General features: G+C 71.9%; 44 protein-coding genes (1 of these 44 only partly in view). 17 read left to right on the plus strand and 27 right to left on the minus strand.

What is annotated here, in order from left to right:
- Together ACFVS6_RS18980 and ACFVS6_RS18985 are read right to left on the minus strand one after the other, a co-directional pair.
- Positions 1-420, minus strand: the 5' portion of a protein-coding gene (locus ACFVS6_RS18980) for a GNAT family N-acetyltransferase (protein WP_389705085.1). Its footprint begins 825 nt before the window's first position; the window shows 420 of its 1,245 coding nt (coding positions 1-420); the start codon lies at positions 418-420; its stop codon lies beyond the left edge, outside the window.
- A gap of 266 nt (positions 421-686) precedes the next feature.
- On the minus strand, positions 687-1,271 hold the full coding sequence (locus tag ACFVS6_RS18985; protein ID WP_389705087.1) for an AmfC protein: 585 nt from the start codon (positions 1,269-1,271) through the stop codon (positions 687-689).
- 131 nt (positions 1,272-1,402) lie between these two features.
- Between ACFVS6_RS18985 and dtd the strand changes: the two genes are divergently transcribed.
- On the plus strand, positions 1,403-1,828 hold the full coding sequence (dtd, locus tag ACFVS6_RS18990) for a D-aminoacyl-tRNA deacylase (protein ID WP_389705089.1): 426 nt from the start codon (positions 1,403-1,405) through the stop codon (positions 1,826-1,828).
- Between the two features lie 35 nt (positions 1,829-1,863).
- Here dtd and ACFVS6_RS18995 read toward each other — a convergent pair whose 3' ends face one another.
- From ACFVS6_RS18995 to ACFVS6_RS19055, 13 genes are all read right to left on the minus strand, one after another.
- Positions 1,864-2,832 carry a YgfZ/GcvT domain-containing protein gene (locus tag ACFVS6_RS18995; RefSeq protein ID WP_389705091.1) on the minus strand — a complete coding sequence of 323 codons (969 nt, stop codon included), beginning with the start codon at positions 2,830-2,832 and terminating at the stop codon, positions 1,864-1,866.
- A 52-nt stretch (positions 2,833-2,884) separates the two neighbouring features.
- Complete coding sequence (locus ACFVS6_RS19000) at positions 2,885-3,334, minus strand: Fur family transcriptional regulator (protein WP_389705093.1); 450 nt, start codon at positions 3,332-3,334, stop codon at positions 2,885-2,887.
- 101 nt (positions 3,335-3,435) lie between these two features.
- The gene (locus ACFVS6_RS19005; RefSeq protein ID WP_281203667.1) at positions 3,436-4,008 is read right to left on the minus strand and encodes an FABP family protein; all 573 of its coding nucleotides are present in this window, start codon (positions 4,006-4,008) and stop codon (positions 3,436-3,438) included.
- 266 nt (positions 4,009-4,274) lie between these two features.
- Positions 4,275-5,372, minus strand: a complete 1,098-nt coding sequence (locus ACFVS6_RS19010; RefSeq protein WP_389705095.1) for a hypothetical protein — start codon at positions 5,370-5,372, stop codon at positions 4,275-4,277.
- Positions 5,369-6,193: a hypothetical protein gene (locus ACFVS6_RS19015; protein WP_389705097.1), complete on the minus strand. Its 825-nt coding sequence runs from the start codon at positions 6,191-6,193 to the stop codon at positions 5,369-5,371. Before ACFVS6_RS19015 ends, ACFVS6_RS19010 begins: the two co-directional genes overlap by 4 nt.
- Entirely contained in the window at positions 6,190-7,011 is an 822-nt protein-coding gene (locus ACFVS6_RS19020) for a hypothetical protein (RefSeq protein WP_389705099.1), read from the minus strand. Before ACFVS6_RS19020 ends, ACFVS6_RS19015 begins: the two co-directional genes overlap by 4 nt.
- Before the next feature lie 155 nt (positions 7,012-7,166).
- On the minus strand, positions 7,167-7,430 hold the full coding sequence (locus ACFVS6_RS19025; protein WP_389705101.1) for a DUF3099 domain-containing protein: 264 nt from the start codon (positions 7,428-7,430) through the stop codon (positions 7,167-7,169).
- A gap of 187 nt (positions 7,431-7,617) precedes the next feature.
- A complete protein-coding gene (locus ACFVS6_RS19030; protein ID WP_281203672.1) occupies positions 7,618-7,908 on the minus strand; it encodes a DUF1416 domain-containing protein in 291 nt (96 codons plus the stop codon).
- 64 nt (positions 7,909-7,972) lie between these two features.
- Positions 7,973-8,818: a sulfurtransferase gene (locus ACFVS6_RS19035; protein ID WP_389705103.1), complete on the minus strand. Its 846-nt coding sequence runs from the start codon at positions 8,816-8,818 to the stop codon at positions 7,973-7,975.
- A 190-nt stretch (positions 8,819-9,008) separates the two neighbouring features.
- On the minus strand, positions 9,009-9,098 hold the full coding sequence (locus ACFVS6_RS19040) for an Ms5788A family Cys-rich leader peptide (protein WP_389705105.1): 90 nt from the start codon (positions 9,096-9,098) through the stop codon (positions 9,009-9,011).
- 155 nt (positions 9,099-9,253) lie between these two features.
- A complete protein-coding gene (locus ACFVS6_RS19045; RefSeq protein WP_389705107.1) occupies positions 9,254-9,970 on the minus strand; it encodes a DUF2993 domain-containing protein in 717 nt (238 codons plus the stop codon).
- Positions 9,971-10,067: 97 nt separating this feature from the next.
- The gene (locus ACFVS6_RS19050) at positions 10,068-12,029 is read right to left on the minus strand and encodes a hypothetical protein (protein ID WP_389705109.1); all 1,962 of its coding nucleotides are present in this window, start codon (positions 12,027-12,029) and stop codon (positions 10,068-10,070) included.
- Between the two features lie 10 nt (positions 12,030-12,039).
- Positions 12,040-12,294 (minus strand): MoaD/ThiS family protein, encoded by a 255-nt coding sequence (locus tag ACFVS6_RS19055; protein WP_281203675.1) that lies wholly within the window; start codon positions 12,292-12,294, stop codon positions 12,040-12,042.
- Between the two features lie 489 nt (positions 12,295-12,783).
- Between ACFVS6_RS19055 and ACFVS6_RS19060 the strand changes: the two genes are divergently transcribed.
- The 5 genes from ACFVS6_RS19060 to ACFVS6_RS19080 all read left to right on the plus strand — a co-directional run bounded on the left by ACFVS6_RS19060 (position 12,784) and on the right by ACFVS6_RS19080 (position 18,264).
- On the plus strand, positions 12,784-13,599 hold the full coding sequence (locus ACFVS6_RS19060; protein ID WP_389705112.1) for a response regulator transcription factor: 816 nt from the start codon (positions 12,784-12,786) through the stop codon (positions 13,597-13,599).
- Positions 13,600-13,623: 24 nt separating this feature from the next.
- Complete coding sequence (locus tag ACFVS6_RS19065) at positions 13,624-14,646, plus strand: LacI family DNA-binding transcriptional regulator (RefSeq protein WP_388896109.1); 1,023 nt, start codon at positions 13,624-13,626, stop codon at positions 14,644-14,646.
- Between the two features lie 134 nt (positions 14,647-14,780).
- Positions 14,781-15,989: a S1C family serine protease gene (locus ACFVS6_RS19070; protein WP_389705114.1), complete on the plus strand. Its 1,209-nt coding sequence runs from the start codon at positions 14,781-14,783 to the stop codon at positions 15,987-15,989.
- Positions 15,990-16,096: 107 nt separating this feature from the next.
- Positions 16,097-16,834, plus strand: a complete 738-nt coding sequence (locus ACFVS6_RS19075) for a response regulator transcription factor (protein WP_389705116.1) — start codon at positions 16,097-16,099, stop codon at positions 16,832-16,834.
- A complete protein-coding gene (locus tag ACFVS6_RS19080) occupies positions 16,831-18,264 on the plus strand; it encodes a sensor histidine kinase (protein ID WP_389705118.1) in 1,434 nt (477 codons plus the stop codon). The genes ACFVS6_RS19075 and ACFVS6_RS19080 overlap by 4 nt, the downstream gene beginning before the upstream one ends.
- Here ACFVS6_RS19080 and ACFVS6_RS19085 read toward each other — a convergent pair.
- Positions 18,244-19,128 (minus strand): phosphatidylinositol-specific phospholipase C, encoded by an 885-nt coding sequence (locus ACFVS6_RS19085; protein WP_389705120.1) that lies wholly within the window; start codon positions 19,126-19,128, stop codon positions 18,244-18,246. The two genes, ACFVS6_RS19080 and ACFVS6_RS19085, sit on opposite strands and share 21 nt — an antisense overlap.
- A gap of 61 nt (positions 19,129-19,189) precedes the next feature.
- On the minus strand, positions 19,190-19,777 hold the full coding sequence (locus ACFVS6_RS19090) for a TetR/AcrR family transcriptional regulator (protein WP_389705122.1): 588 nt from the start codon (positions 19,775-19,777) through the stop codon (positions 19,190-19,192).
- Between the two features lie 122 nt (positions 19,778-19,899).
- Between ACFVS6_RS19090 and ACFVS6_RS19095 the strand changes: the two genes are divergently transcribed.
- Positions 19,900-20,685 (plus strand): alpha/beta fold hydrolase, encoded by a 786-nt coding sequence (locus ACFVS6_RS19095; RefSeq protein WP_389705124.1) that lies wholly within the window; start codon positions 19,900-19,902, stop codon positions 20,683-20,685.
- Positions 20,686-20,784: 99 nt separating this feature from the next.
- On the opposite strand, the gene ACFVS6_RS19100 is transcribed toward ACFVS6_RS19095, so the two are convergent.
- Positions 20,785-21,474, minus strand: a complete 690-nt coding sequence (locus tag ACFVS6_RS19100) for a 5'-nucleotidase C-terminal domain-containing protein (protein WP_389705171.1) — start codon at positions 21,472-21,474, stop codon at positions 20,785-20,787.
- A 1,311-nt stretch (positions 21,475-22,785) separates the two neighbouring features.
- On the opposite strand from ACFVS6_RS19100, the gene mshD reads away from it, so the two are divergent.
- The 7 genes from mshD (at position 22,786) to pstB (ending at position 31,691) form a co-directional block, all read left to right on the plus strand.
- Positions 22,786-23,712, plus strand: coding sequence for a mycothiol synthase (gene mshD / locus ACFVS6_RS19105; RefSeq protein ID WP_389705126.1), 927 nt, complete (start codon positions 22,786-22,788; stop codon positions 23,710-23,712).
- Between the two features lie 234 nt (positions 23,713-23,946).
- A complete protein-coding gene (locus ACFVS6_RS19110; protein ID WP_389705128.1) occupies positions 23,947-26,199 on the plus strand; it encodes an RNA degradosome polyphosphate kinase in 2,253 nt (750 codons plus the stop codon).
- Positions 26,180-27,124 carry a CHAD domain-containing protein gene (locus ACFVS6_RS19115; RefSeq protein WP_389705130.1) on the plus strand — a complete coding sequence of 315 codons (945 nt, stop codon included), beginning with the start codon at positions 26,180-26,182 and terminating at the stop codon, positions 27,122-27,124. Before ACFVS6_RS19110 ends, ACFVS6_RS19115 begins: the two co-directional genes overlap by 20 nt.
- Before the next feature lie 419 nt (positions 27,125-27,543).
- Positions 27,544-28,683: a phosphate ABC transporter substrate-binding protein PstS gene (pstS, locus tag ACFVS6_RS19120; protein WP_389705132.1), complete on the plus strand. Its 1,140-nt coding sequence runs from the start codon at positions 27,544-27,546 to the stop codon at positions 28,681-28,683.
- A gap of 129 nt (positions 28,684-28,812) precedes the next feature.
- Complete coding sequence (pstC, locus tag ACFVS6_RS19125; protein ID WP_389705134.1) at positions 28,813-29,802, plus strand: phosphate ABC transporter permease subunit PstC; 990 nt, start codon at positions 28,813-28,815, stop codon at positions 29,800-29,802.
- On the plus strand, positions 29,802-30,884 hold the full coding sequence (gene pstA / locus ACFVS6_RS19130) for a phosphate ABC transporter permease PstA (RefSeq protein WP_389705136.1): 1,083 nt from the start codon (positions 29,802-29,804) through the stop codon (positions 30,882-30,884). Before pstC ends, pstA begins: the two co-directional genes overlap by 1 nt.
- 30 nt (positions 30,885-30,914) lie before the next feature.
- Positions 30,915-31,691 carry a phosphate ABC transporter ATP-binding protein PstB gene (gene pstB / locus ACFVS6_RS19135; protein WP_384218461.1) on the plus strand — a complete coding sequence of 259 codons (777 nt, stop codon included), beginning with the start codon at positions 30,915-30,917 and terminating at the stop codon, positions 31,689-31,691.
- 122 nt (positions 31,692-31,813) lie between these two features.
- Here the strand turns inward: pstB and ACFVS6_RS19140 are convergent, their stop codons facing one another.
- Together ACFVS6_RS19140 and ACFVS6_RS19145 are read right to left on the minus strand one after the other, a co-directional pair.
- Positions 31,814-32,815: an inorganic phosphate transporter gene (locus ACFVS6_RS19140; protein ID WP_281203692.1), complete on the minus strand. Its 1,002-nt coding sequence runs from the start codon at positions 32,813-32,815 to the stop codon at positions 31,814-31,816.
- A 5-nt stretch (positions 32,816-32,820) separates the two neighbouring features.
- Positions 32,821-33,441: a DUF47 domain-containing protein gene (locus ACFVS6_RS19145; protein WP_267091204.1), complete on the minus strand. Its 621-nt coding sequence runs from the start codon at positions 33,439-33,441 to the stop codon at positions 32,821-32,823.
- 195 nt (positions 33,442-33,636) lie between these two features.
- On the opposite strand from ACFVS6_RS19145, the gene ACFVS6_RS19150 reads away from it, so the two are divergent.
- Positions 33,637-33,978 carry a metal-sensitive transcriptional regulator gene (locus ACFVS6_RS19150; protein WP_389705139.1) on the plus strand — a complete coding sequence of 114 codons (342 nt, stop codon included), beginning with the start codon at positions 33,637-33,639 and terminating at the stop codon, positions 33,976-33,978.
- An 88-nt stretch (positions 33,979-34,066) separates the two neighbouring features.
- Here ACFVS6_RS19150 and ACFVS6_RS19155 read toward each other — a convergent pair whose 3' ends face one another.
- Both ACFVS6_RS19155 and ACFVS6_RS19160 read right to left on the minus strand, forming a co-directional pair.
- Positions 34,067-34,219, minus strand: coding sequence for a hypothetical protein (locus ACFVS6_RS19155; RefSeq protein WP_389705173.1), 153 nt, complete (start codon positions 34,217-34,219; stop codon positions 34,067-34,069).
- 147 nt (positions 34,220-34,366) lie between these two features.
- Entirely contained in the window at positions 34,367-35,218 is an 852-nt protein-coding gene (locus ACFVS6_RS19160; protein WP_389705141.1) for a hypothetical protein, read from the minus strand.
- Positions 35,219-35,668: 450 nt separating this feature from the next.
- On the opposite strand from ACFVS6_RS19160, the gene ACFVS6_RS19165 reads away from it, so the two are divergent.
- The gene (locus ACFVS6_RS19165) at positions 35,669-35,902 is read left to right on the plus strand and encodes a hypothetical protein (protein ID WP_389705143.1); all 234 of its coding nucleotides are present in this window, start codon (positions 35,669-35,671) and stop codon (positions 35,900-35,902) included.
- Between the two features lie 220 nt (positions 35,903-36,122).
- Here the strand turns inward: ACFVS6_RS19165 and ACFVS6_RS19170 are convergent, their stop codons facing one another.
- From ACFVS6_RS19170 to ACFVS6_RS19190, 5 genes are all read right to left on the minus strand, one after another.
- On the minus strand, positions 36,123-36,818 hold the full coding sequence (locus ACFVS6_RS19170) for a phosphatase PAP2 family protein (RefSeq protein ID WP_389705145.1): 696 nt from the start codon (positions 36,816-36,818) through the stop codon (positions 36,123-36,125).
- A 183-nt stretch (positions 36,819-37,001) separates the two neighbouring features.
- Entirely contained in the window at positions 37,002-38,033 is a 1,032-nt protein-coding gene (locus ACFVS6_RS19175) for an NlpC/P60 family protein (RefSeq protein WP_389705147.1), read from the minus strand.
- Positions 38,034-38,092: 59 nt separating this feature from the next.
- Positions 38,093-39,892: a protein kinase gene (locus ACFVS6_RS19180; protein WP_389705149.1), complete on the minus strand. Its 1,800-nt coding sequence runs from the start codon at positions 39,890-39,892 to the stop codon at positions 38,093-38,095.
- A gap of 118 nt (positions 39,893-40,010) precedes the next feature.
- Positions 40,011-40,808, minus strand: a complete 798-nt coding sequence (locus ACFVS6_RS19185) for a thioesterase family protein (protein ID WP_389705151.1) — start codon at positions 40,806-40,808, stop codon at positions 40,011-40,013.
- 69 nt (positions 40,809-40,877) lie between these two features.
- Positions 40,878-41,486, minus strand: coding sequence for a LysE family translocator (locus ACFVS6_RS19190; protein ID WP_389705153.1), 609 nt, complete (start codon positions 41,484-41,486; stop codon positions 40,878-40,880).
- A 91-nt stretch (positions 41,487-41,577) separates the two neighbouring features.
- Here ACFVS6_RS19190 and ACFVS6_RS19195 point away from each other — a divergent pair, with 91 nt between their 5' ends.
- Complete coding sequence (locus ACFVS6_RS19195; protein ID WP_389705155.1) at positions 41,578-42,399, plus strand: pentapeptide repeat-containing protein; 822 nt, start codon at positions 41,578-41,580, stop codon at positions 42,397-42,399.
- The last annotated feature ends 358 nt before the right edge of the window (positions 42,400-42,757 follow it).

The raw sequence follows: 42,757 nt of genomic DNA on the forward strand, positions 1-42,757 counted from the left end.
CCACTCGCAGAGCGAGGTCGCGGGGCCGAAGCCGTAGCGCCCGTAGATCGGGTACTCGGCGGCGATGAGGGTGGCCAGGACGTCACCGCGCTCCCCGGCGGCCGCCAGCTCGGCGGCCATCATGCGGGTGAGCACGCCCTGGCGGCGGTGGGTGGGCAGGACGGCGACGGAGGAGATCGCGCTGCACGGGACGACGGCCCCGCCCGGGACGGTCAGCTCCTGGGCGAAGGACCGGAAGCTCGCGACGCAGCGGCCCGTGTCCGGGTCGAAGGCGCCCTGGAGGCGGGCGAGGTCGCTGTGCTCGGCCCGTTGGGCCACGTCGGCATCCGTCACCCGGGTCGCGGTGAGGAAGCCGGTGTTCAGGGCCTGCATCCAGTCGGGGATCTCGGACGCGGCGATCGGGCGGACGTCAGCACTCATAACGGCTCACGCTAATCGCCCCGGCGGCCGGGGTCGCCCGATTTTCGCCCCGCCCGCCCCGCCGGGAAGCGGGCCGGTCCGTCGGGGGCCGGTCCGTCGGGGGCGTGCCGTCGGGGGCGTGCGGTCCCCTCCCTCGGGGAGGCGTCCCGGACCGCCCCGGGGCCGGTCGCCGGTTCGCGGCGTCGGATCCCGGCGTTCCCGGACGTCGGTTCCCGCCGTCAGGTCCCGTCGTCGCCCGCGAGATGACGGGAGTTCGACCACCGGCCCTAGGCCAGCAGGTCGTCCACCTGCGCCTCGCCCTCCCGGTAGCGGCGGGTGATCTCCGCGCTGGAGTCGTCGGCCAGCCGTTGGAGCTGGTGCCGGCGCCGCGAGACCTGCTGTTCGTAGCGGACCAGACGGCCCATCGCGTCGTGCAGTTCGGCATCGGTGCGGGCGTCCAGGTCGGACAGTTCCACTTCGGAGAGCATCTCGGCCGCCAGCAGCCGGAACTCCTCGTTGTGCGGGGTTCCGAGCGTGACGTGGCGGGCGGACGGCCTGCGGCTGGACGGCGCGTCGGCGAGGATCTCGGACAGCCGGTCGACCACCGGCGCCTCGGGGTCCGTCCGGCGGGCGAGTTCGGCCCGCAGGATGTCGATGCGGCCCTGCAGGAGTCTGCGTACGTAGCTCAGGTCGGCCTCGTCGCGCTGCGCGTCGCGGCGCAGCGCGCGCAGCTCCGGCAGGCCGAGCGCGGTGGCGGCGCCGGTCAGGGGGGTCGTGCCCTGGCCGTCGCCGGTGCGCTGGGCGGGGGGCCGCCCGGTGGCGGGCGACGCGGGTGACGCGGGTGCAGGTGCGGAGGTACCAGAGGTGTTCATCGTTCGTATCCGTCCCCTCGACCGGTGCTGGGGGCACCGCCTGCGTGCATCGTGCCACTCTCCGTGGTGTCGACGCAGTCCCACTGCACCCGATCGGCCCCGGACGGGTGCACGCCTGGTACACAGGTGGTATGCGAGCAGTGGTGCAGAGGGTGGACGGCGCGAGCGTCATCGTGGCCGGGGAGACGGTCGGCGAGATCGTCGGCGAGGGATTGTGCGTGCTGGTGGGGGTGACCCACGACGACACCCCGGAGAAGGCCGCGGTGCTGGCGCGCAAGCTGTGGTCCGTACGGATCCTGGAGGCGGAGAAGTCCTGCAGCGACATCGACGCCCCGCTGCTGGTGATCTCCCAGTTCACGCTCTACGGGGACGCCCGCAAGGGCCGCCGCCCCACTTGGAACGCGGCCGCGCCCGGCCCGGTCGCCGAGCCGTTGGTCGACGAGGTCGTGGCGCAACTGCGGGCGCTGGGCGCGACGGTGGAGACGGGCCGGTTCGGCGCGGACATGCGGGTCTCGCTGACCAACCACGGCCCGTTCACCATCGTCATCGACGTCTAGGGCCTGTCGGCGCCTCTTCCGGATCCTGCCGGGCGCTACGGCGCCACGACGACCTCCTGCGCGGCGGCGGTGGTCCCGACGAGCAGCGGGGCGTCCACGGGGACGTTCCGCTTGACCAGGGCGAGGGCGATCGGGCCCAGCTCGTGGTGGCGCACGGCCGTGGTGACGAAGCCGAGCTGACGCCCCTCCTCGCCGTCCGCGGCGAGCCGTACGGGCGTGCCGTGCGCGGGGAGGAGCACCTCGGAGCCGTCCAGGTGCAGGAAGACCAGCCGGCGCGGCGGCTTCCCCAGGTTGTGGACGCGGGCGACGGTCTCCTGACCGCGGTAACAGCCCTTCTGGAGGTGGACGGCGGTGCCGATCCAGCCCAGCTCGTGCGGGATGGTGCGGTGGTCGGTCTCCAGGCCGACGCGCGGGCGGTGCGCCTCGACGCGCAGGGCCTCGTAGGCGAGGAGGCCGGCGGCCGGGCCGTGCGCGGCGGCGAAGGCCTCCAGCCCGTCGCGGGGCAGGAAGACGTCGCGCCCGTGCGGGGTCTCGCGCACGGCGAGGTCCTTGGCGACCTCGGTGATCGAGCCGGCCGGGAGGTGGACGACGGCGAAGTCGGCCGTGCGGTCGGCGACTTCGACGCGGTAGAAGAACTTCATGGCCTCCAGGTAGCCGATCAGGGCCTCCTGGGTGCCGGGCTCGACGTGCGCCCAGGTCGTCTCCCCGTCGTCGACGAGGTAGAGGGCGTGCTCGATGTGGCCGTTCGCGGAGAGGATCAGCGCCTCGGTGGCCTGGCCGGCGGGGAGGTCGGTGACGTGCTGGGTGATCAGCAGGTGCAACCAGCTGAGCCGGTCCGCCCCGGTGACGGTGACGACACCGCGGTGGGAGAGGTCGACGAAGCCTCGGCCGTCGGCGAGGGAGCGCTGTTCGCCGTAGAGCTCTCCGTAGTGGGCGGCGACGCCCTCGTCACGGCCTTCGGCCTGTACGGCGCCGGGGAGATGGAGCAAGGGGCTGCTGGTCATGCCACCAAGCGTACGACCCCGCCGGCGCGGCGCCCGGGGCGCTCCCCCGGGGTCAGGGCAGCTCGGGGCGGGCGTCCGCCGCGCGGCGGGCGGCGCACTCCTCGCACAACCCGAAGATCGCGAAGTGCTTCATGTCGGTCCGGAAGCCGAAGTCGGCCCGCAGCTTCGCCGTGAACTCGGCGGCGACGTCCAGATCCGCCTCGATGACCTCGGTGCAGTCCCGGCAGACGAGGTGGATGTGGTGGTGCCGGTCGGCGAGGTGGTAGGTGGGGGCGCCGTGCCCGAGGTGGGCGTGCGAGACCAGGCCCAGCTCCTCCAGGAGCTCCAGGGTCCGGTAGACGGTCGAGATGTTCACCCCGGAGGCCGTCCTGCGCACCTCGACGAGGATCTCGTCGGGGGTGGCGTGCTCCAGGGCGTCGACCGCCTCCAGCACAAGCTGTCGCTGCGGTGTCAGCCGGTATCCGCGCTGCCGCAGGTCGCTCTTCCAGTCGGTGCTCACCACCCGGCCAGTGTAAGCGCGCGAAGGGGACCGCGGGCGAGTCCGCGGTCCCCTTCATTTCGTACGACTGTCCGCCCGGCCGTGGCGCGAGCCCGGCCGTCGGCTCAGCGGAAGAAGGCGATGCCGTCCTCCGGGAGCTCCGGCAGGTTGCGCGCCATGTCGGCGATCTCCTCCGGGGTGACGACCTTCTTCAGCTGCGCCGACATGTACGGGCGCAGCTCCACGTCGGGCGTGGCCTTCTCGCCGACCCACATGAGGTCGCTCTTCACGTACCCGTAGAGGCGCTTGCCGCCGCTGTACGGGCCGGAAGCGGCCGTTCGGGCGACCGCGTCGGTGACGACGTCGATCTGCGGCTTCTGGTGGGCGAGGTCGCCGTACCAGACCTCGACGACGCCCTGGTCGCGGACCATGACGATCTCGACCTTGCGGTCCGCGTCGATGCGCCAGTAGCCCGACTCGGACTCCAGCGGGCGCACCTTGTTGCCCTCGGCGTCGAGGACCCACGTGTGGGAGGTGTACTCCAGGAAGTCCCGGCCGTCGTGGCTGAAGACGACTTCCTGGCCGAAGTTGCACTTCTCCTCGCCGGGGAAGTCGAAGACGCCCGCGCCCTCCCAGTTTCCGAGGAGGAAGGCGAGGGGGACGAGGCCCGGGTTCAGGTCGGAGGGGATCTGGATCATGGTTGGCTGCTCAGGCGATCTGTTCGAGGGGTTCCGGGGTGGTCGGCTGCGCGGACGCTCAGCGCTGACCCTGGTACAGCTTCTTGACGGCCAGGACCGTGAAGGCCATGACGCCGACGCAGACCAGGACCAGCAGGGAGGTGAAGACTGCCTCAAGCACGGGGTGCTCCTCGGGAGGATTCGATGGCGGGGTACGGGCCGGTCCCCAAGCCTACTGGCCCGCGGACCGGCGCACTCTGCGAGGTGGCCGTACGCCGTCCGGCGGGTCAGCCCAGCAGCTGGTGCTGGAGGATCACCGTCTGGTGGAGCGGGACGGCGGGCACCTCGCCCTTGCGGGTCTGCAGGATCACGGCCTGGACGTCGCCGGACTGCACGCACGCGGCCCTGACCTGTTCGTCGCCGACCGGCGCGGATTCCTCCATGACGGTCACGCCGGTGGTGTCGGGGGCCTTCTGGTCGACCTTGGCCTTGCCCCAGACGGTGTCCGCCTCGATGCGGTTGACGCCGTTGAGGTTCATGTCGGCGCCGCAGCCCGGGAAGGCGTCCGCGAAGCCGGACGAGTGAAATCGCAGCAGGTAGACGCGGGTGCGGGTGCCGTCGGGGGTGGTCCAGCCGCGGCCCACGATCTGGCGCAGGCCGTCGTTGGCGAGCCCCTCCTTCAGCTTCGCGCGCGCGGTGCCCTCGTACTCCTCCAGGAGGGTGTCCACGGTGACGACGGAGTCCTTCTCCAGCTTCAGCCCGGGATCCGGTACGGAGCCCTTCGGCGCGGGCAGCAGCAGCTGGGTCAGGCCGGCGTAGTGGATGCCGTCCTCGTTGTCCTTGGCGAAGGGCAGCGGGGCGCCCGGCGGCAGGGTGGGCTTGACCAGGGTCGGGTACTCCCAGCGGCCGTCGTCGAGCGTGGCGAGCCCGGGGAGGTCGGTGCGGTCGGGCCGCAGGACGCCGTACGCGGTGCCGGCGCCGGCGGCCGCCAAGACGAGGACGGCGGCGCTCCACCGCAGGAACGCGAACAGCTTGCGGCGGTCCTTGGGGGGCGCGGGGGCTGCCGGGGCCTCGGAGGCGGCCGGAGCGACGGGGGCGTCCGGCGTGGCCGGGGTCTCGGAGGCGGCAGGAGTCTCGGAGGCGGCCGGAGCGACGGGGGCGTCCGGCGTGGCCGGGGTCTCGGAGGCGGCAGGAGTCTCGGAGGCGGCCGGAGCGACGGGGGCGTGCGGCGCGGCCGGGGCTTCGGAGACGTCCGGCGTGGCCGGATCGGCCGGGGCGTCCGGGATCGCCGGGGCGGTGACCCCGGGCGACGGCGGATCCGTGGGGGCCGGGGTCGGGGTGGTCTGCGGAACCGTTTCCGCCGGGGTGGTGTGCTGCTCGGTCACGCGGACTCCCCGGGGGACTTCAGGTGGCGCAGCTGGTTCTTGAGGAAGTCGACCGCGTCGGTGGTGTAGAAGCCGGACCTGGGGCCGAAGGCACGGAAGTCGACCATGACGTCGCCCTCGACCGCGACGCAGTACATGGACTCGATCTTCTCGTTCTTCTCCTCCCCGACGGCCAGCAGCGCGCACTTGGCGTCCGGGTACCCGTCCACCTTCGGCGCCTCGCGCTTGTCGCCGAGCACCCCGAAGAACGCCTTCGTGGCACCGGCGAACGTGTTCAGGGCCTTCGGGTCGGCCTGCAGGATCCTGACCTCGACGGTCAGGTTGCCGGCCCACTTCGTGTAGGTGCGTCCCGCCTGCCCCTTGAGGTCGAGTTCTGCCAGCATCTCGTCGCGCTTCTTGCGGTCCGAGGTGGACAGGCCCTTGCGGATCTCCTTCAGGCCCTCGACGGCCTTGTCCCCCGAGATGACGAAGTCGTTGCCCTCGACGCCGAGATCGGGACCGAGTTCGTAGCTCGCGGGCACCGGGAGGAGCTTGGCGGACACCGCGTTGTCGGGCACGGTCGGCGGCTCGGGCGCCTTCCGGGACTCCGTTCCGGCGGCGGCCCAGTAGGCGGTGGGCGCGCTGCGGTCGGCGTCCTCGACGGTGGCGGAGGCCCAGACCCCGGAGCCCACCAGGACTGCGAGGCTGAGCACGCCGACCACCAGCGGGCCGGCCTTGACGCGGCTCCCGGTCGGGGCGTCGGCGGAGGCCGCGGCGACCGGATCCGGTCCGGGCTGCGTCACGGACGGGGCCGTCTGCGTGTCGTTCGTCGGCTCGGTCACAGTCGCTCCAGCTGTCGCTCGGCCAGGTCGATGACGTCCGATTCGGCGATCTTTCCGCCCCGGTTGTCGTTGTAGAAGATCTCCAGGACCACGTCACCGCGCCGCACGACGGCGCGGGAGCTGCGGAACGGCTCGTAGCCGGCCTTCTGCATCGGCTTCGAGTCCACCCAGACGTGGCCGAGGTCGTCGGGGACGCCGGGAATGGCCACACCGGGGTTGCCCGCGTACTTCGCCCCGGGCATGTAGGAGGCCTGCTGCTTCTGGTGCTCGTCCGCACCGGCGAAGTCCCGGAACTGCATGAGCCGGATCTGCACGTGGTAGCGGTCGTTCGTCGACCACGAGGTCAGCGCGACCCTGCGCAGACCGACGCCGACGAGATCGCGCAGGACCTCTTCCGGGTTCTCGTAGTCGGCCGCGTGGAAGTCGAGCGACTCGAAGGACGGCGGGGTGAGGAGCTTCGCGCCCGCCGGCGGCTCCAGCAGCAGGGTCCTCAGGTCGTCGTCGCTCTTGTGCCAGCGGTTGGCGTTGATCGACTTGAGCGTCGTCGCGGCGTCCGCGGCCAACGGTTTCGGCGTGTCCAGCTCCTGCTGCGCCAGCGGGGGCAGGGGGGTCGGTTCGCGGTGGTACTGGATCGCGTAACCGGTGACCGTGCCGGCGAGGGTGCCGAGTACGAGGGCGGCGGCGATCAGGAGCGTGGCACGCCCGCGCCGCCGGCGGCTCGGGGCGATTTCGGCCGCCGGGTCGCCCGAATTCGCGGACGGAAATTCCGGAGTGCCCGGTTCGGGCGCCTTCTCCGCCGGTATGGGCAGCTCGGGCACGGTCTGTTCTTTTTCCAAGGGAGGTCCCCCCACAGGACTGGAGGCGCGGGGTGATTGCCCGCGCACAGCCAAGACGGACCTCGACCGGAAGTAGTTGTACCGAACCCTTATTACGTTTTTGCATAGCTGGGTTTCAGCCGCTTTTCAGCCGGGCTCTATTCGTCCCGACGCCGCTTTCCATCCAGTTCGTCCCACCATTCGTCCGATTTCTGATCGCCGGAGGGGTCGTCCCACCAACGGTCGTCGGGGCCGCGCCGGTTCGCGACCATCGCGGCGACCGGCGGGATCACCATGGCGACCACGCAGAGGGCCACCGCGGCCCCCACCGACCACAGGCGCACGAAGGACCAGGCGGAGACGAACAGGAACAGGCATCCGCCCATGAGCAGGAAGTAGGCGCGTCGGCGCCGGGCGTACATGCTTCCAGGGTAGGTCCGCGACGCCCAGGACGGACCGTCCCGGACGACCCGACCCGAACGACCCGGACGACCCGGACGTCCCGGACGACCCGACCCGGACGGCACGAAGGGCCGCACCCCGTTCCAGTGGCGTCCAACCCCCGGGGGTGCGGCCCTTCGGCCGGTCAATCGTCGTGCCGTGCGGTGCTCAGACCGCGATGGCCACGTCCGTCACGCCGCCGGCCTCGGCGACCACGACGTTGCGGTCGGCCGTGCCGCCCGGCACGAGCGCGCGCAGGGTCCAGGAGCCGGTGGCCGCGTAGAAGCGGAACTGGCCGGTGGCCGAGGTCGGGACCTCGGCGGTGAACTCACCGGTCGAGTCCAGCAGGCGGACGTAGCCGGACACCGGCTCGCCACCCTTCGTGATCTGGCCCTGGATGGCGGTCTCACCGGGCTTCAGCGTCGCGAGGTCGGGCCCGCCGATCTGTGCTCCACACATGTTCTCTGTCCTGTCCTGGAGAGGTACTGCTACTGGCTACGGGTGCCCTGCGCGCCCGGCAGGGTTACTTGTTGGGGCCGAGCTCGATCGGCACGCCGACCAGCGAGCCGTACTCGGTCCACGAGCCGTCGTAGTTCTTGACGTTCTCCTGGCCCAGGAGCTCGTGCAGCACGAACCACGTGAGCGCGGAGCGCTCACCGATGCGGCAGTAGGCGATGGTGTCCTTCGCCAGGTCGACCTGCTCGGCCTCGTAGAGGGCCGTCAGCTCTTCGTCCGACTTGAAGGTGCCGTCGTCGTTGGCGTTCTTCGACCACGGGATGTTGCGGGCGCTCGGGATGTGGCCCGGGCGCTGCGACTGCTCCTGCGGAAGGTGCGCCGGCGCGAGCAGCTTGCCGGAGAACTCGTCGGGCGAGCGGACGTCGACCAGGTTCTTGGTGCCGATCGCGGCGACGGCGTCGTCGCGGAAGGCGCGGATCGAGGTGTCCTGGGCCTTGGCCTTGTACGTGGTGGCCGGGCGGTTCGGGACGTCCTTGCCGTCGACCAGGTCGCGGGAGTCGAGCTCCCACTTCTTGCGGCCGCCGTCGAGCAGGCGGACGTCCTGGTGGCCGTAGAGCTTGAAGTACCAGTAGGCGTAGGACGCGAACCAGTTGTTGTTGCCGCCGTAGAGGACGACGGTGTCGTCGTTGGAGATGCCCTTGGCGGAGAGGAGCTTCTCGAAGCCCTCCTGGTCCACGAAGTCGCGGCGCACCGGGTCCTGGAGGTCGCTCTTCCAGTCGATCCGGACGGCGTTGGTGATGTGGTTCTTGTCGTAGGCGGACGTGTCCTCGTCCACCTCGACGATGACGACGTCGGCGTCGTTCAGGTGGGCCTCGACCCAGTCGGCGTCTACGAGGACGTCGCTGCGGCTCATGATGTTCTCCTCCGGGGCAGTGTGCGGCGGGGTGGTGCTGGTGCTGCTGCGGGGCTGGCAGTGCGGTTGCGCGCCGTTCCGGGTGTCACGCTCGAACCCTGCGCGGGGAGGCGCCAGGGGGGCGGGAGGCGGGTGCGGTCACGCGGCTGAAGGGCCGTCGTCCGGCCGGTGGAGCGGAAGGCTCACACCGCTAGATGGAGCGACAGAGCATGGCGGCGACGCGACACAGGTCTACTGCCCGCCGCTTCGTGAGGTCCGCCTGCTGATGCTTCATAGGCATGGATCGTAGGGACGAATCGGCCGCCCTGTCACCGGTGTGTCATATGTCGAGACAGGATCGTCCGAATGGTGGGATGAGAAAGCCCCGGCGGGCCGCCGCGCGGCCCCCGGGGCTCCTTCTGCGGCCCGTCCATCTGCGGATCGGACCGCGTCGTCTCACGATCCGGCCAGCACCACGTCCTTGCCCGTCAGGGTGAGGTGCACACCGGACTCGTCCGCCGTCAGCGCGGACAGGCCGAGACCGGCCGGCAGGCCGCCGTCGACGTTGCGGTCGAAGTCGGTCCGCTTGCGGACCTCGCGCTCGATCCCGGGGATGCCCTCACCCGGGACCTCGTCCGCGCGCACCCGGACGATCTTTCCGCCCTTGCCGTCCTTCGCGTCGACGAGGGCGACGGTCGACACCACGTGCCGGGTCAGGGACTGGCCGAGGAATTCCAGCGTCGCGGTGACCTTCACCTTGCCGGGCGTTCCGCCGTAGGTCAGGACCACACCGTTCTGGGAGGCCTTGGTGAGGTCCTCGTAGGAGATCAGCGCCGTGCCCTCGGCCCGCCGGGCCGTGCCGCCGGTGTAGTCGCCGTTCAGCTTCACCTCGCGGAAGCTCGCGTCGATCTGCGACAGGCGCGTCTTGCGGCCGTCCGCGGTGGCCTCGACGCCGGTCAGCTTCAGGTTGACCCGGTCGAGGTCGTGGCTGAGGGCCTGGGTCAGGAACGGGAAGCCCTCTATCTCGACCTCCGCCTTGCCACCGGCCCCCTGCCGCTCCTGGATGCGCTCGGCCAGCCGCTCCTCGGCGTAACCGACCGCCCAGCGGTCGGCTCCCACGAACAAGGCCCCCAGGACCACTCCGATGATCAAGACGACGCGCAGGAAACGCACGTGCCCTCCCCCTACTAGTCGGTACGTGCGTTCTAGTTGACCATGACCGGCCGTGGGGGCGGCGTGAGGCCGCCGCCCGGCCGCGCCGGCGTACGCCTCAGCCCACCACCCGGCCGATCAGGTACACGGCGGGCGCCGCGACGGCCAGCGGCAGCGCGACACCGGCCGTCATGTGGACGAACTTCGACGGGTAGTCGTACGCGGCCACCCGCAGGCCGATCAGCGCGCAGATCCCGGCCGCCAGACCGATCAGCGCCCCGCCCGTGCCCGTTCCGGTGACGGTGCCGACCGCGATGCCCGCACCGGCCGCCGCGCCCAGCGACACGGCGACGGAGGGCAGGGTGGGCAGCGGCAGCGCCCGCGTGAACACGGCCACGGCGACGGCCGCGGCGCCCACGCTCACGGCCTTGCCGTCGGCCGCGAGGAAGCCCGCGCAGGCGATGGCCAGGGCGGCGGAGGCCACCGATGCCATCAGCCCGTACATCCGCTCGTCGGGGTCCGCGTGGCTGCGCAGCTGGAGGACCAGCGTGAGCAGCACCCAGGCGCCGAGGGTGCCGATGATCGCGCCGGGGCCGTACGTGTCGTCCACGGCGAGCACCGCCGCGTCCGCGACGAGGGCTCCGAGGAAGGCGAGGGCGATGCCCTGACGGGCGGGCCACATGCCGTTCAGGCGGAACCAGCCGGCCGCGGTGAGGGCCTGGAGGGCGACCAGCGGGAGCAGCAGGGCGAAGTCGCCGAACGCGGCGGCCACGGCCAGCAGCAGCCCGAGGGCGGCCGTCAGTATGGCCGACTGCGGACCGGGGTCGATGATCGGCGAGCGGCCCTCGGCGCGGGCCTGGGCGGGGTCGACGGCGCGGATGGTGTTGCCGCCCAGGGTCGGAGGGGAGTACTCGGCGGCGGGTCCCCCGGCCGCCGGTACGGAAGCGGGTCCGCCCGCGGCGGGGGCGCCGGGGCCCGGGTAGGGCGGGAGGTACGCCGTCTGCTCGGCGGCACCCTCACGCACCGGAGAGAGGTACGCCGTCTGCTCGGCAGCACCCTCACGCACCGGAGGGAGGTACGCCGTCTGCTCGGCAGCACCCTCACGCACCGGAGGGAGGTACGCCGTCTGCTCGGCGGCACCCTCACGCACCGGAGGGAGGTACGCCGTCTGCTCGGCGGCACCCTCACGCACCGGGGGGAGGTACGCGGTCTGCTCGGCGGCGGCGTCGGGCGCGGGCGGCGAGTAGGCCGCGGACTCCGCTTCCCAGGGCTGCGGCTGCGCGTGCCGGGGCTGTGCGTGCCGGGGCTGCTGCGGGGGCTGCGGGGCCTCCTCGCGGAACCACCCGTCGGGCGCGACCGGCTGGGGCTGCTGCGGGGGCTCCTGCGCGGCTCCGGGGCCGGGGTACGGCGGAAGGTACGCCGTCTGCTCGGCGGCGGCACCGGGCCCCGCACCGGTACCGACCCCGGGACCGGCTCCGAAGCCGGTCCCGCCGGACGTGCGCGGGTCGGCGGACCACCGGTCGGCCTGCGGGGCACCCCACTCCTGCGACTGCGGCTGGTGCTCCTGGTGCTGGTGAGGCTGCTGAGGCTGCTGCGGCTGCTGCTGTGGAGCCGCCTCCTCGCGGAACCAGCCCTCCGGCGCCACCGGCTGCTGCTGTTGCTGTTGCTGTTGCTGCGCCTGCGGTGCGGCCGGTCCGGGGTAGGGCGGCAGGTACGCCGTCTGCTCGGCAACGGGCTCCGAGGGCCACGGCGTGGGAGCGGGCTGCGGCACACCCCAGTCCTGCTGCGACTGCTGGTGCTGCTGGTACCCCGGCTGCCCCTGCTGCGACTGCTGGTACCCCTGCTGCCCCTGCTGCCCCTGCTGCTGCCCCGTCTGCGGCTGCTGCGCCCCCTGCTGCGGCGCGGCCTCCTCGCGGAACCAGCCCTCCGGCGCCACCGGCTGCCCGGGCACCGAGCCCAGCGGCGGCTGCACCGGCTGGTAGCTGGTGTCCCAGGTCTCGCCCTGCCAGGTCTGGGTCCACGGATCCTGCTCGCCGGCGGCCTGCTGCTGCCCGCGCTGCTGTTCTTCCGGAGTGCTCATCGGTTCCCGTTCACCCGCCCGCGAAGGGCGGGAGCACCTCTACGGTGCCCCCCTCGGTCAGCAGGACGGCGTCGTGCGGACGCTTGCCCACGGGCTCCTCGTTCACGAGGAAGGAGCAGCGCAGCAGGACCCGTGTCAGCTCTCCCGGGTGGCGTTCCCGCACGGCGTCGAGCGCCTCGGCCAGTGTGCGTGCCGAGTACGGCTCCTCCGCCGTCCCGGCCGCGGCCTTGGCCGCCGCCCAGTAGCGGATGGTTCCGGTTGCCACTGCAGCTCCTATCGTCGCCCCGTCGGCTCTCTACCGTCGGCCTCCATGATGACCCCTCCGGCCACGACCCCCGGCGTACCCCGACGCGCCCCGTGTGCGCCCCGGTTCCCGTGCGGGGGTCCACCGATCCGGTGAAACCGGGGCATACGCCGGAGGAAGGCGTGGTGGGAACCACAGAATGCGGTTCACGAGAGGCCTCGGCCCCGCAAGGACGGGTGGGCTACTCTGGCGGGGTAGAGGATCCGGGCAACGTAGCCCCCGGGTCCTTTTGTGCTTTCAGCACGTTGAACGGACCGAGAACAGTGGTATCCATCCGGACCCCAGGGCGCGGGGGCCGGGCGGGCGCCTGGCAGACGTACGAAGCAGTACCGCTCACTCCCCCAGCCACCGCTGGGAGGTACCCCCGGGACGGGACCGAGGAGGAACCGACGTGATGGACCAGCGAACCGTGCACGTGCACGGCCACCGGAGCTGGGCAGGTGATCGGGCATGAGTTCCCTCCTGCTGCTGACCAACGCCCTGCAGCCGTCGACCGAGGTGCTGCCCGCACTCGGCCTGCTGCTGCACAACGTCCGGGTCGCACCGGCCGAGGGCCCGGCCCTGGTGGACACCCCCGGGGCGGACGTGATCCTCGTCGACGGCCGCCGCGACCTCCCCCAGGTCCGGTCCCTGTGCCAGCTGCTCCGCTCCACCGGACCGGGCTGTCCGTTGATCCTCGTCGTCACGGAGGGCGGCCTCGCGGCCGTCACCGCCGACTGGGGCATCGACGACGTCCTCCTCGACACCGCCGGTCCGGCCGAGGTCGAGGCGCGGTTGCGGCTGGCCACGGGCCGCCGGCAGCTGGGCTCCGACGACTCCCCGATGGAGATCCGCAACGGCGACCTGTCGGTGGACGAGGCGACGTACAGCGCGAAACTGAAGGGCCGGGTCCTGGACCTGACCTTCAAGGAGTTCGAGCTGTTGAAGTACCTCGCCCAGCACCCGGGCCGGGTCTTCACCCGCGCGCAGCTCCTCCAGGAGGTGTGGGGCTACGACTACTTCGGCGGGACCCGCACCGTCGACGTGCACGTACGGCGGCTGCGCGCCAAGCTCGGGCCCGAGCACGAGTCGCTGATCGGGACGGTCCGCAACGTCGGCTACCGCTTCGTCACCCCCGAGAAGGTCGAGCGGGCGGCGGCCGAGGCGGCGGCGAAGGCGGCCGCCGGACCGGGTGGCGCGGCGGAGCCCGCCGAGCGGCGCGACCTCCCCCGGATGGAGGAATCGTCTGTGAGCATCCACTCGGCCGGACGCCCTGCCCAGAGGTAGGTCACCCCGCGTAGACTGCCGCGCGTGGCCAAGGTGACGCGGGATGACGTGGCGCGACTTGCGGGTACCTCTACCGCCGTCGTGAGCTACGTCATCAACAACGGACCCCGGCCGGTTGCCCCGGCCACGCGCGAGCGTGTACTCGCCGCGATCAAGGACCTGGGCTACCGCCCGGACCGGGTCGCGCAGGCGATGGCGTCCCGGCGCACCGACCTCATAGGCATGATCGTCCCCGATGCGCGGCAGCCGTTCTTCGCGGAGATGGCGCACGCGGTCGAGCAGGCCGCCGCCGAGCGCGGAAAGATGGTGCTGGTCGGGAACTCCGACTACCGCGACGAGCGCGAGGTCCACTACCTGCGGGCCTTCCTCGGGATGCGGGTCTCCGGGCTGATCCTGGTCAGCCAGGGCATGAGCGAGCGCGCGGCGTCCGAGATCGAGGCGTGGGACGCGCGGATCGTGCTGCTGCACGAGCGCCCCGAGGCCATCGACGACGTCGCCGTCGTCACCGACGACATCGGCGGCGCGCAGCTCGCCACCCGTCACCTGCTGGAGCACGGGCACCCGTACGTCGCCTGCCTGGGCGGGGTGGAGAACACCCCCGAGGTCGGTGACCCGGTGGCCGACCACGTCGAGGGCTGGCGCCGGGCCATGCTCGAATCCGGCCGCTCGGTGGAGGGCCGGCTGTTCCAGGCCCCGTACAACCGCTACGACGCGTACCGGGTCGCCCTGGAGGTCCTGTCGGGGCCGGACCGCCCGCCGGCGATCTTCTGCGCCACCGACGACCAGGCCATCGGCGTCCTGCGGGCCGCCCGCGAGCTGCGCATCGACGTGCCCGGGGAGCTGGCGGTCGCCGGCTTCGACGACGTGAAGGAGGCGGCGCTGACGGACCCGCCGCTGACCACGATCGCCTCGGACCGTCCGGCGATGGCCCGCGCGGCGGTCGACCTCGTCCTGGACGACGCGCTGCGCGTGACCGGCTCGCGCCGCGAGCGGCTGAAGCAGTTCCCCTCGGCTCTGGTGGTCCGCCGCTCCTGCGGCTGCCGCTGACCCACGGCCCGGCCGGCGGTGGCCGACCGGCACCCCTCCCGCGCCCAGGGCTTTATATCGGGCATACGAGGTTCTGTCGGGCTTCTCAGCCGGGACTCAGGAAGCTCTCATGATCCCCGGGGACAGTCGGAGACATGACCGACAGCTTCCGCCGCGAAGGCGAGTACCCGCAGGAGAACAGCCCGGGCCAGTACCCGCCGTTCGGCGAGGACTGGCAGCGGGGTCGTGAGCGCATGGCGCAGGACGCCGGGGCGGGCGGCTACCCGCCGCCGCCCGCGTACCCGCCGCCCGGCGCGCCCGGTTGGCACGAGGCGCACCAGCCGCCGGTCGTACAGGGCGAAACGGTGTCGCCCGCCGTCGGTTGGGCCGATCCGGAGGCCGTCCCGCAGGGTGGTCCCGCGCACGCCGTCCGCGCCAAGCGGCCGGTCGCGCTGCTGGTCGCCGTCGCCCTGGCGGCGGCCGTGATCGGCGGCGGGACGGCCACGGTCGTGCAGCAGTTCCTGGTCGGCGGCGGCGTCGGCTCCGGCGGGGTGAACGCCTCCAACGTGTCGCAGTCGAACACCGGGACCGTCACGGGGGTCGCCGAGCAGGTCAGCCCGTCCGTCGTACGGATCGACACCCGCACCGGGTCCGGGCAGGGCACCGGGTCCGGCATCGTGATCACCGCGGACGGCGAGATCGTCACGAACAACCACGTCATCGACGGCGCCTCCGAGATCCAGGTGACGATGAGCGACGGCAAGAAGTACACCGCCCGCACCGTCGGCACGGATCCCGACAAGGACCTCGCCCTGATCAAGCTCCAGGGCGCGAGCGGCCTCAAGCCCGCCTCGCTCGGCAACTCCGACGGGCTGAAGGTCGGTGACGAGGTCGTCGCCATCGGCTCCCCCGACCGCCTCACCGGCACGGTCACCAGCGGGATCGTTTCCGCACTGGGCCGCGAGGTGAACGTCCCGAAGTCCGAGCGGCAGCAGTCCCCGCAGCGCGGGCAGGGCGGCTGGCCGTTCTCGTACGACGGTCAGCAGTTCAACGGGGACACCGGCTCGAACACCACCTCGTACAAGGCCATCCAGACGGACGCCTCGCTGAACCCGGGCAACTCCGGCGGCGCCCTGGTCAACATGAACGGCCAGATCGTCGGCATGCCCTCCGCGATCTACTCCCCCTCCTCCGACAGCGCGAGCGCGGGCAGCGTCGGCCTGGGCTTCGCGATCCCGGTGAACACCATCAAGGCCGACCTCGCCTCGCTGCGCGCCGGCGGGAGCGGCACCGGCTCCGGCGGCAACAGCAACGGCAACGGCTCGGGCAGCACCGGCAACGACGGCTTCGGCACCTCCTTCTGAGACGTCCACCGGTCTCCTGAGACCTCCACCGGCCGGCCCGTGCGACGCTGGGAAGCGCCGTCACGCACCGCATCACCTGGCCGACCACCACCCCTGGGGGACCCGAGATGAACGCCGCCGAAGGCGACCAGCAGCGCATCCTCGTCGTCGACGACGAGCCGGCCGTACGGGAGGCCCTGCGCCGCAGCCTCGCCTTCGAGGGGTACGACGTCCAGACCGCGGTGGACGGCCTCGACGCGCTGGAGCGGGCCGACTCCTACGCCCCCGACCTGATCGTCCTCGACATCCAGATGCCCCGCATGGACGGGCTGACGGCGGCCCGCAGGCTGCGCGCCGCCGGCGGCGTCACTCCGGTCCTGATGCTCACCGCCCGCGACACCGTCGGCGACCGCGTCACCGGCCTGGACGCGGGCGCGGACGACTACCTCGTCAAGCCGTTCGAGCTGGACGAGCTCTTCGCCCGCGTCCGCGCCCTGCTGCGCCGCAGCGCCTACGCCGCGCCGCGGCCGGGCGGGGACGGCGGCCACGAGGACGCGCTGGTCTTCGGCGACCTGCGCATGGACCTCGCGACCCGCGAGGTCGTCCGGGGCGGGCGCCCGGTGGAGCTGACCCGTACGGAGTTCACGCTGCTGGAGATGTTCCTCGCGCACCCGCGCCAGGTCCTGACCCGCGAGCAGATCCTCAAGACGGTCTGGGGCTTCGACTTCGAGCCCAGCTCCAACTCCCTGGACGTGTACGTGATGTACCTGCGCCGCAAGACCGAGGCGGGCGGCGAACCCCGCCTGGTGCACACCGTGCGCGGGGTGGGCTACGTGCTGCGCCAGGGCGACGGCGGTCCCGAGTGACGCCGGCCGCCCGGTTCCGCGCCCTGCCGCTGCGCTCACGGATCGCGCTGCTGGTGACGGTCGCGGTGGCGGTGGCCGTCGCGGCCGTCGCCGGCGTTTCCTGGGTGATGGTGAAGTCGCAGCTCAGCGAGCAGCTCGACCGTTCGTTGATGGCGACGGACGTGAGCGCCGAGGTGGGCCGGACCCTGCGCGACGGCTGCGTGACCCGGGTGCGGCAGCCGGAGCAGCAGGTCGCCGAGAACCTGGGCGCGACCGTGCAGCTCGTGCTGGCCGACGGCACGCGCTGCTGGGTGAGCGGGCGGACCGGGCTGCCGGTCACCGCCATCGACAAGGAGATCGCGGCGGGCGTGCGGGAGGAGACCCTGCACGACGTGACGACCACCGACGGCGTCGAGATGCGCGTCCTGACGCTGAAGCGGCAGACGCCCGCCGGCCAGTACTTCGGGATCTCCATCGCCAAGCCCGCCGCGGACGTCGACGATCCGCTGTCGACGCTGGCCTGGATCCTGCTCGTGGTGTCGGGCATCGGCATCGTGGGGGCGGGCGCGGCGGGCCTGTGGGTGGCCCGTACGGGACTGCGGCCGGTCGACGAGCTGACGGCGGCCGTCGAGCACGTCGCCCGGACCGAGGACCTCACGGTGCGGATCCCCGACGAGGGCGACGACGAGATCGCCCGGCTGTCGCGGTCCTTCAACTCGATGACGGCGGCGCTGGCCTCCTCCCAGGAACGGCAGGCCCAACTGATCGCCGACGCCGGGCACGAGCTGCGCACGCCGCTCACCTCGCTGCGGACGAACATCGAGTTGCTGGCCCGCAGCGAGACCACCGGCCGGGCCATCCCGCCCGAGGACCGGCGGGAGCTGCTGGCCTCGGTGAAGGCGCAGATGACGGAACTCGCCTCGCTGATCGGGGACCTCCAGGAGCTGTCCCGGCCGGACGCGGCCCCGCACTCCCCGCTCGGGGTGGTGGCCCTGCACGAGATCGCCGGCACCGCGCTGTCCCGGGCCCGGCTGCGGGGTCCGGAGCTGCGGTTCGGCTCCGAGCTGGAGCCCTGGTACGTCCGGGGCGAGGCGGCGGCGCTGGAGCGGGCCGTGGTCAACGTCCTGGACAACGCGGTGAAGTTCAGCCCGCCGGGCGGCGCCGTCGAGGTGTCGCTGCGCGCGGGCGTGCTGACGGTGCGGGACCACGGGCCGGGCATCCCGGCGGAGGACCTGCCCCACGTCTTCGAACGGTTCTGGCGCTCCCCGTCGGCCCGCGCCCTGCCCGGCAGCGGCCTGGGCCTGTCGATCGTGGCCCGTACGGTCCAGCGCGCGGGCGGCACGGCCGAGCTGCGGGCGGCGGCCGACGGCGGCCCCGGTACGGAGGCGGTGCTCCGCGTACCGGGGGCTCCGGTGCCGCCGCCCGAGGCGTCAGTTGTGCCGGATCAGTGATTCGACCAGGCCGGACCGGGTGTTGGGGAAGTCCATCGGGACGATGCCCAGGCCGGTCCGACCGGCCAGTTCGCCGCCGTTGACGAAGCCGTGGACCTGCGGGTTCAGCCGGTCGGAGTTCCAGCGCGGCGGCATGTAGGCCGCGGTGCTGACGTAGTTGACGAACAGCTTGCCGGGCTGCTGCACGGCCCGCCGGAAGTGGTTCTCGATCTTGCCGCGCTTGGCGAAGGGCTCGGCGTTCCATTCGTCCTGGACGTCGAAGACGTTGCCGTCGGCGTACCGCAGGCCGGGCAGCCCGCCGTTGTCGGCGAGGAGGACCACCTTGCCGCGGGCGGCGCCGAGCGAGGAGGGCAGCGCGTCGGCTATCCGGAACAGGGGCCGCCAGCCGCGGTTGTCGAGGTAGTCGTCGAAGATGGCGCGGAAGGTGGCGTCGCTGTCGCCGGAGTACTCCTGCTTGACCCGCATCAGGACGGTCTCGGAGGGGTGCGCGGCGAGGAAGTTCCAGCAGGCGACGAGCACGTCGCCGAACATCAGGTCCTGGAAGAACGAGCCGTGGTGGATGGCGAACGACCCGCCCGTGACCCGACATCGGACGTCGAGGAAGCGGATGCCGGCGTCGAGCTGCTGGGCGATCGAGGTGTTCTGGCAGGCGACGTAGAGGCCGCCCTTGCGGGCGCCGGAGTCGTGCGTGCCGGGGATCGTCATCCGCTGGAGCGGGGTGGAGTCGGCGAGGCCGGCCATCCAGTCCGTGGTGCCGAGGGCGCGGGCGGAGGCGGGCGCGGCCGTCCCCAGTCCCGCGGCGGCCACCGCGGCCAGTGCTCCCGCCCCCGTGAGGAAAGTCCGCCGGTCCAGTGCCACGCCCATGTCCGCCCCTTTGCCCACCCAGTGATGGGACGGGATTATGGCGTGCCGGGGACCGTCTTTGCTACCCGTCGGTAGAAACGGGTCGGTCGAGCAACTCGGCCATCCTGCGCAGGCCTTGGGCGAGCGCGCGCCCGTCGGGCGCGTGTTCCGGGTCCGTCAGGGCCTGCACCATCACCCCGCTGAGCAGCGCGATGTGCACCGACCCGAGGCCCCGTACGTCCTCCTCCGTCACGGCGTCCTCGGCCACCCCGGCCAGCGCCGCGGCCACCATCCGCCGGGAGCGGCGCTGGCCCTCGGCGAGCGCCGCGAGCAGTTCGGGCGAGGACTGGGCGTGGACGAAGGCCTCGATGTTGGCGATCCAGAGCCAGCGCAGCTCGCCGAAGTCCCGGATCTTGCGGTCCCAGGTGTCGGCGTAGCGCTCCTCGGTGGTGGCGCCCTCGCCGGCGAGCCGGCCCGAGCCGGCCGCCCAGTCGTCCATGGCGGCGAAGAGCGCCTGGTTGAGGAGGGCCTCGCGGGATCCGTAGTGGTAGCCGATCGCGGCCATGCTCACCTGCGCCGCCGAGGCGATGTCGCGCACGGTCGTGCGCAGGTACCCCTTCTCCTCCAGGCAGCGCCTGGCTCCGGCCAGCAGGTCCTCGCGATTTCCCATGCCGGGATCGTAGCCGCGCCCCGTTTTGGGCAAGCGCTCTATACGTACGTATTGCACGCTTGCCCAATTCCTGGCAGGCTGAGGGCATCGGAAGATCCACCGGCCACGGAAGGCACCCGGACATGCGCCACGAGCTGAAGATCGACGACCGCACGCTCTCCTACCGGGACTTCGGCGGCCCCGGCCGGCCGCTGCTCGCGCTGCACGGGGGCATGTCCGAGGGGATCGCCTTCAGGGCCCTCGCGGAGGAACTCGGCGACCGCTGGCGGGTCATCGCCCCCGATCAGCGCGGTCACGGCGACTCCGACCGGGCCCCGACCTACGACCGCGAGGGGTACGTCTCCGACGCCGTCGCCCTCCTCGACCACCTCGGGCTGCACGAGCCGGTGGCCCTGCTCGGCTACTCCGTCGGCGGGCTCAACGCCTACCACCTGGCCGCCCGCCACCCCACCCGCTTCCACGCCCTCATCGGCGTGGACGCCGCCGTCGAGGTCCAACCCGCCGAGTCCGGCTGGTTCTCCTTCCTCGACGGCCTGCCGTACACCGCGCCGACCACCGGGGAACTCCTGGCCGCGGCCGGGCCGGTGGGCGGCACCATCGTCGGCGCCGCCCTGCGCAAGCTGCCCGACGGGACCGGCTGGCGGATGCCGTTCCACCCCCGGGACATGCTCGACTCCATCGAGGGCTGCCGCGGCGACCACTGGGACGCCTGGCTCGGCAGCGACTGCCCGGCGCTCCTCGTCCACGGCACCCGCAGCGACGCCCTGCCCCAGGGGCAGGCCGACGCCATGGTGGCCCGCCGGCCCGGGACCTCGTACGCCCCGCTGGACGGCGACCACTTCGTACCGTTCAGCGACCCCGAGGGCTTCCACCGGACCGTCGCGCAGTTCCTGGACGGGCTGCGCTGACGCAGGCCGGTCCGCGGCGGCCCCGTACGGCCGCGGTGACGCCGGAGGGGCGGCGGGCCACCGGCCCACCGCCCCTCACAGGCGCACTGCGTACGGGAGTTACTTGATGACGGTGATCCGGTTCGCCGCCGGCGGGGCGATCGGGGCCGCCTCCGAGGAGTTGCTCGCCAGGTAGGCGTTGAAGCAGTCCAGGTCGGACGCGCCCACCAGCTTGTTCTTGTGCTCCTTCAGGACGGTGAAGCCGTCACCGCCACCCGCGAGGAACTCGTTCATCGCGACGCGGTAGGTGCGGGCCGGGTCGATGGGCGCACCGTTCAGCCGCACCGAGTCGACGACGACGCGGTCCGCGCCCGCCTTCGTCATGTCGAGGGTGTAGGCGAAGCCCTTCGAGACCTGGAGGATCTTCGGGCTCGGGCCGTTGACCGTGCCGCTGACCTGCTGCTGGAGCGCGGTGACGAGCTGCGCGCCGGTCAGGTCGACCACGTTCATCATGTTGGTGAACGGCTGGACCGTGAAGGACTCCCCGTACGTCACCACGCCGTCGCCCTCGGCCCCGGAGGCCTTGTACGCGAGGTCGGCGCGGATGCCGCCCGGGTTCATGATCGCGAGCTCCGCACCGCCCTTGTCGGCGGGGGCCAGCGCCTCCAACTGCGCGTCGGCGATCAGGTCACCGAGGGGCTTCTCCGGCTCCGGCGAACCACGGCCCGGGATGTCCGCCGAGATGAAGCCCTGCGGACGGTTGGCGACCGGGGCGGCCAGCGCGTTCCAGCGCTGGATCAGCTCGGTCATGTCCCCGGCCTTGGGCTGCTCGCGGGTGACGAGCTTGTTGACCGGCTTGGGCGCGGCGGCCGGCGTGCGGACGATGTCCTTGGTCTGCCGGTCGTAGGTGAGCGTGGTGTCCGTGTACAGGCGGCCGAGCGAGGCGGCCGAGGTGACCGTACGCGGGTTGCCCGCCGGGTCGGGGATGTTGCAGCTGTAGGCCTGGTGCGTGTGGCCGGTCACCAGCGCGTCGACCTTCGCGTCGACGTTCTTGGCGATGTCGACGATGGCACCCGAGATGCCGGCGCCGGCGCCCGGGACGTCGCAGTCGTAGTTGTACGAGCCGTTCGCGGGCAGACCGCCCTCGTGGATCAGCGCGACGATCGACTTCACGCCCTGCTTGTTCAGCTCGGCGGCGTACTTGTTGATCGTCTCGACCTCGTCGCCGAACTTGAGGCCCTTGACGCCCTCGGCGGTGACGACGTCCGGCGTGCCCTCCAGGGTGACGCCGATGAAGCCGATCTTCACGTCCCCCTTCTTCCACACGAAGGTGGGCGACATCATCGGACGCTTGGTCTTGTCGTCCGTCACGTTGGCCGCGAGGTACTGGAATTCCGCTCCGGTGAACGTCTTGCCGTACTCGAAGCAGCCTTCGACCGGGTGGCAGCCGCCGTACGCCATGCGGCGCAGCTCGGTGCGACCCTCGTCGAACTCGTGGTTGCCGACGCTGGACACGTCCAGGCCGATCTTGTTCAGCGCCTCGATGCTCGGCTCGTCGTGGAAGAGCCCGGACAGCATCGGGCTGCCGCCGATCATGTCACCGGCCGCGGCCGTGACGGAGTACTCGTGGCCCTTGCGGGCCTCGCGCAGGCTGGTCGCGAGGTATTCCACGCCGCCTGCCGGTATGGCCTTGGTGGTGCCGTCCGCCTGCCGCTCACTCACCGTGCCCGAGGAGCCCTGCGGGGGCTCCAGCGTGCCGTGGAAGTCGTTGAACGACAGCATCTGCACGTCGACGGTCCGGCTCTTGGCCGCACCGCCACCACTCGCGGCCCCGGCCGGTAGTGCGGCGGCGACCATGGCTCCGGCACCGGCCGTGAGGGCGAGTGCGGTGAGGGTCAACCGGCGGGCCGTGCTGGGCCGTTGTGGCGTCGCTGACATTTAGTCCCCTTTGTGGACAGCGAGACAAGTTGGGAGGTCCGCCGCAGCTTATTGTCAACGCGCGTAGCACGACAGGGGGTAACGGGTTGCGAGCTGGTTACGCGCGCACGTCGCGGCGCCCGCGGGACCTCGGGCCGGGCCGGCGGGACACGCAACCGCGGGCCGCGGTCGTAGGCTCGTCGCATGACTGACGCAGCAGCGGCCCCGGAGCCGGGACGGCAGATTCAGACCCTCGACGAGCTGACGGAGGAAGAGGCCGACTCCGTGCTGGAGCTGATCGCGGAGGCGGCCCGCACCGACGGCACCACCGCGGTGTCCGAACAAGGACGGCTCCAACTGCGCGGCGGACCGCGCGAGGGCATCCGGCACTTCCTCCTGAGCGACGGCACCCGGCTCGCCGCGTACGGACAGTTGGAGGACACCGACCCGGTGGAGGCACCCGCCGCCGAGCTCGTCGTGCACCCCGCACTGCGCGGACGCGGCCACGGCCGGGCCCTCGGCTCGGCCCTGTTGAACGCCTCCGGCAAGCGGATCCGGGTGTGGGCCCACGGCGGCAAGTCCGCCGCCCGGCACCTGGCCCAGGTGCTCGGCCTGACCCTCTTCCGCGAGCTGCGCCAACTCCGCCGCCCCCTCACCTCGGGCGACCCGCTGCCCGAGCCGGTCCTGCCGGCCGGCGTGACGGTGCGCACCTTCGTCCCCGGCCCGGACGACGCCGCCTGGCTCGCCGCGAACGCGGCGGCCTTCGCCCACCACCCCGAGCAGGGGTCACTGACGCAGCGGGACCTGAACGACCGGATCGCGCAGCCGTGGTTCGATCCGAAGGGCTTCTTCCTCGCGGAGCGCGGCGGCGAGCTGGTCGGCTTCCACTGGACGAAGGTCCACGAGGCGGAGCAGCTCGGCGAGGTCTACGTCGTCGGGGTCCGGCCGGGCGCCCAGGGCGGGGGCCTGGGCAAGGCCCTCACCGCGATCGGCCTGCGCCACCTGGCGGCGTCGGGCATGCCCACCGCGATGCTCTACGTCGACGCCGACAACCCGGCCGCCCTGGCCGTGTACGAGGGCCTCGGCTTCACCACCCACGAGGTCGACCTGATGTACCGCACCGAGAGCTGACCACCCGGGCCACCGGATCCCCCGGGCGGGGTGACGGTGGCCCGACGGCCCGGTGCGCCGGTGCGCGAGCCCCCCGAACGGCCCAAGGCGCCTCCGGAAAGAGACTGGAAGCCATACGCCATTAACCGGGCATTCAAACGCGCTTGCCAGTCTCCGGTCATGCAGCCCCGACTCCGACTGACAGCCGATGCGTCCGACGCGCCTGTCCTGCCTCGTGCGCGGAAGAATGGGGGCATGAGCCAGAAGCCCGCCGCGGGCCCCAGCGAGGTCCCCGCACAGCACCCGTCCCACCCGTCCGCGACCAGCGCCGCCGCGGTGAAGGCACGCCTGGGATCCATAGCCGCCCACCGCCCCGGCGGACTGGATCCGGACCTGGACGCCGACCTCGACGCGTACGAGGACAAGGACGGGACGGGCGAACTGCCCGCGAACCGGTTCCTCGACCGGGAACGCAGCTGGCTGGCCTTCAACGAACGGGTCCTGGAGCTCGCGGAGGACCCGAACACCCCGCTCCTGGAGCGCGCGAACTTCCTGGCGATCTTCGCGAGCAACCTCGACGAGTTCTTCATGGTCCGCGTCGCCGGCCTGAAGCGGCGCATCGCGACGGGCGTCGCCACCCGTTCGGCCTCCGGCCTGCAACCCCGCGAGGTCCTGGACCTGATCTGGACCCGTTCGCGCGAGCTCATGGCCCGGCACGCCGCCTGCTACCAGCAGGACATCGCCCCGCAGCTGGCCGAGGAGGGCATCCACCTCATCCGGTGGCCCGATCTCACCGAGAAGGAGCAGGCCCGCCTCTTCACCCTGTTCCGCAACCACATCTTCCCGGTGCTGACGCCGCTGGCCGTGGACCCCGCGCACCCCTTCCCGTACATCTCCGGTCTCTCCCTGAACCTGGCCGTGGTGGTCCGGAACCCGGTCAGCGGCCACCGCCACTTCGCCCGGGTCAAGGTCCCGCCGCTCCTCTCCCGGTTCCTGGAGGCCTCCCCGCAGCGCTACGTCCCGCTGGAGGACGTCATCGCCGCGCACCTGGAGGAGCTGTTCCCCGGCATGGAGGTGCTCGCGCACCACATGTTCCGGGTGACCCGCAACGAGGACCTGGAGGTCGAGGAGGACGACGCCGAGAACCTCCTCCAGGCCCTGGAGAAGGAGCTCATGCGGCGCCGCTTCGGGCCGCCCGTGCGCCTGGAGGTCGAGGAGTCCATCGACCCCGGCGTGCTGGACCTCCTCGTGCAGGAGCTGAAGGTGTCCGCCGCCGAGGTGTACCCGCTGCCCGGCCCGCTGGACCTCACCGCCCTCTTCGGGATCTCCTCCCTGGACCGGCCGGAGCTGAAGTACCCGAAGTTCGTCGCGGGCACGCACCGCGACCTGGCCGAGGTCGAATCGGCGTCCGCGCCGGACATCTTCGCCGCGCTGCGCGAGCGGGACGTCCTGCTGCACCACCCGTACGACTCCTTCTCCACGTCCGTGCAGGCCTTCCTGGAGCAGGCCGCCGCCGACCCGGACGTCCTCGCGATCAAGCAGACGCTGTACCGGACCTCCGGCGACTCCCCGATCGTCGACGCCCTGATCGACGCGGCCGAGTCCGGCAAGCAGGTCCTCGTACTCGTCGAGATCAAGGCCCGCTTCGACGAGCAGGCCAACATCAAGTGGGCGCGCAAGCTGGAGGAGTCCGGCTGCCACGTCGTCTACGGCCTCGTCGGCCTCAAGACGCACTGCAAGCTCTCCCTCGTGGTCCGCCAGGAGGGCGACAACCTGCGCCGCTACTCCCACGTCGGCACCGGCAACTACCACCCCAAGACCGCCCGGCTGTACGAGGACCTCGGCCTGCTCACCGCCGACCCGCAGGTCGGCGCCGACCTCTCCGACCTCTTCAACCGGCTGTCCGGCTACTCCCGCCGCGAGACCTACCGCCGGCTGCTGACCGCCCCGAAGTCCCTGCGCGACGGACTCATCTCGCGCATCGACAAGGAGGCCGACCACCACCGGGCCGGCCGGCCCGCGTACGTCCGGCTGAAGATGAACTCGATCGTCGACGAGGCCCTCATCGACTCCCTCTACCGCGCCGCCCGTGCCGGCGTCCCCGTCGACATCTGGGTGCGCGGCATCTGCGCCGTGCGCCCCGGCGTCCCGGGACTGTCGGAGAACATCCGGGTCCGCTCGATCCTCGGCCGCTTCCTGGAGCACTCCCGCGTCTTCGCCTTCGCCAACGGCGGCGAACCGGAGGTGTGGATCGGCAGCGCCGACATGATGCACCGCAACCTCGACCGCCGCATCGAGGCCCTGGTGAGGGTCACCGACCCCGCACACCGCGCGGCACTGGACCGGATGCTGGAGACCGGCATGTCCGACGCCACCTCCTCCTGGCACCTGGGTCCGGACGGCGAATGGACCCGGCACAGCACCGACGCCGAGGGCCAGCCGCTGCAACACGTTCAGGAGATGCTCATAGACGCCCGGAGGCGCCGGCGTGGCTCAGCCAAACCATGACCCGACCGCGGGTGACGTACTCGCCCCGTACCTGCGCCACCAGGCCACCGCGTTCCTGCGCGCGCTGCGCCTGCACGACGAGAGCACCGGGAGCGGCCCCGACGCCGCCGGCAGCGGGGAAGCGGCGCGCGGCCTTCGGGGGGCCGCGCGCCGCATCGCCGGCTCGCTGAGCACGTTCCGGCCGGTGACCGAGCCGGGCTGGGCGGACGGGCTGCGCACCGAGCTGGTGTGGCTGTCCTCGACCCTGGCCGACGAGCACGCGCACGCCGCCCGGCTGTCGCGCCTGCTGGAGGCCCTCCAGCGGCTGTCGGCGGCGCCCGAGGTCCCGGCGCCCCGCGGGGGCGTCACCACGCCCGGGGCGCTCACGGTGGGTTCGGCGCGGGCCGGGGCGCTGCTGGAGCGCCAGCTCACGCTGGCGCGCACCCGCGCCCACTCCACCACCCTCCAGGCCCTCGGTTCGGCCCGCTTCCACGCGGTGGCCGACGCCGTGGCGGTCCTCGCCTCGGAGGTGCCGCTGGACCCGGTGGCGGCCCGCGGCCGGGTGACGGAGGTACTCGCCCCGCTGGCGGCGGTCACCGAGGGCCGGCTCGGCGCGGCCGTCACCGCCCTGCCCACCACGCAGGAGACCCCGTACTCGGCCCACGAGGACGGTGCCTGGCACGAGGTGCGCCGGCTGCTGCGGGTCCACCGGTACGCCCGGGAGGCCCTGGGCGACGACGTGACCCGACTGGTGACCGCGGGCGCGGCCCTGGACGTGCACCGCGACGCCTCCGAGGCGGCCACCGCGTCGGCGACGGCCGCCCGCACCCCGCGGATCGCCCCGGCCACGGCGTACGCCCTGGGGGTGCTGCACGCCGACCAGCGGCACGCGGCCCTGGCGGCCCGCCGCGCCTTCCACGACGTCTGGCACCCGCTCCCGGCCTGAGCGCGCGCCCCGCCCGGGGCCCCGGGCCCGAGAAGATCCCCGATCACCGCCCGGCGGAAATCCGCCGGGCGGTGCCGTTCGTGGAGGCCGGCGCGTCCCCGACCGTCGTGTTCCGGCCACCCGTCGCGGCCCGACCACGTTGGCGCACCGTCGAAAGTCACGGCAGGATAACGGGTGGATAACGTCCCGTTACGTCCGGGTACAAACCGCCCCATCCGCACCGGCCCGTCCGCCACGGTTCACTCGCCGTTCACCGAGCGCCGTCGACCGCTTCACCTGTTCTGCCTAATTTCGGTACTGCAAGGTGCGAGCCGGACCGGAAACCACGGCAACCGCACCGCGTGAACCCGTAGTCCTCCTCGCACGCCGCCCCGATACAGAAAGCGGCCGGCGGCTCCCCGGAAGGAACACCCGAAACAGTGAAGCTTCAGCGCAAGAACATGCTTCGTGCCTCCGCCCTCGGCGCGCTTGTCGTGTCCGGCGCCCTGGTCCTCACGGCGTGCGGCTCGGACGACAACACGAAGACCGGCACCGACGGCTCCTCGAAGGCCGCGGCGCCCGCGCCGGGCGACGTCAAGTGTGAGGGTGCCAAGGGCAAGCTCCTGGCGTCCGGCTCTTCCGCGCAGAAGAACGCCGTCGACCTGTGGGTCAAGAACTACATGGCCGCCTGCTCCGGCGTCGAGGTGAACTACAAGTCCTCCTCCTCCGGTGAGGGCATCGTCGCCTTCAACCAGGGCACCGTCGGCTTCGCCGGTTCGGACTCGGCGCTCAAGCCCGAGCAGATCGAGGAGTCGAAGAAGATCTGCACCGGCGGTCAGGGCATCAACCTGCCGATGGTCGGCGGCCCGGTCGCGCTCGGCTTCAACGTCGCCGGCGTGGACAAGCTGAACCTCGACGCCGCCACGATCGCCAACATCTTCAACGACAAGATCAAGAAGTGGGACGACGAGGCGATCAAGAAGCTGAACCCCGGCGTCACGCTTCCCTCCACCGCCATCCAGGCCTTCCACCGCTCCGAGGACTCCGGCACCACCGAGAACCTGGGCAAGTACCTCAAGGCCGCCGCCCCCGACGCCTGGTCCTACGAGGCCTCGAAGAAGTGGCCGGCCCCCGGTGGCCAGGCCGCCTCCGGCTCCTCCGGTGTCGCCTCGCAGGTCAAGGCCGTCGACGGCGCGATCGGCTACTTCGAGCTCTCCTACGCCAGCTCGCAGAGCATCAAGACGGTCGACGTGAACACCGGCGCCGGCACCCCGGTCAAGGCCACCGGCGAAAACGCCTCCAAGGCCATCGCCGCCGCCAAGATCGCCGGCACCGGCTCCGACCTGGCGCTGAAGCTCGACTACACCACCAAGGCCGAGGGCGCGTACCCGATCGTCCTGGTCACGTACGAGGTCGTCTGCGACAAGGGCAACAAGCCCGAGACGCTCGGCACCGTGAAGTCCTTCCTGGAGTACACCGCCTCGGACGCGGGCCAGAAGGTCCTCACCGAGAACGGCTACGCGCCGATCCCGGCCGAGATCAACACCAAGGTCCGCGAAGTCATCAAGTCGCTGGCCTAGTCCTGAGCCCCGCGATGCCGGGTGGATCCCGTCCGATCCGCCCGGCGTCCGGGGACCCTCCCCCTCCCACCCGGGGGGATCCGGTGCACCGCCGCCAGGGGGCCTGCCCCCACTCAGACCGGAAAGACCATGGCTTCCACCACACCCACCCAGATAGACACGGCTCCGCCTGTCTCCAAGAGCGGAAGGTCCACCGGCCGCGCCGGTGACAAGATCTTCGCCGGGCTCTCCAAGGGATCCGGCATCCTGCTCCTGGTGATCATGGCGTCGATCGCCATCTTCCTCACCTACCGCGCCGGCATCGCACTGTCGAAGAACGAGGGCAACTTCCTCACCACCTTCGACTGGAACGCGTCCGCCAACCCGCCCGTCTTCGGCATCGCCGTCCTGCTCTTCGGCACCGTCGTCAGCTCGATCATCGCGATGGTCATCGCGGTTCCGATCGCCGTCGGCATCGCCCTGTTCATCTCGCACTACGCGCCGCGCAAGCTGGCCGCGCCCCTCGCCTACGTGGTCGACCTGCTGGCCGCCGTGCCCTCGATCATCTACGGCATCTGGGGCGCCCTGTTCCTGGTGCCGCAGCTGGGCGGGCTGAACCTCTGGCTCGACGAGTTCCTCGGCTGGACCTACGTCTTCGACAAGACCCAGGTCGGCGTCGCCCGCTCGCTCTTCACCGTCGGCATCCTGCTCGCGATCATGATCCTGCCGATCGTGACCAGCGTCAGCCGCGAGGTCTTCCTCCAGGTCCCGCGCATGAACGAGGAGGCCGCCCTGGCCCTCGGCGCGACCCGCTGGGAGGTCATCCGCATGTCGGTGCTGCCCTTCGGCCGCTCCGGCGTCATCTCCGCCTCGATGCTCGGCCTCGGCCGCGCCCTCGGCGAGACCATGGCCGTGGCCACCGTCCTCTCCCCGAGCTTCCTGATCTCGTTCCACGTCCTGAACCCGGGCGGCGGCACCTTCGCGCAGAACATCGCCGCGAAGTTCGACGAGGCCAACGAGTTCGGCCGGGACGCGCTGATCGCCTCCGGTCTGGTCCTCTTCCTCCTCACCCTGCTGGTCAACGGCGCCGCGCGCATCATCATCGCGCGCCGCAAGGAGTTCTCGGGGGCGAACGCCTGATGAGCCACGCACTGCAGGACCCGCGTCCCGTACGGGACCGCAAGTCCGCCGCTCCCGCCTCCCTCACCCGAGGCGGCCTGCCCCGCTGGACCCCGGCCGGCATCGCCGTCCTGTCCGCCGCCCTCGGATCCGGCATCGGCCTGCTCTTCGACCTCCACAGCAAGGTCCAGTGGGGCCTCCTCGCGGCCCTCCTGTTCGTGGCCATCACGTACACGGCCAGCGCGATCGTCGAGAACCGCCGCCAGGCCAAGGACCGGGTCGCGACCTCCGTCGTCTGGGTCTGCTTCATCCTGGCCGTCATCCCGCTGCTCTCGCTGCTGTGGACGACGATCAGCCGCGGCATCACCGTCCTCGACGGGGACTTCCTCGGCCACTCGATGAACGGCGTGACCAGCTTCGAGGAGGGCGGCGGCGTCTACCACGCGCTGCTCGGCACCATCGAGCAGGTCGGCCTGGCCACCCTGATCGCCGCGCCCGTCGGTCTGCTGACCGCCGTCTACCTCGTCGAGTACGGCCGGGGCTCGCTCGCCAAGGCCGTCACCTTCTTCGTCGACGTGATGACCGGCATCCCCTCGATCGTCGCGGGTCTGTTCATCCTGACGACGTGGAACCTGATGCTCGGCTTCGGCCCCTCCGGCTTCGCCGGCGCCATGGCGCTGTCGATCCTGATGATGCCGGTCGTGGTCCGCTCCACCGAGGAGATGCTCAAGCTCGTCCCGAACGAGCTGCGCGAGGCCGCGCTGGCCCTCGGTGTGCCGAAGTGGCGCATGATCCTCAAGGTCGTGCTCCCCACCGCCATCGGCGGCATCTCGACCGGTGTCATGCTGGCCGTGGCCCGCATCGCCGGTGAGACCGCCCCGATCATGCTGCTGGTCTTCGGCTCCCAGCTGATCAACGGCAACCCCTTCGAAGGCGCCCAGTCCTCGCTCCCCCTCTACATCTGGGAGCAGTACAAGGTCGGCAGTGACGCCTCCTACGACCGGGCGTGGGCCGCGGCCCTCGTACTGATCGCCTTCGTCATGATCCTCAATCTGGTGGCCCGCGGCATAGCCCGCTGGAAGGCCCCGAAGACCGGTCGCTGACGCGACCACCTGAAAGCGAAGTGACCCCTCATGGCGAAGCGAATCGACGTCAGCGGACTGTCCGCCTTCTACGGCACCCACAAGGCCATCGACGACATCTCGATGACCGTCGAGCCCCGCTCGGTGACGGCCTTCATCGGCCCCTCCGGCTGCGGCAAGTCCACCTTCCTGCGGACCCTGAACCGCATGCACGAGGTCACCCCCGGCGGCCGCGTCGAGGGCAAGGTCCTCCTGGACGACGAGAACCTCTACGGAGCCGGCGTCGACCCGGTCGCGGTCCGCCGCACCGTCGGCATGGTCTTCCAGCGCCCCAACCCCTTCCCCACCATGTCGATCTTCGACAACGTGGCGGCGGGCCTGCGCCTCAACGGCTCGTTCAAGAAGTCCGAGCTGTCGGACATCGTCGAGAAGTCCCTCCAGGGCGCCAACCTCTGGAACGAGGTCAAGGACCGCCTGAACAAGCCCGGCTCCGGCCTCTCCGGCGGCCAGCAGCAGCGCCTGTGCATCGCCCGCGCGATCGCGGTCGAGCCGCAGGTCCTGCTGATGGACGAGCCCTGCTCCGCGCTCGACCCGATCTCCACCCTCGCCATCGAGGACCTGATCGGCGAGCTGAAGGAGCGCTTCACGATCGTCATCGTGACGCACAACATGCAGCAGGCGGCCCGCGTCTCGGACCGCACCGCCTTCTTCAACCTCTCCGCCGTCGGTCAGCCCGGCAAGCTCATCGAGATCGACGACACGGACCGGATCTTCTCCAACCCGTCCGTCCAGGCGACCGAGGACTACATCTCGGGCCGCTTCGGTTAAGCACGGGATGGACGAAACGTCCTGCGGTGCTGCATGGCGGTGCCACCGCAAGGCGAAAGGAAAAGGGCCGGCTCCCCCTGGGTGGGGGGAGCCGGCCCGCTTTCGTACCGGGACGCCGGCGGCTAGCCGACGAAGGCGAGGTTCACGATCCAGAAGCTGACCGCGGCCACCAGGGCCGCGGCGGGCATGGTGATGAACCAGCCGAGGATGATGTTCTTCGCGACACCCCAGCGGACCGCGTTGATCCGCTTGGTCGCGCCCACACCCATGATCGCCGAGGTGATCACGTGCGTGGTGGAGATCGGCGCGTGGAAGAGGAACGCCGAGCCGAACATGATCGAGGCGCCGGTGGTCTCCGCCGCGAAGCCCTGCGGCGGGTCCAACTCGATGATCTTGCGGCCGAGCGTGCGCATGATGCGCCAGCCGCCCGCGTACGTACCCAGCGACAGCATCACCGCACACGCGATCTTGACCCAGATCGGGATCGCGTCGCCCGCGCCCTGCACGTCGGCGATGACCAGGGCCATCATCACGATGCCCATCGTCTTCTGGGCGTCCTGGAGACCGTGACCCAGGGCCATGCCGGCCGCGGACACCGTCTGCGCGATGCGGAAGCCCCTCTTGGCCTTGTGCGGGTTGGCCCGGCGGAACATCCACAGGATGGCCACCATCACCAGGTAACCGACCACGAGACCGACGACCGGCGAGACGAACATGGGGATGACGACCTTGTCGACCACCCCGGACCAGATCACCTCGGTGCCGCCCGCCAGCGCCGCGCCCACCATGCCGCCGAACAGCGCGTGCGAGGAGGACGAGGGCAGGCCGAAGTACCAGGTGATCAGGTTCCAGACGATCGCGCCGACCAGCGCCGCGAAGAGGATCCACATGCCCCGGTTGCCGTGGGGCGTCTCGATGAGACCCTCACTGACCGTCTTGGCCACCCCGCTGCCGAGGAAGGCGCCCGCCAGGTTCATCACCGCCGCCATCGCGAGCGCCGCGCGCGGGGTCAGGGCCCGCGTCGAGACGGACGTGGCGATGGCGTTCGCGGAGTCGTGGAAGCCGTTGGTGTAGGTGAAGCCGAGCGCGACACCGATGGTCACGATCAGCGCAAAGGTGTCCACGTGGTTCAGGACTCCTTGACCGCGATGGTCTCCACCGTGTTCGCAACGTGCTCGAACGCGTCGGCCGCCTCTTCGAGCACGTCGACGATCTGCTTGAGCTTCAGCACCTCGATGGCGTCGTACTTGCCGTTGAAGAGCTGGGCGAGCAGCTTGCGGTGGATCTGGTCCGCCTGGTTCTCGAGGCGGTTGACCTCGATCCAGTACTCGGTCAGGTTCTCCATGGTCCGCAGGTGCGGCATGGCCTCGGCCGTCAGCTCGGCGGCCCGCGCCAGGACCTCGATCTGCTGCTCGACGCCCTTGGGGAGCTCCTCCACGTTGTAGAGGACGACCAGGTCGACCGCCTCCTCCATGAAGTCCATGATGTCGTCGAGGCACGACGCGAGGTTGTAGATGTCCTCGCGGTCGAACGGCGTGATGAAGGAGGAATTCAGCTGGTGGAAGATCGCGTGCGTCGCGTCGTCCCCCGCGTGTTCCGCCGCCCGCATCCGTTCCGCGATCTCGGCCCGGGCGGACGGATCCGCTCCGAGCAGTTCCATCAGGAGCTTGGAGCCCGTGACGATGTTGTCCGCGGAGGCGGCGAACATGTCGTAGAAGCTCGTCTCCCTGGGGGTCAGACGAAATCGCACGTGAGGTCCTCGGGGTGCATTGGGTTCGGTCAGGCTGATGCTAGGCGCATCCCCCGGCCACGGCTAACCGGCCGTTCCCCAGTGTCCTCCATCAGGCACAGTGGGCCGCACGGACCCCTGCCCCGCCGGCCGGGGCCAAGTACCCTATACCCATGAGGGGTATATACCCCCTCGTTCCGGACCACGGGAGGACGCATGACGACCATCGAGGCGGAAGGTTCCGGAGCCGACGCCGGCACCGCCCCTGTCCCGGCCGTGCACGGGTACCACCACCAGAAGGACGAGCACCTCAAGCGGCTGCGGCGCATCGAGGGCCAGATCCGAGGCCTGCAGCGACTCGTCGACGAGGACGTCTACTGCATCGACATACTCACCCAGGTCTCCGCGAGCACGAAGGCCCTCCAGTCCTTCGCCCTCCAGCTGCTGGAGGAACACCTGCGGCACTGCGTCGCGGACGCGGCCGTCAAGGGCGGGGAGGGGATCGACGCCAAGGTCGAGGAGGCCACGAAGGCCATCGCCCGCCTCCTGCGCACCTGAGACGCGCCTCACGCGCGCGTCCGCCCGCCGGACCGACTCCGAGCCCCCGCCTTCCGATTCCGCGCGGGCGGGGCTCCCGGGGCCCGGTTCAGTACCCGATGCCCATCAGGACCTCGTCGATCCGGTCCTGGCTCAGCCGGTCCTCCACGGCGGCGGACGCCGCGATGATCAACTCACCGCACAGCTCGATCTCTGCGAGCGCCACGTGGTCCTGCACCGTCGTACCGCCCGCGGGAGTCACGCGTGTCACCTCTTTCTGCCGTCATCGCCCTTCGACGCCCGGCCTCTCAGCGTAGGGATCGGACCCCGTTGCGCACATGACACGGATGGACCATTTCCGGATAGCGGGACCATGGCCCGGACGCACCGGCCCGGACGGGCCGGCCGGTCAGTCGGCGATCTTCCCCGCGAAAATGTCCCCGCTTGCGGGCAATGCCACGGTGACCGGGGTCCCGAACCCGTAGAGCATCGTGGTCGAGGAGACATCGATCACGCCATTCTTGACGTACGTGAACCGGTGCCGGACCTTGCGGAGCAGCCCCTTCTCGTCGAGGTAGACGTCGAAGGGCACGCTGTCCGTGCTGAACCCTTTCGCCGCCGCTTCCAGGGCTTCCCTCACCCCCGGCGAGGCGGTCCGCGCCGCCCGCCCGATGTCCGTCGTCCCCTGGTAGTGCCACACCCGGGTGCCGGCGACCTCGTCCTCGCCGACGTACGTGACGCCCTGCGCGGCCCGCAGCAGCTCGACGGCGGTCAACGGATCGGTGGCCCCGCCGGTGACGAGGTTGCCGTCGGCGAGGGTCGTGGTGTCGACCCGGACCCACTTGTCGTCGGGGACCCCCGCGCCGCGGTTCTTCATGTAGAGGGCGCCGGGGACGAGGAGCTCGGTGATGGGCCGGTGCTCGGCCTTGCCCGTCACGTCGGCCGGGAGCATCACCAGGAGCTGCCCCATGCGCTTGCGGAAGTCGACGCCGCCCTCGCCCCGGATGGTGACCCGGGTGCCGCCGGTGGCCATCTCCATCGCCGTACGGGCCCGCGCGCTGCCGGCGCCGGCCAGCCCGTCGACGGCCCCGCGGATCGCCGCGGCCGGGTCGCGCGGTGCCCGGGCGTCGTCGCTCGCGGAGGCCTCGCCTGATCCACCGCCACCGCACGCGCCCAGCGCGGCCACGGTCACCGCCATGCCGACCGCGACCACCGCCTCACCCGCACGTCCGCGCCGCCGCCTGTGCTGGTGCACCACCATCGCCTGCCAACCCCCAACGCATGAAACCTGCTTGCCCGAGGCCCCCACCCGCTCCGGTTAACGAGGTCCGGGGTTTCCCGTCACGGGCCGTCGGCTGACGGGGGCCGTACCGGACCGGGGCGCCCCCGGGTACCGTGGGGACGTGGATCCGCACACCAAGGCGACCCCGGCCCCTCCGTTTACCGCTGTGCCGCTTCCGCGTCACCCCGCGGAGCCCGCACAGCCACCTCTCGGTCACACCACGAGCACCGCGGAACGCGGCTCGTTCTGTCTGGCCGTCTGCAGCTGCGGTTGGACGGGCCCCGCCCGTCGCTCCCGCGACCTGGCGAGACGGGACGCCACCCGGCACACCTCCGGGTAGCAGGCCCGGCGCGACCCCCGCAGCCGCGCGTGTCGCCCGTTCGGACGGCCCGGGTGGCCGCGCGGGGCCCGAGCGGATGCCCTGGTCCCATGCCAGGAACCGCACCCCGCTACGCGGCCCTCCTCTGGGCCCTGCTCATCGCGCTCACCCCGGCCGCGGCCTGGGCCCGCCCCGTGGGCTCGGCGGACGGCCCGGCCGACGTGGCGCTCGCCGTCGGGGTCACCACCGCCGCGGCCGTGGCCACCGGGCTGTGGCTGCGTTCCCGCTACCGCCGCGAGGAGCCGACCCGGGACGACGCTCCGGGGCCCGGCGGCGAGCAGTGAGCCCACGCCCCCGCCCGACGGCGGTCCGGCTCTGCTTCGGCGCGGCGGGACTCTGCCTGCTGGTGGCGGTGCTGCTCACGGTGTGGAACTCGTACGCCGGCTGACGGCCCGGCCCCGCCGACCGGCGGAGCGGACTCGGGCGGTCTCGGGCCGCGAGGTCTCGGGAAGCGAGGGCTCAGGCCGCGAGGTCTCAGGCCGCCAGGTCTCGGGAAGCGCGGACTCAGGCCGCGAGGTCGCTCTCCGCCGACCGCTGCGCCAGCTCCACCGGCGTGGCCACCACCCGGTCCCGGGCACGGACGAGCCGGCCGAGGCCGGGCGCGCGGGCCAGCGTGCGGACCACCGGAGTCAGCAGGGCCATGGCGAGCGGCGCGAGGAGCAGGACGACGGCCGTGCCCAGGGCGAAGCCGCCGATCACGTCGGTCGGGTAGTGGACGCCCATGTAGACCCGGCACAGGCCCTCGGCCAGGGCCAGCGCGATGCCGATCAGCCCGAGCCGGCGGTTCACGAGGAACACGCCGACCGCGAGGGCCATCGTCAGGGTGGCGTGGCCGCTGACGAACGAGAAGCCCGCGCCCTGACCCTGGCCGGCGGCGAACACGTCGAGGCCCTCGTGCTGGACGAACGGGCGCGGTCGGGCGACGAACTCACGCAGCGGCACGTTCACGAGCAGCGCGAGCGCAGCGGCGAGCGGGGCCCACACGAGCGCGGCGAACGAATCGACGGCGCCCGCCTCGTCCTGGCTCCGGGCGCCGCTCCAGCACCACAGCACCAACAGGACCAGGGCGAGCGGAAGTCCGTACTCGGCGAGGAGGCCCACGGCCCGGTCGACGCCGTCGGGGGCACGCCGGGCAAGACCGTTGACCTCGTACAACAGGCCGACATCCACATTCGGCCCACCACTTGTGAGTCCAGCCATGCGACGCGGCCCCTTGCCTAGGTCCCCAGCGGGCGCGCTGCGCTGCGCACCCTTCCAAACCCCCGTCGATCAACCCCCGTGTCCATGGAACGCCCGTTCTGGCAGGTCCGTTCCACTCTCCACCGAATGATCACTCCAACGTTATCGAAGAGTGACTCATCGTCGCAGCTCAAGGCCTTTGGTTCACGGAGAGTTGCCGGGGGCGGGGGTTGCGGGCGTCCGCTCCGGAAGCGCCTCGGCACCATCCTTGGTGACCCGCGTCGCACCGAAGTAGTCGGGGGTGTCGATCTTGTCGAAGCGGATGACCGCCCCGGTGAACGGGGCGTTGATCATGTAGCCGCCGCCGACGTACATGCCGACGTGCCGAATCTCGCGGGAGTTCGTCAGATCGTCGGAGAAGAAGACCAGATCACCGGGGAGCAACTCCGCGCGCGACGGGTGCGATCCGGCGTTGTACTGGTCGTTCGCGACGCGCGGCAGCTCGATCCCCACCGTCTCGTACGCCGCCTTCGTCAGCCCGGAACAGTCGAAGCGCCCGTCCTGATCGGGAGTGCCGTTGCCGCCCCACAGGTAGGGGGTGCCGAGTTGCTTCTGCGCGAAGTAGATGGCACCCGCGGCCTGCTGGGACGGCGCGACCCGGCCGAGGGGTCGCGCGAAGCTCTTCTCCAGGGACCGGATGGCCTTCACGTACCCCTGCGTCTCGCTGATCGGGGGCACGCCGCCCGCCTTGATCACGCGGTAGGGACCGGCGTTGTACGCGGCGAGCATGTTGTCGGACAAATTGCCCGGCACCTTCGCCACGTCCTTGGCGAGTTGACAGTCGTACGTCGCCGCCGCCGGGATGGCGTCCTTCGGATCCCAGATGTCCTTGTCGCCGTCACCGTCGCCGTCGACCCCGTACATGGCCCACGTGCCCGGGATGAACTGGGCGATGCCCCGCGCGTCGGCATGGCTCACCACATCGGGCTTCCAGCCGCTCTCGGTGTACAACTGCGCCGCCAACATGGCCGGATTCAGCGCGGGGCAAAGGTTTCCCCACTTCTCGACCAGCGGCTGGTAGATCGCCGGGACGGCCCCCTTGACCAGACCGACGGCGCCCTGCCTACCGCCGTTCACGATCCCCGCCGCCGCCGAGTAGGTGCCCACGACGAGCAGCGCGACGAAGCTCAGGCACACGCCGATGCCGATCCCGCTTGCCATCCAGAACTTGCGCACCCGTCAACACTGCCTCATGGCAAGAGACCTGACAGCGCATTCGTCGGCCTGTGTTCGCATTATTTCACCGGAAAGCCGGTGCAGAAGATGCTGTTGTACTCCTTGATGCCCCTGACGCGGTAGAACACCACCGTCCAGTCACCGGGGTCGTTGGCGACCGGGATCGCCGGGAAGCTCTTCTGCTTCCCCTGGTTGTCCACGAGCTCCGTGGCGAAGTCGTCGGGGTACGTGAACTCGACCTTCTCGCCCGCCTCCGCCTTCGCCGCGAGGTCCACGCTCCTGCTCGTGTAACCGATGGTCTTGTTCTCCACGACGAAGTCGGCGTACGGCCGCCCGGACGCCTCGTCGATCTCGTGCGGGGGCTTGACCCCGACCGAGACGTAGTACGGGCCCTTCTCCTGGTGGTACGGCTTCAGCATCACGTGGATCCTGGCCTTCCCCTTGACCGCGCCCGGCGCCGCACCGGGGTCGTCGGCGTCGACCACCGAGGCGACCAGGTGGCGGGAGGCCTCCTCGGCGGGCAGGTTGCACTGCCCCACCCCGCCGCCCTCACCCGTCCACAGGTCCCGCGACGGGTTCGTCGCCTGGATGCGGCCGGGGACCGCCCCCGTACCGTCGGCGCCCGACGCGGACGCCGCCGCGGACGGTGACCCCGACGCGGACGGGCTCGACCCGGGCTGCCCGGCGGGCGTCGGCCCGGCCGGGGCGGACGCCGACGGCGCGGTCGGCGCAATCCCGTCCGCGGTCACCTTGCCGTCCTCCTCCCGCAGCAGCACGTACCCGCCCGCGACCAGCCCGGCCACGACGAGGCCGGCCACGGCCGCCAGGACCGGGCGCGACGGACGCCGACCACCCGACACCCCGGCGGCGGCGGGCGCGCCGACCGGGAGCGGCGGCACGTACGTCGGCACGTAGCCGCCCGGACCACTGGCGAGCCCGGGACCGACGGTGACGGGCAGCCCGGCCGGCGGCCCCGCGGCCGTCCCGGTCGGCAGCCCCCGCGCCCGTTCGGCGCCCGCCGCCAGGAACGTCGCGTACACCGGATCGTCGACCAGCGCCGCGTCCACCGCGCACCGCCGGATGACCTCCGCGAGCGCCGGGCGCGCGCCCGGCTCCGCCGCCACGCAGGCCCGGACCAGCCCGGCGAGGCCGGGCTCCACGCCCTCCACGTCGATCTCGCCGTGCACCGCACGGAAGTTGACCGCGGTCGGCTCGCCCGTACCGAACGGCGCCCGGCCGGTCGCCGCGTACGCGATCGTCGCCCCCAGCGCGAAGACGTCCGCCGCGTCCGCCACCTCACCCCGCAGCAGCACCTCGGGCGCCGTGTACCCGGGCGTGCCCGGAGCCGTACCGAACTGCGTCAGCGCCGTCTGCGCGGCGGCCCTCGCGATGCCGAAGTCGATGAGCTGCGGCCCCTGGACCCCCAGGATGACGTTCTGCGGCTTGAGGTCCCGGTGCGTCACCCCGTACGCGTGGACGCTCGCGAGGCCCTCGGCCAGCGCGGCGAACAGCCGGCGGCAGGTGTCGGCCGGCAGCGCCCCGCGGTCGCGCACGGCGTCGGCGAGGGTGGGACCGGCGACGTACTCGGTCGCCAGCCAGTACGGCGGCGCCGTCAGCGACGCGTCGATCAGGTTCGCCGTGTACGCGGACCGCACCGCCCGGACCGTCTCGACCTCCCGGCGGAACCGCGCGAGCGCCTCCGGATGCCCGGTGATCTCGTCCTTGATCACCTTGATGGCGACCAGCCGACCGCCCGGCGACCGCCCCAGGTACACCTGCCCCATGCCCCCGGCCCCGATCCGGGCCAGCAGGGTCTGCGCCCCTATGTGGGTCGGGTCGGTGTCTCTCAGGGCCTCCATCCGCCCGAGACTGCCACACCGATTCCCGTGCGCGGCAACCGGGTTGACGCTCCGTCCGGGACCGCCCGGCACCCCGGCCCGGTCCAACCGGGACCGCGCGGCGCCCCGGCGCCCGGTCTCAGCGGCGCGGTGCCACGAACAGGCTCTGCGCGCCGCGACCGATGGGCCCCTTCTCGTCGTGCAGGCGGGAGTCCGCGAGCCCGATCCCCGCCGCGTCCACGCTCGTCCGGGCCTCCACGCAGACCCATTCGCCGACGGGGTGGCGGTGCAGGTGGACGCTGAGGTCACCGTTGACGAAGACGTACCGGCCGAAGTCCACGGCCGAGCTGATCCCGTTCCCGGAATCCGCGGCGACGAGCGCCTGGTCCAGCGGCCGGACCTCCTCCCCGGCCACGAGCGGCACCTTCATCCGCATCCAGCAGGTACCCGGCCCGAGCTCGGTGAAGGCGCCCTCGGTGAAGCGGGTCTCCATCGCCGAGTGGTAGCCGGTCTCCCACGGCACCGGGAAGAACGGCGTCACCGCCACCTCCCCCGGCGGCGGCAGCAGCGCGGCCGGTGCCACCGCCGGCACCGGCTCGGCGGCGACCCTGATCCGCAGCGCCCGCGCCAGCATCACCGGCGCGTCCGCGCCCTCCGGCACGAGCGCCGCCTCGACCACCTCCGTACCGCGACCGGACCGCAGCACGCTCGTGGTGATCTCCAGCCCACCGATCGGGACCGGCCGCAGGATCTCGTACGTGATCCTCGCGATCCGCATGTCCGTCCGCCCGCCCGGCCGCTCCTCGACCGCCCGCCCGAGCAGCGCGGCCGGCGGACCGGCGTGCTGCGACCCCACGTCCCACGGCCCGCGGGTGGCTTCGCCCGCCCGGAACCGTCCCGTGTCGACCCGCTCGTAGAACCCGTCGGCAGCATCCATGCCACGGCACGCTACCGACAGGTAACCCGGGGCACCAGCCCGTCGCGGCGACCGGGTCGGCAGGCCGGGTCAGCGGGCGAACCCGAGCCCGACGCCCAACCCCACCAGCACCGAACCGATCACCCGGTTCAGGGCCTTCTGCGCCTTCAACATCCGCTCGCGCAGCCGCGAGTCCGAGAAGAACAGCGCGACCGCCCCGAACCACACCAGGTGCGCCGCGGCCATGAACAGCCCGTACCCGGCCTGCTGCCACGTCGAGGTCCCCGGGTTCACGACCTGCGTGAACGTCGACACCACGAACAGCGTCGTCTTCGGGTTCAGCACGTTCGTCAGGAAGCCCGACCGCAACGCCCCGAGCGGGGTCAGACCCGGCTTCGACTCCAGGTCCACGGTCAGCTCGGCCCGCGCCCGGAAGGTACGGATCCCGATCCACACCAGGTACGCGGCACCCGCCAGCTTGATCGCCGTGAACAGGGCGGTGGAGGACGCGATGAGCAGACCGACGCCGAGCATCGTGTACGAGACGTGCACCAGCACCCCCGCCGCGACGCCGGCGGCCGCGAACAGCCCCGTCGGACGCCCGTACAAATAACTGTTCCTGACCACCATGGCGAAGTCCGCGCCGGGACTGATCACGGCGAGCAGGGTGATGACGGCAACTGCGATCACTTCTGTCATGTACGGATGCTCACCGCTCCCCGCATGCCGGATCAAGGCATTCCGCCCATCGTTGCCCGCCCGGACCGCACGCTCGGGCGACAATGGACGGGTGTCCACCACCGCCCTTCCCGCCCTTCCCGTCCTTCAGGCCGACTGCTCCAACTGCTTCGCCCTCTGCTGCGTCGCCCTGCCGTTCGCGAAGTCGACCGACTTCGCGGTGAACAAGCCGGCCGGCACCCCCTGCACGAACCTCCGGCAGGACTTCCGCTGCGGCATCCACACCGCCCTGCGCGACAAGGGCTTCCAGGGCTGCACCGTCTTCGACTGCTTCGGAGCCGGCCAGCAGGTCTCCCAGGTCACCTTCGGCGGCCGGGACTGGCGCACCGCCCCCGACACCAGGGGCCCGATGTTCGAGGTCTTCCCGGTGATGCGGCAGCTCCACGAGCTCCTCTTCTACGTCGCCGAGGCCCTGACCCGCCCGGAAGCCGCCCCCGCCCACCCGGACCTGCGCCGCCTCCTGACCCGGACCGAGGCCCTGACCCGGTCGGACGCCACCACCCTCGCCGCACTGGACGTCGGCGCCCTCCGCCAGGAGATCAACGTCCTCCTCCTACGCACCAGCGAACTGGTCCGCGCGACGCTCCCGGGCCGCAAGAAGAACCACCGCGGCGCCGACCTGATGGGCGCCCGCCTCGCCGGAGCCGACCTGCGCGGAGCGAACCTGCGCGGCGCCTACCTGATCGCAGCCGACCTCCGCCGCGCCGACCTCCGCGGCGCGGACCTGATCGGCGCCGACTTCCGCGACACCAACCTCCGCGACGCCGACCTCCGCAACACCCTCTTCCTCACCCAACCCCAGCTCAACGCCGCCCAGGGCAACCCCGAAACCCACATCCCACCCACCCTCACGCGCCCGTCGCACTGGACGTGACCGTGGGCGGGGCATCGGACCAGCCCCACCGGCTCTTCCCCGCCTCACCGGGGTCCCAGCCGCAGGAGTCCCGGGGAGCAGCCCCACTCCCCAGCCACCCTCCCGGCCCCGCCGCTCCCGACCCACTCACCCCCGGCCCGCCACGGACCGGGTCCCGCTCAGCCCCAGTGCCCGCCACTCCCGGCCCCTCCACCACGAGCCCCGCTCGCTCCCGGCCCCCGCCACTCCCAGCCCCGCCGGCGTTTGAGGCGCGGGGGTCCGGGGGCGGAGCCCCCGGGACACGGTGAAAGGGCGGGACGGGGACCGGCCCCGCCCAGCCGCCCACCCCCGCCCCCCCCCCGGAGCCCCCGCCGCCCCC

The organism is Streptomyces sp. NPDC057939 (genome assembly GCF_042887545.1).
In the GTDB taxonomy this organism is placed as follows: domain Bacteria; phylum Actinomycetota; class Actinomycetes; order Streptomycetales; family Streptomycetaceae; genus Streptomyces.

Coding starts and splice junctions, on each gene's coding strand:
- ACFVS6_RS19170 (WP_389705145.1), bottom strand. CDS start 36,818: ATGGCTGGACTCACAAGTGGTGGGCCGAATGTGGATGTCGGCCTGTTG.
- dtd (WP_389705089.1), top strand. CDS start 1,403: ATGCGAGCAGTGGTGCAGAGGGTGGACGGCGCGAGCGTCATCGTGGCC.
- ACFVS6_RS19050 (WP_389705109.1), bottom strand. CDS start 12,029: ATGAGCACTCCGGAAGAACAGCAGCGCGGGCAGCAGCAGGCCGCCGGC.
- ACFVS6_RS19095 (WP_389705124.1), top strand. CDS start 19,900: ATGCGCCACGAGCTGAAGATCGACGACCGCACGCTCTCCTACCGGGAC.
- ACFVS6_RS19040 (WP_389705105.1), bottom strand. CDS start 9,098: ATGCCTATGAAGCATCAGCAGGCGGACCTCACGAAGCGGCGGGCAGTA.
- ACFVS6_RS19060 (WP_389705112.1), top strand. CDS start 12,784: ATGAGTTCCCTCCTGCTGCTGACCAACGCCCTGCAGCCGTCGACCGAG.
- ACFVS6_RS19100 (WP_389705171.1), bottom strand. CDS start 21,474: ATGACCGAGCTGATCCAGCGCTGGAACGCGCTGGCCGCCCCGGTCGCC.
- ACFVS6_RS19180 (WP_389705149.1), bottom strand. CDS start 39,892: ATGGAGGCCCTGAGAGACACCGACCCGACCCACATAGGGGCGCAGACC.
- ACFVS6_RS19160 (WP_389705141.1), bottom strand. CDS start 35,218: ATGGTGGTGCACCAGCACAGGCGGCGGCGCGGACGTGCGGGTGAGGCG.
- ACFVS6_RS19075 (WP_389705116.1), top strand. CDS start 16,097: ATGAACGCCGCCGAAGGCGACCAGCAGCGCATCCTCGTCGTCGACGAC.
- ACFVS6_RS18985 (WP_389705087.1), bottom strand. CDS start 1,271: ATGAACACCTCTGGTACCTCCGCACCTGCACCCGCGTCACCCGCGTCG.
- ACFVS6_RS19035 (WP_389705103.1), bottom strand. CDS start 8,818: ATGAGCCGCAGCGACGTCCTCGTAGACGCCGACTGGGTCGAGGCCCAC.
- ACFVS6_RS19185 (WP_389705151.1), bottom strand. CDS start 40,808: ATGGATGCTGCCGACGGGTTCTACGAGCGGGTCGACACGGGACGGTTC.
- pstA (WP_389705136.1), top strand. CDS start 29,802: ATGAGCCACGCACTGCAGGACCCGCGTCCCGTACGGGACCGCAAGTCC.
- ACFVS6_RS19110 (WP_389705128.1), top strand. CDS start 23,947: ATGAGCCAGAAGCCCGCCGCGGGCCCCAGCGAGGTCCCCGCACAGCAC.
- ACFVS6_RS19030 (WP_281203672.1), bottom strand. CDS start 7,908: ATGTGTGGAGCACAGATCGGCGGGCCCGACCTCGCGACGCTGAAGCCC.
- mshD (WP_389705126.1), top strand. CDS start 22,786: ATGACTGACGCAGCAGCGGCCCCGGAGCCGGGACGGCAGATTCAGACC.
- pstC (WP_389705134.1), top strand. CDS start 28,813: ATGGCTTCCACCACACCCACCCAGATAGACACGGCTCCGCCTGTCTCC.
- ACFVS6_RS19190 (WP_389705153.1), bottom strand. CDS start 41,486: ATGACAGAAGTGATCGCAGTTGCCGTCATCACCCTGCTCGCCGTGATC.
- ACFVS6_RS19150 (WP_389705139.1), top strand. CDS start 33,637: ATGACGACCATCGAGGCGGAAGGTTCCGGAGCCGACGCCGGCACCGCC.
- pstB (WP_384218461.1), top strand. CDS start 30,915: ATGGCGAAGCGAATCGACGTCAGCGGACTGTCCGCCTTCTACGGCACC.
- ACFVS6_RS19165 (WP_389705143.1), top strand. CDS start 35,669: ATGCCAGGAACCGCACCCCGCTACGCGGCCCTCCTCTGGGCCCTGCTC.
- ACFVS6_RS19070 (WP_389705114.1), top strand. CDS start 14,781: ATGACCGACAGCTTCCGCCGCGAAGGCGAGTACCCGCAGGAGAACAGC.
- ACFVS6_RS19085 (WP_389705120.1), bottom strand. CDS start 19,128: ATGGGCGTGGCACTGGACCGGCGGACTTTCCTCACGGGGGCGGGAGCA.
- ACFVS6_RS19025 (WP_389705101.1), bottom strand. CDS start 7,430: ATGTACGCCCGGCGCCGACGCGCCTACTTCCTGCTCATGGGCGGATGC.
- ACFVS6_RS19090 (WP_389705122.1), bottom strand. CDS start 19,777: ATGGGAAATCGCGAGGACCTGCTGGCCGGAGCCAGGCGCTGCCTGGAG.
- ACFVS6_RS19005 (WP_281203667.1), bottom strand. CDS start 4,008: ATGATCCAGATCCCCTCCGACCTGAACCCGGGCCTCGTCCCCCTCGCC.
- ACFVS6_RS18995 (WP_389705091.1), bottom strand. CDS start 2,832: ATGACCAGCAGCCCCTTGCTCCATCTCCCCGGCGCCGTACAGGCCGAA.